The 54,857-nt window shown below is 59.4% G+C and carries 61 protein-coding genes, 3 tRNA genes and 1 rRNA gene (1 of these 65 running past the window's edge); 11 read left to right on the top strand and 54 right to left on the bottom strand.

Features of this window, described 5'->3' with window-relative positions:
• The 44 genes from BUE38_RS06660 to BUE38_RS06445 form a co-directional block, all read right to left on the bottom strand.
• Positions 1-1,365 carry the 5' portion of a conjugative transfer ATPase gene (locus BUE38_RS06660; RefSeq protein ID WP_073434267.1) on the bottom strand. 1,569 nt of this gene lie to the left of the window's left edge, so 1,365 of the gene's 2,934 nt are visible here — the first part of the coding sequence; it begins with the start codon at positions 1,363-1,365; the stop codon falls past the left edge of the window.
• Complete coding sequence (locus BUE38_RS06655) at positions 1,365-1,799, bottom strand: TIGR03751 family conjugal transfer lipoprotein (protein WP_073434610.1); 435 nt, start codon at positions 1,797-1,799, stop codon at positions 1,365-1,367. The genes BUE38_RS06660 and BUE38_RS06655 overlap by 1 nt, the downstream gene beginning before the upstream one ends.
• Positions 1,800-1,809: 10 nt before the next feature.
• On the bottom strand, positions 1,810-3,291 hold the full coding sequence (locus tag BUE38_RS06650; RefSeq protein WP_073434266.1) for a TIGR03752 family integrating conjugative element protein: 1,482 nt from the start codon (positions 3,289-3,291) through the stop codon (positions 1,810-1,812).
• On the bottom strand, positions 3,288-4,154 hold the full coding sequence (locus BUE38_RS06645; RefSeq protein WP_073434265.1) for a TIGR03749 family integrating conjugative element protein: 867 nt from the start codon (positions 4,152-4,154) through the stop codon (positions 3,288-3,290). The genes BUE38_RS06650 and BUE38_RS06645 overlap by 4 nt, the downstream gene beginning before the upstream one ends.
• On the bottom strand, positions 4,151-4,846 hold the full coding sequence (locus tag BUE38_RS06640; protein ID WP_073434264.1) for a PFL_4703 family integrating conjugative element protein: 696 nt from the start codon (positions 4,844-4,846) through the stop codon (positions 4,151-4,153). The genes BUE38_RS06645 and BUE38_RS06640 overlap by 4 nt, the downstream gene beginning before the upstream one ends.
• Entirely contained in the window at positions 4,843-5,259 is a 417-nt protein-coding gene (locus tag BUE38_RS06635; protein ID WP_073434263.1) for a TIGR03750 family conjugal transfer protein, read from the bottom strand. Before BUE38_RS06635 ends, BUE38_RS06640 begins: the two co-directional genes overlap by 4 nt.
• Before the next feature lie 18 nt (positions 5,260-5,277).
• Positions 5,278-5,646, bottom strand: coding sequence for a TIGR03745 family integrating conjugative element membrane protein (locus BUE38_RS06630; protein ID WP_073434262.1), 369 nt, complete (start codon positions 5,644-5,646; stop codon positions 5,278-5,280).
• Between the two features lie 88 nt (positions 5,647-5,734).
• Positions 5,735-5,965, bottom strand: coding sequence for a TIGR03758 family integrating conjugative element protein (locus BUE38_RS06625; RefSeq protein WP_073434261.1), 231 nt, complete (start codon positions 5,963-5,965; stop codon positions 5,735-5,737).
• Positions 5,965-6,324: an integrative conjugative element protein, RAQPRD family gene (locus BUE38_RS06620; RefSeq protein ID WP_159438864.1), complete on the bottom strand. Its 360-nt coding sequence runs from the start codon at positions 6,322-6,324 to the stop codon at positions 5,965-5,967. The genes BUE38_RS06625 and BUE38_RS06620 overlap by 1 nt, the downstream gene beginning before the upstream one ends.
• A 164-nt stretch (positions 6,325-6,488) precedes the next feature.
• A complete protein-coding gene (locus tag BUE38_RS06615; RefSeq protein WP_073434260.1) occupies positions 6,489-7,193 on the bottom strand; it encodes a TIGR03747 family integrating conjugative element membrane protein in 705 nt (234 codons plus the stop codon).
• Positions 7,180-9,357 carry a type IV conjugative transfer system coupling protein TraD gene (gene traD, locus BUE38_RS06610; protein WP_084541785.1) on the bottom strand — a complete coding sequence of 726 codons (2,178 nt, stop codon included), beginning with the start codon at positions 9,355-9,357 and terminating at the stop codon, positions 7,180-7,182. The genes BUE38_RS06615 and traD overlap by 14 nt, the downstream gene beginning before the upstream one ends.
• 100 nt (positions 9,358-9,457) lie before the next feature.
• On the bottom strand, positions 9,458-10,036 hold the full coding sequence (locus BUE38_RS06605; protein WP_073434259.1) for an integrating conjugative element protein: 579 nt from the start codon (positions 10,034-10,036) through the stop codon (positions 9,458-9,460).
• Positions 10,037-10,057: 21 nt separating this feature from the next.
• Positions 10,058-10,837: a lysozyme family protein gene (locus BUE38_RS06600; RefSeq protein ID WP_073434258.1), complete on the bottom strand. Its 780-nt coding sequence runs from the start codon at positions 10,835-10,837 to the stop codon at positions 10,058-10,060.
• The gene (locus BUE38_RS06595; protein ID WP_073434257.1) at positions 10,838-11,575 is read right to left on the bottom strand and encodes a TIGR03759 family integrating conjugative element protein; all 738 of its coding nucleotides are present in this window, start codon (positions 11,573-11,575) and stop codon (positions 10,838-10,840) included.
• On the bottom strand, positions 11,572-12,219 hold the full coding sequence (locus tag BUE38_RS06590) for a prolipoprotein diacylglyceryl transferase (RefSeq protein ID WP_073434256.1): 648 nt from the start codon (positions 12,217-12,219) through the stop codon (positions 11,572-11,574). Before BUE38_RS06590 ends, BUE38_RS06595 begins: the two co-directional genes overlap by 4 nt.
• Before the next feature lie 10 nt (positions 12,220-12,229).
• Complete coding sequence (locus BUE38_RS06585) at positions 12,230-13,030, bottom strand: hypothetical protein (RefSeq protein ID WP_073434255.1); 801 nt, start codon at positions 13,028-13,030, stop codon at positions 12,230-12,232.
• The gene (gene pilL2 / locus BUE38_RS06580; protein ID WP_084541784.1) at positions 13,023-13,655 is read right to left on the bottom strand and encodes a PFGI-1 class ICE element type IV pilus protein PilL2; all 633 of its coding nucleotides are present in this window, start codon (positions 13,653-13,655) and stop codon (positions 13,023-13,025) included. Before pilL2 ends, BUE38_RS06585 begins: the two co-directional genes overlap by 8 nt.
• Positions 13,656-13,806: 151 nt before the next feature.
• A complete protein-coding gene (locus tag BUE38_RS06575; protein ID WP_073434253.1) occupies positions 13,807-14,571 on the bottom strand; it encodes a hypothetical protein in 765 nt (254 codons plus the stop codon).
• Between the two features lie 78 nt (positions 14,572-14,649).
• The gene (locus BUE38_RS06570; RefSeq protein ID WP_143166220.1) at positions 14,650-14,928 is read right to left on the bottom strand and encodes a hypothetical protein; all 279 of its coding nucleotides are present in this window, start codon (positions 14,926-14,928) and stop codon (positions 14,650-14,652) included.
• A 160-nt stretch (positions 14,929-15,088) separates the two neighbouring features.
• Entirely contained in the window at positions 15,089-15,643 is a 555-nt protein-coding gene (locus BUE38_RS06565) for an STY4534 family ICE replication protein (RefSeq protein WP_021817731.1), read from the bottom strand.
• An 850-nt stretch (positions 15,644-16,493) separates the two neighbouring features.
• Positions 16,494-18,539, bottom strand: a complete 2,046-nt coding sequence (locus BUE38_RS06560; RefSeq protein ID WP_073434251.1) for a DNA topoisomerase III — start codon at positions 18,537-18,539, stop codon at positions 16,494-16,496.
• 109 nt (positions 18,540-18,648) lie between these two features.
• Positions 18,649-18,819, bottom strand: coding sequence for a TraR/DksA C4-type zinc finger protein (locus BUE38_RS06555; protein WP_234986829.1), 171 nt, complete (start codon positions 18,817-18,819; stop codon positions 18,649-18,651).
• An 89-nt stretch (positions 18,820-18,908) separates the two neighbouring features.
• Positions 18,909-19,481: a hypothetical protein gene (locus BUE38_RS06550; RefSeq protein WP_073434249.1), complete on the bottom strand. Its 573-nt coding sequence runs from the start codon at positions 19,479-19,481 to the stop codon at positions 18,909-18,911.
• A 53-nt stretch (positions 19,482-19,534) separates the two neighbouring features.
• On the bottom strand, positions 19,535-20,122 hold the full coding sequence (locus tag BUE38_RS06545) for a PH domain-containing protein (protein WP_073434248.1): 588 nt from the start codon (positions 20,120-20,122) through the stop codon (positions 19,535-19,537).
• An 89-nt stretch (positions 20,123-20,211) separates the two neighbouring features.
• Positions 20,212-20,700 carry a single-stranded DNA-binding protein gene (locus BUE38_RS06540; RefSeq protein ID WP_073434247.1) on the bottom strand — a complete coding sequence of 163 codons (489 nt, stop codon included), beginning with the start codon at positions 20,698-20,700 and terminating at the stop codon, positions 20,212-20,214.
• Between the two features lie 115 nt (positions 20,701-20,815).
• Positions 20,816-21,268 carry a DUF3158 family protein gene (locus BUE38_RS06535; protein WP_073434246.1) on the bottom strand — a complete coding sequence of 151 codons (453 nt, stop codon included), beginning with the start codon at positions 21,266-21,268 and terminating at the stop codon, positions 20,816-20,818.
• Positions 21,269-21,511: 243 nt separating this feature from the next.
• On the bottom strand, positions 21,512-22,273 hold the full coding sequence (locus BUE38_RS06530) for a PFL_4669 family integrating conjugative element protein (protein ID WP_073434245.1): 762 nt from the start codon (positions 22,271-22,273) through the stop codon (positions 21,512-21,514).
• A gap of 95 nt (positions 22,274-22,368) precedes the next feature.
• Positions 22,369-23,625 carry an STY4528 family pathogenicity island replication protein gene (locus tag BUE38_RS06525; protein WP_073434244.1) on the bottom strand — a complete coding sequence of 419 codons (1,257 nt, stop codon included), beginning with the start codon at positions 23,623-23,625 and terminating at the stop codon, positions 22,369-22,371.
• Positions 23,625-24,236, bottom strand: coding sequence for a DUF2857 domain-containing protein (locus tag BUE38_RS06520; RefSeq protein ID WP_021817723.1), 612 nt, complete (start codon positions 24,234-24,236; stop codon positions 23,625-23,627). The genes BUE38_RS06525 and BUE38_RS06520 overlap by 1 nt, the downstream gene beginning before the upstream one ends.
• A complete protein-coding gene (locus tag BUE38_RS06515; RefSeq protein WP_073434243.1) occupies positions 24,233-26,272 on the bottom strand; it encodes a ParB family protein in 2,040 nt (679 codons plus the stop codon). The genes BUE38_RS06520 and BUE38_RS06515 overlap by 4 nt, the downstream gene beginning before the upstream one ends.
• Entirely contained in the window at positions 26,269-26,775 is a 507-nt protein-coding gene (locus BUE38_RS06510; RefSeq protein ID WP_073434242.1) for a hypothetical protein, read from the bottom strand. The genes BUE38_RS06515 and BUE38_RS06510 overlap by 4 nt, the downstream gene beginning before the upstream one ends.
• A complete protein-coding gene (locus BUE38_RS06505; RefSeq protein WP_073434241.1) occupies positions 26,768-27,466 on the bottom strand; it encodes a DUF2786 domain-containing protein in 699 nt (232 codons plus the stop codon). Before BUE38_RS06505 ends, BUE38_RS06510 begins: the two co-directional genes overlap by 8 nt.
• Positions 27,463-27,684: a type II toxin-antitoxin system HicA family toxin gene (locus BUE38_RS06500; protein WP_073434240.1), complete on the bottom strand. Its 222-nt coding sequence runs from the start codon at positions 27,682-27,684 to the stop codon at positions 27,463-27,465. Before BUE38_RS06500 ends, BUE38_RS06505 begins: the two co-directional genes overlap by 4 nt.
• Positions 27,677-27,877 (bottom strand): hypothetical protein, encoded by a 201-nt coding sequence (locus BUE38_RS06495; RefSeq protein ID WP_073434239.1) that lies wholly within the window; start codon positions 27,875-27,877, stop codon positions 27,677-27,679. The genes BUE38_RS06500 and BUE38_RS06495 overlap by 8 nt, the downstream gene beginning before the upstream one ends.
• A complete protein-coding gene (locus BUE38_RS06490) occupies positions 27,877-28,647 on the bottom strand; it encodes an HD domain-containing protein (RefSeq protein WP_200802154.1) in 771 nt (256 codons plus the stop codon). Before BUE38_RS06490 ends, BUE38_RS06495 begins: the two co-directional genes overlap by 1 nt.
• Entirely contained in the window at positions 28,644-30,053 is a 1,410-nt protein-coding gene (dnaB, locus tag BUE38_RS06485) for a replicative DNA helicase (RefSeq protein WP_073434238.1), read from the bottom strand. Before dnaB ends, BUE38_RS06490 begins: the two co-directional genes overlap by 4 nt.
• On the bottom strand, positions 30,043-30,933 hold the full coding sequence (locus tag BUE38_RS06480) for a ParA family protein (RefSeq protein WP_073434237.1): 891 nt from the start codon (positions 30,931-30,933) through the stop codon (positions 30,043-30,045). Before BUE38_RS06480 ends, dnaB begins: the two co-directional genes overlap by 11 nt.
• 141 nt (positions 30,934-31,074) lie before the next feature.
• A tRNA-Thr gene (locus tag BUE38_RS06475) sits at positions 31,075-31,150 on the bottom strand.
• A 70-nt stretch (positions 31,151-31,220) separates the two neighbouring features.
• Positions 31,221-31,295 (bottom strand) — tRNA-Gln (locus BUE38_RS06470).
• Between the two features lie 7 nt (positions 31,296-31,302).
• A tRNA-Phe gene (locus tag BUE38_RS06465) sits at positions 31,303-31,378 on the bottom strand.
• Between the two features lie 93 nt (positions 31,379-31,471).
• Positions 31,472-31,744 carry an oxidative damage protection protein gene (locus BUE38_RS06460; RefSeq protein WP_073434236.1) on the bottom strand — a complete coding sequence of 91 codons (273 nt, stop codon included), beginning with the start codon at positions 31,742-31,744 and terminating at the stop codon, positions 31,472-31,474.
• A gap of 26 nt (positions 31,745-31,770) precedes the next feature.
• On the bottom strand, positions 31,771-32,859 hold the full coding sequence (gene mutY, locus BUE38_RS06455; RefSeq protein WP_073434235.1) for an A/G-specific adenine glycosylase: 1,089 nt from the start codon (positions 32,857-32,859) through the stop codon (positions 31,771-31,773).
• A 112-nt stretch (positions 32,860-32,971) separates the two neighbouring features.
• Complete coding sequence (locus BUE38_RS06450) at positions 32,972-35,302, bottom strand: AsmA family protein (protein WP_073434234.1); 2,331 nt, start codon at positions 35,300-35,302, stop codon at positions 32,972-32,974.
• Positions 35,299-35,751: an acetyl-CoA sensor PanZ family protein gene (locus BUE38_RS06445; protein WP_073434233.1), complete on the bottom strand. Its 453-nt coding sequence runs from the start codon at positions 35,749-35,751 to the stop codon at positions 35,299-35,301. The genes BUE38_RS06450 and BUE38_RS06445 overlap by 4 nt, the downstream gene beginning before the upstream one ends.
• 228 nt (positions 35,752-35,979) lie before the next feature.
• On the opposite strand from BUE38_RS06445, the gene hisB reads away from it, so the two are divergent.
• The 5 genes from hisB to BUE38_RS06420 all read left to right on the top strand — a co-directional run bounded on the left by hisB (position 35,980) and on the right by BUE38_RS06420 (position 39,523).
• Positions 35,980-36,573, top strand: coding sequence for an imidazoleglycerol-phosphate dehydratase HisB (hisB, locus tag BUE38_RS06440; RefSeq protein WP_073434232.1), 594 nt, complete (start codon positions 35,980-35,982; stop codon positions 36,571-36,573).
• 137 nt (positions 36,574-36,710) lie between these two features.
• On the top strand, positions 36,711-37,349 hold the full coding sequence (gene hisH, locus BUE38_RS06435) for an imidazole glycerol phosphate synthase subunit HisH (RefSeq protein WP_073434231.1): 639 nt from the start codon (positions 36,711-36,713) through the stop codon (positions 37,347-37,349).
• Positions 37,350-37,459: 110 nt separating this feature from the next.
• Entirely contained in the window at positions 37,460-38,203 is a 744-nt protein-coding gene (hisA, locus tag BUE38_RS06430) for a 1-(5-phosphoribosyl)-5-[(5-phosphoribosylamino)methylideneamino]imidazole-4-carboxamide isomerase (protein ID WP_073434230.1), read from the top strand.
• A gap of 13 nt (positions 38,204-38,216) precedes the next feature.
• Complete coding sequence (gene hisF / locus BUE38_RS06425) at positions 38,217-38,990, top strand: imidazole glycerol phosphate synthase subunit HisF (protein WP_073434229.1); 774 nt, start codon at positions 38,217-38,219, stop codon at positions 38,988-38,990.
• A gap of 26 nt (positions 38,991-39,016) precedes the next feature.
• Positions 39,017-39,523, top strand: a complete 507-nt coding sequence (locus BUE38_RS06420) for a hypothetical protein (protein WP_073434228.1) — start codon at positions 39,017-39,019, stop codon at positions 39,521-39,523.
• A 120-nt stretch (positions 39,524-39,643) separates the two neighbouring features.
• Here BUE38_RS06420 and BUE38_RS06415 read toward each other — a convergent pair whose 3' ends face one another.
• Entirely contained in the window at positions 39,644-40,201 is a 558-nt protein-coding gene (locus tag BUE38_RS06415) for a YjaG family protein (protein WP_073434604.1), read from the bottom strand.
• A 157-nt stretch (positions 40,202-40,358) separates the two neighbouring features.
• The gene (locus BUE38_RS06410; protein ID WP_073434227.1) at positions 40,359-40,652 is read right to left on the bottom strand and encodes an MGMT family protein; all 294 of its coding nucleotides are present in this window, start codon (positions 40,650-40,652) and stop codon (positions 40,359-40,361) included.
• Between the two features lie 89 nt (positions 40,653-40,741).
• Here BUE38_RS06410 and BUE38_RS06405 point away from each other — a divergent pair, with 89 nt between their 5' ends.
• Positions 40,742-41,434, top strand: coding sequence for a type 1 glutamine amidotransferase (locus BUE38_RS06405; RefSeq protein WP_073434226.1), 693 nt, complete (start codon positions 40,742-40,744; stop codon positions 41,432-41,434).
• Between the two features lie 6 nt (positions 41,435-41,440).
• Here BUE38_RS06405 and mnmH read toward each other — a convergent pair whose 3' ends face one another.
• The 5 genes from mnmH to BUE38_RS06380 form a co-directional block, all read right to left on the bottom strand.
• Positions 41,441-42,538 (bottom strand): tRNA 2-selenouridine(34) synthase MnmH, encoded by a 1,098-nt coding sequence (gene mnmH, locus BUE38_RS06400; RefSeq protein ID WP_073434225.1) that lies wholly within the window; start codon positions 42,536-42,538, stop codon positions 41,441-41,443.
• Entirely contained in the window at positions 42,535-43,572 is a 1,038-nt protein-coding gene (gene selD, locus BUE38_RS06395; RefSeq protein WP_073434224.1) for a selenide, water dikinase SelD, read from the bottom strand. The genes mnmH and selD overlap by 4 nt, the downstream gene beginning before the upstream one ends.
• A gap of 56 nt (positions 43,573-43,628) precedes the next feature.
• A complete protein-coding gene (gene radA / locus BUE38_RS06390) occupies positions 43,629-44,999 on the bottom strand; it encodes a DNA repair protein RadA (protein ID WP_073434223.1) in 1,371 nt (456 codons plus the stop codon).
• 357 nt (positions 45,000-45,356) lie between these two features.
• Positions 45,357-45,812 carry a copper resistance protein NlpE N-terminal domain-containing protein gene (locus tag BUE38_RS06385; protein ID WP_073434222.1) on the bottom strand — a complete coding sequence of 152 codons (456 nt, stop codon included), beginning with the start codon at positions 45,810-45,812 and terminating at the stop codon, positions 45,357-45,359.
• A 92-nt stretch (positions 45,813-45,904) separates the two neighbouring features.
• Positions 45,905-46,801 (bottom strand): AEC family transporter, encoded by an 897-nt coding sequence (locus tag BUE38_RS06380; RefSeq protein WP_073434221.1) that lies wholly within the window; start codon positions 46,799-46,801, stop codon positions 45,905-45,907.
• A gap of 150 nt (positions 46,802-46,951) precedes the next feature.
• On the opposite strand from BUE38_RS06380, the gene hisC reads away from it, so the two are divergent.
• The 3 genes from hisC (at position 46,952) to BUE38_RS06365 (ending at position 49,528) form a co-directional block, all read left to right on the top strand.
• A complete protein-coding gene (hisC, locus tag BUE38_RS06375) occupies positions 46,952-48,007 on the top strand; it encodes a histidinol-phosphate transaminase (protein WP_073434220.1) in 1,056 nt (351 codons plus the stop codon).
• A 59-nt stretch (positions 48,008-48,066) separates the two neighbouring features.
• A complete protein-coding gene (gene gloA2 / locus BUE38_RS06370; protein WP_073434219.1) occupies positions 48,067-48,471 on the top strand; it encodes an SMU1112c/YaeR family gloxylase I-like metalloprotein in 405 nt (134 codons plus the stop codon).
• A gap of 70 nt (positions 48,472-48,541) precedes the next feature.
• Positions 48,542-49,528 carry a 2-hydroxyacid dehydrogenase gene (locus BUE38_RS06365; RefSeq protein WP_200802153.1) on the top strand — a complete coding sequence of 329 codons (987 nt, stop codon included), beginning with the start codon at positions 48,542-48,544 and terminating at the stop codon, positions 49,526-49,528.
• Between the two features lie 7 nt (positions 49,529-49,535).
• Here BUE38_RS06365 and BUE38_RS06360 read toward each other — a convergent pair whose 3' ends face one another.
• Entirely contained in the window at positions 49,536-50,246 is a 711-nt protein-coding gene (locus BUE38_RS06360) for an ArsR/SmtB family transcription factor (RefSeq protein WP_073434218.1), read from the bottom strand.
• A gap of 79 nt (positions 50,247-50,325) precedes the next feature.
• On the opposite strand from BUE38_RS06360, the gene BUE38_RS06355 reads away from it, so the two are divergent.
• Together BUE38_RS06355 and BUE38_RS06350 are read left to right on the top strand one after the other, a co-directional pair.
• Positions 50,326-51,489 carry a cytochrome P450 gene (locus tag BUE38_RS06355; protein WP_073434217.1) on the top strand — a complete coding sequence of 388 codons (1,164 nt, stop codon included), beginning with the start codon at positions 50,326-50,328 and terminating at the stop codon, positions 51,487-51,489.
• Positions 51,486-51,839, top strand: coding sequence for an antibiotic biosynthesis monooxygenase family protein (locus BUE38_RS06350; RefSeq protein ID WP_073434216.1), 354 nt, complete (start codon positions 51,486-51,488; stop codon positions 51,837-51,839). The genes BUE38_RS06355 and BUE38_RS06350 overlap by 4 nt, the downstream gene beginning before the upstream one ends.
• A gap of 194 nt (positions 51,840-52,033) precedes the next feature.
• Here BUE38_RS06350 and BUE38_RS06345 read toward each other — a convergent pair whose 3' ends face one another.
• Entirely contained in the window at positions 52,034-54,166 is a 2,133-nt protein-coding gene (locus tag BUE38_RS06345; RefSeq protein ID WP_073434215.1) for a methyl-accepting chemotaxis protein, read from the bottom strand.
• A gap of 601 nt (positions 54,167-54,767) precedes the next feature.
• Positions 54,768-54,857: ribosomal RNA gene (rrf, locus tag BUE38_RS06340) — 5S ribosomal RNA — on the bottom strand; the annotation flags it as partial.

The following is a 54,857-nucleotide window of genomic DNA, read 5'->3' as shown; positions in this document are numbered from 1 at the left end:
AATCTCGTCCTCCGGCTCAACAGGCTTCAGGCTGGACTGATACAGCTTGGTGCTCAGTACCTGAGTTTTGACTCGCAGGTCCTCTTCATCGTCGCCACGCAGGTAGAACACCAGTGAGGATTGATACAGGAAATGGCGGTTCGCCATGTACTCCTTGGCCTTCTTGCAATCGTTGCGCACGCTGACTGCCAATACGCTATCGCCATGCGCCTTGCCACTGAGACGATTGACGTGGTCCTCGAGGGGCTCCTGGGGAGACGCGACGACGGTCAATACCATGACCGTCCCCTCGGGCAACACATCCATGATCGCGTTGGAGACCTTGGACTTGCTGCCCTGACGCTTCACTTCTCCGGTGATATGCCCAATGTCCGGTGCCTTGCGCAGCTCATCCACCACCAGGCATCGATGCGGCAGGCCATCGAAATACCAGAGGCCCTTGTCGGCATCAGATTCGGGAATGTTGAAGAGGACATCGCCCCCCAGGTCATAGTCGTAGGGGAGCTGGTCATCACCGGGATAATCGACCAGATCGTAGAACTGCTGGGGATCCTTCGGCGACATGGCCGGACGAGGATTGAACCAGGCCACCATCCAGCGCCGGAAGGCCCGAGCATCATAGCGACGTACCGAGAGACCGACGCCCTCCAGGGCGGACACCAGACGGTCGTAGACCATGTTGGCATCATCCTCTGGTGTCATCGGTTGACCACGCCCCGTGTTGGAGGACTTGCTGAGGCGACGATACAGCACCAGACGGGTGCGACGTGTCTGCCCCTTCCAGGTGGTCTGGGTCACCAGATCATCGTGAAACACCCCGCCTTCCTGCGAGATCGACTTGAGATGACGCTCGAACTGACTGAGCCATTCCTGGGTATACGTGGTATCGAGTAGCCCACTGGATTGCGGCGTGGACTCGGGATCCGGGCAGTCAATGTAATCCTTGAGCTGTTCCATGATATCCCGGTAATCGACCTCATCCTGGGCGAAGATCTGAGCGACCCAGGGAGACGTATCATGCTGAGGCAAGGCATCCTGTAGTGCCCCCTCGATCAGATCCCGCTTGGCATTCAGCCATTCTTCAGAGCGCCCTTCGGTGGCGAGCGGCACAACCTCCGCCACCACACCGACCGAACGGCAGTCATCCATCAGGAAGCAGCCCGATTCCGGCAGATACTCGATGAAGGGCAGATAGTTGGCAAAGGACGGGGCACGCTTGTAGAGCCGATCGATGTCCTGCTCAGTGATCGACTTCCCCCTCGGGACCGGAATGGGCCGATCGCGTCCCCCATCAGAGGCATCGCTGGGGTCAGCCTGTTGACTGGCTCCGCCGAACCAACGGTTCATCAGGTCATTGAATGACATCAACGCGTCCTCCCCACAGGCCGCGCACCTTCACCGGGCATGGCGTACTGCGGTTTGGTGTGTAGCGGGAAGATCGTGGAATATCCGGGCACCGGCACCGACTCCCCACCGGCCAGGTGGGGATAGATGAACATCACCAGATCCGGATTCGGCAGACGCGAGAACTGACTGTAGATCTCATTGGCGGCGTCACGGGTATACCGCGTCTGTTCAGCGGTTGCCTCACCGTCCCCGATCGGGCGACGCAGCGCTCCTCGCGCCTCCAGCACCGCCTGGTTTCCGGCACGGCCACCCGCGCTCTGCCTGGAGCCCTCCTTCCAGAGCTCCTGCATGCTCATTCCGCTGGTGGGCATCAGCTCGTCCTTGGACGTTGCACAGCCGGAGAGAAGGCCCAGCCCCACCAGGACCAGGGTGAACAGAGTGGCTCGCGACAAGGCCCTGCGATCAGTCGAGCCCGTGTGTGGTTGCCCTTGATGAGTCATAGCGCACCTTCCTCCCTTCGGTCTCGTAATCGATCGGCAGTTGCTTGTTGATGTGAATGGCCACTTCCTGGCCGGGGGGAACATAGACGGCAGCAAACGCTTCGCCATAGAGCTTGTTGACCCACTGGCTCATGTCGTTCACCCCTTGAGCGAGGATCTGCCCCATGGCCTGGTTGCCTGTCATGGCCTGAGAAATGCTGCCGTCGGCACCAATAGACGTGATCGAGGTCGAATCGTCATCGGAAAGCATCGTCGCTGCACCGGCACCGGCCGCAGTGAGCAGGCTCTGGGTACTCAGGTATTCCTTCGCGTTACTGCGACGCAGGCCACTGATGCAGGGAATGCCGTTCCGGTCACTGATCCAGCCAATGGCGTCGCCACCCCCGATGGTCTGGTTCTGATTGCTGTCGTTGCCGTTTCCACGCCCCTGATTGACGTCTTCCGGCGATGGGACGGTGCGCACGGTGCCGTCCTCGAAGACGAAGGTCATCGAGGAGATGTTTCCGCGTACGCAGGAGAGGGTCCAATCCCCCGTTGCCGTCCCACTGACGATCGCGGCCTGAACTTCAGGGAGTTCAATACCGTTCGCGGTGAGGTTGTCCTTGCCCACCATCACCTTGAACGGATAAGGGTCGTTCACCGTGCCATCGACTGGCACCCGACCCAGTAGCGCCGTCATGGACAGTGACCCCATCAGAGTGGAGTTCTCCGGGATGGTATAGACCGGTTCGACGGTGGCTTCATCGGGCTGTCCCGTGGCACTGGACTGGATGGCGCTCCCTGTACGAGAGGCCGCATTGCCCACATCACTGGCCGCTTCCTTGAAGGAGGTCGGGAACGTCGGCCCTTCCTGGCCTCGGCGGCCCGGTCCTTCCTCAACGCGTTGATCCATGGGCTCGACCCAGGACAGGTTGCTGCCATTGCCGCTGCGGACACCGCCGCCTTCAAGCCCCAGGCCGATCGGCACGTCTTCATTGCTACCCTCGCCAGAGAATCCATCCTTCAGATTGCTGATCTCGCGTTGCAGACTCTGAAGCAGGCTCTGGTTCTCGCGCTGTGACGACTGGCGTTCCTGATTGAAGTCCTGCTGTTGCTGGTGAAGAGCACTACGAATCTGACTCTGGACGTCACGCCGGTCCTCGAGCATGTCGGCATTCTGTTCTCGAAGCCTCTGATTGGTCTCGAGCACCCGATTCATCTCTTCCCGCATGGCTCGCGTCTGACCGACCAGCGTGGCGACGGTATCCTCCGGCGTGTCACCCTCGATCCCCAGCGCCTTGAGCTCGTCCTCACTCAACGTCAGCGAGGGATCACGTTCTTCACCACCATTCGACCCGGACTGCTGGTTGGAATCGGCTCCCGGCCAGAGCATGACAATTGCAACGACCAGGGCGATAAATGACGGCACCAGAATCTTGACCAGGCCGTTGCCCTTGAGCTTCATGAGTCACCTCCCGCATTGGCGTTGTCCTCGGCAGCAGACGCCGACAGTGGCACCGCCTGTGCCAACGACACCCCTTCGGTGACGATGAAGACGGTGGTGGTATCCCGCACGGAGCCCCGGCGGCCGAGCGTGGGATGCATGAAGGTGGCGCTGTAAAGATCACCCTGCAGCCAGCGTGGATCCATCTCGAAGGCCCGCGATGGGTCGCGATTGGAGAGCTTCACCGCCGTGACGGTCCACCCGTCGAGCTTCCAGGCGGCAACTGGCGTCGCGGAAACCGGTAATGCCGGCAATAGCGAGGGCATGCTCTCAGGCAGTCGCATGGCGACGCGATTGACCCCCTGCACTGGTTCAATGGTTCGCGTCGGGGCGTACAGGGACTGCGCCGCAAAGCGGGTCAGCACCACAGGAACCGGCGTATTGGCCGAAGTCGACGAACCTTCAGCCTGTTCCCGGGATTCCGGGGATGACGCTTCCTCAGCATCGACTTGCTCGCCTTCCGGGAACACCACCTGAATCTCTTCGTCGCTGGCCCCGTTCTCCATGGCCGTCAGGTCAAACAGGACCACTTCATTGGTCTCGACGTCCTGCAGGCGAACCCGCTGGGTATCGAACGGCTTGTCGGCTTTCAGGTAGATGGCACCACCGGCACTCTGGACGCGGAGCGTTTCCGAGTCGGCAAGCTCGGGTGGAAGGCCGACCCGCACATTGCGATCCAGCACGATCACACGTTCCGTTCCAACGGGAAGATCGACAGGCAAGGGCTTGCGATCCCAATGCAGGATCTCCACCGCCTGCGCCTGGGAGACGAGCATCAACGTGGCGCACGCCATGCTCAGTCGTGAAAACAGGAGTCTGCTCATGGTGAAGCTACCTCGCTTGGCTGGTCAGCGTCGCTGTCGTCGTCGGCATACCCGAGCCGCTGGGGTACCCCGGCGAAGCAACTATCGGCGGAACCGATCTGGAGCCCCCAGGGGTTCGCGTCGGGATCGTTGTCCACGCGGCTGACGTAGAGGGGATAGCGAACGTAGGCGTCGCGAACGGATGTGCCGGCGTAGGTCTCACTGACCCCCATGTCGAGCGTGGCAACCCAGTGATCGCGATCAATCACACGCACCCCACCAGGTCCTTCAGGGCTATCGTTCTGGAACCCTCGACCGGGAATTTCGTAGATCCCCCGCACACGCCCCTTCAACTCGCCACGGGCGCGACGCTGCTCGTACTCGTTTTCGAGGTAGTTGCGACAGCCTGGTGTCAGGAAGGTGTTGAACACCTGGATGTTGCGCTTGTAGTTGACCTCGCCATTGACCGGCCAGCGGTTGATCGTCTGCCAGACATAAACGGCGAAGGTATAGATGTTGGGCTCCGGCACTTTCCACCACTCGCGGGTGCTGCCGGTGCGCAGGTCCGGGGGAACATGGACATTCAGCCGGTCCGGTGCCGTTTTCCAGCCCCAGAAGAGTCCCGCGCACACCAGGATCATCACCACAATCACGCTACGCAATGTGGTGATGTGAGCGTCACGGGCCGCCAGGGCGTGGCGTTTACGACTCATGAGTTATCTCCCTTGCTGCGCGAGAAGAATCCCGTCGATGTCGCCACTGGACGACGAACGGGATCACGGCGAATACGCCAACGGATGGAGGCCTGGATCAATTCATTGCCACCAGGCACGGGAAGTCCCGCTTTCTGGAGTTGCCACTGGATCTTGCGATACACCCAGGAGGAGGGGCGGCCCCGGCGTAGACGGCGCATGAACGTGCCACCGAACCACAGCGAAAGACCTGCCCCGACAAACATGCAGGTCGGGACCATGGCCCCCATGCCCACGACAGCCCAGCCGATCAACCCGACAGGAATGAACGCCACCAACCCCGCCAGGGTGCAGACCACCAGCTCCTTGCCCGTCATGCCGCGAAAGACGACGGGAGTGGCGTTCAGACGGGAGGGAATGAATTCAATGGTCATGGCCCGACGTCTCCCCGACTAGGTGCTCTGCATGATCGGATCGCCGTAATTCGCCAGCCAGATGACGACGACGATCATCACGACACCAATGGCACACACCATGCCGAAGCCGCCCCACTCGCCCTTCTTCTTCGATTCGCTGAACTGCCAGATCAGGGCGGCGATGTAAGCCACAATCGCGAAGGCGGTGAGGGCAATGAAAATGATGCTGAAGCCTTCCGACCCCACGTTGCGGAAGGTATCGAGCAGGTTGCCATCCGCGCCTTCTGTAATCCCTTCCTGCTGTGGCAGGGCGGCCAGCGCCATGGCCGGGAAGGTAGCCAGGGCGGCCAGACCACTTTTCATGAGCCCCCTGGAACGGGAGTAAAGTGACTGAATGAGGTTCATTGCGTGTATCTCCTTGCGTCTCTTGCTGATGGGAGTTCCCCTCTACGGGGAGTAGTGACACCCCGGGATGGGGCTTCCAGCTGAGCTGCTACAGGAACAGCCAGAACAGGATCACGACCGCCATCACCCCTCGGATGAAGTTCCAGGTCATGAGGTATTCGTTGATCGAGCCAGTTGCCCAACCTCGCCAGTTGCTGACGCAGAGCCACACCAGCCAGGCCACCGCGATGGAACACCCGATGGCGGCAATCAACAGGTAGACCTCATTGGAGGAGGCCCCGGCACCGGCCTCGAAGGCGGCTTGCGTTGAGGACGCCATTACTGCCCCCTGTCTTCGAGGTAGTCGCCGTCGAGCGGCATGGGGTGACGCGGCAGCAGTCGCTCGGGGGCGAGGTAGGCGTCGATACCGGAGGTGATGGAGGTGAGATCCGATCGCAGCATTCGCGTGTCGAAATAGATGCGCGTGATCTCGGGGTTGGTCTTCTCCTGTCGCGCATCGATGCGATCGACGACCACCTTGATCTGCTCGATCTGGGTCTGGATCAACGCCAGGTCGCGACGTTGAATTTCATCGATGTCATCGGCCCTTGCCGGTGCCGACATGACCACGCTCATCAGGAGTCCGCAGAAGACACCTGTGGCGCAGAAGGAAAGGGAGCGTTGAGGTAGCACCATCATGTTGGAGTCCTGTCGAGGGTGGTGACGACATGGCTCCATGGTCGAGGGATGTGCTCGCGGGATCAGCCGGAAACGTTAAGCGAATCAGCCGGGTATTCTTGACGTGCAGCGGATAAAAAATTGCCCCGCCGAGGCGAGGCCAATGGAGAACACCCGGACGGGATTCAGAGGTACTTTTTGAAGCTCGAAGTGGCGATGGTAATCATCATGCCGAACAACAGCGCACACGGCAGCAGAAACAGGTTGGGATGGATCGAAAACGGCAGAGATAGGTAGATCAGCCAACCGGTGAGAAATATCGGTGTCACCATCCGCTTGGCGTGATGGTAAACAAATGCCGATTCTCGGCCTGCACCGAACCGGCGCAGATCGCGGCTGACCAGGCCATCGGTGAAACCGACCAGGCCAGCGAGTATGAACAGAGGCGCGGTCAACATCAGGATCACACAACGTGTCAGTGTCATGAGCGTGACGTACATGCCCGCTTGCAGATAGATCTTGATCACGCCGATCCAGCCCTCGGAGCCACTACCTGACGCTGCCCAGGCAGCAATCCCGGATTTCACGAATAGCCACTGGTAGCAGGTACTGACAATCCAGGTCGCGAACTCCACCGGCGACGACACCAGCAATGATCGGGTGAACTGGCTATCCAGATAGCCCATCTCGGACACCATGGTCTGACGCGCATGTTCCGAACCAGGCTCACTGAACCAGTCGAAATAGATCCCCACCCATTCGATCAGGACCGAACAGATGATCGAGATGACGAGGATCCCCAGAAGGGTGAACGGGAGCTTGAACAGTGTCCCTATCGCACCTGAGCGTTTGCTTTCCGCTCGTCTTGCCGGAGCTTCAGAGCTGGCCATCGTCACCCTCCCCGCCATCATCGCCAGGTGCCCGTAGCACATCACGGTCCCGAGCTCGAGTCGCCTGCTGCGGGGGTTCGAAATCCAGGTGGATCGGCGGCGGCATCACCCCTTCCCACCACTGGTCGCCCGTGCTGTATTTGGCGCGCATCCGCTCGGCAATATCGGCCACATCCCGGGGCACGTCTTCCGTCTTGTCCGGCATTGGCAACGGCATGCGGATTTTCCAGGGTTGACCGCCCTCGAGGAGCGCGAACGCCTGGCCTTTCGGCAGACCGATAATGTCATTCGGGACCAGCATGTCGACCGATTCGGTGCCAATCCTGTCGCCCGCCGAGCTCGAGAAGTCCTGATCACTGTTCACGTCGGCGTTGTCGCTGGCCATGGAGACCATCAACCTGGTCGAAACGTTGACCTTGGGCAGCTGGTCGGTGAGCAGTCTCGCGGTGCGTTCCTCCCGCACGCGCAGCATGATCAAGGTATTGAAGTTGCCCACCACCTGGCCGGCCTTGGCGGCATTCCCGATGCGTGCCTCGATGTCAGAGAGTGTCTGGGTATAAGCGGTCACCTGGATCCCTGCACCGCCCCCCTTGTTGATGAGAGGGATAAACTCGTCGCCCATGAGCTCATTGAATTCATCGCAATGCAGGTTGATCGGGACTTTCTTGTTGCTACTGCCAGGAAGGCCATCCTCAGCGCCAAACTTGTAGATGTGGCCCGCGACGGACACGATATCGGCAAACATCGAATTGCCCACTGCCTGAGCGACTTCGAAATCACTCAATGCATCGAGTCCCACGTAGACGATGCCCTTCTTGCGAATGATCTGCTGCCAGTCGATGATCGGGCGCTCGTCCTCGATGTCGTTGTAGTCCGGTGACAGCAGCTCCGCGATCTTGCCGCTGGTCAGCTTTTCGAGCAGCGGTAGCAAACTGGCAACGATCTTGTCGAAGTAGGTCTTGTCGTAACGAACCGCCGACAGAAGACCATCGAGGACGGGATCGGTCAGTGTCTCGATGACCTCCGGCTGCTGCAGGTACTGCACGATCGCCACTACCCTCTTGTGCCGTCCCACCATGTTGCGCGGCATGTTGCGGTCATTGAGCTTGCCCTCGATGTCGGTGATCTGCTGATTGGAACCCGGCATCTGCTGTTCCAGCGTCTCCTGGACGTATTGCATCAAGAGCGCATCGATGTTCACCACATCGGCAAGAATCTGGCCATAGCTCGGACGCTCACCCAGCGCATGCCGTGCCCGGGCAACAATGTTGACGAACCGCCAGGCAAACTGACGAAACGCAGCGCTGTTCCCCTCGCCAGACAACTGTCCCGTCACACGGGTCGATACCTCGGAGAGCCGTGAGAAACGGCCCACGGCGTTGTAGCGACAGGAGACATCCGGCCAGCCCAGGTGAAAGATATAGAACTCATCGCCACGTCCCGCCTTCTGCGCCTCGGCATACATCCTCAGCAGAAGATCCGCATCCCCTTTGGGATCGAAGCAGATGGTGATGTCACCACGATGGATATCCTGAGTGATCAGGATCTCGGCCAAGCGTGTCTTCCCGACTCGCGTGGTCCCCTCGACGAGCGTGTGGCCTACCCGCTCGCCCAGCGGCATCCAGACGTCATGTTCCTTCCATTCCACCGCATGAAGTGCAGGACGCCCGCCTACCGGAGGCAGTGGACGAACAGGATTCAAGGGAGAATCCCAGCGCAACAGTGAGGCGATATGCTGACCCACCGCGCCACCTTCCAGGGACTGCTCCAGGCGCCGCGCTCGCTGGAACCAGACGCTTGGCTGCACATAGACCTTTGCCGCTGGCTGCGCAGATTCATGTAAACGCTGGGTATGTTGCGCATCCCACTTGAACCCCTTGCCAAGCCACAAGCTGCGCTTGCTGACGGGGACCTTCCTCGCCGGAAGGGCGAACCGCGGCAATCGGCGCATGTTGCGCCGATAGCGCAGCACGACCCATGCCTGATTGAGACGCCAGGCACCGTAAGCCACAAAGGCGAACGCCGTACTGATGCCTACGCTGGGTGTGAGCGCAAGTGACCAGGGTGCATAGATGCAAAGCACGGCACAGCCGGCACAGACCCAAACGGTATTCAGCTCTACAGCAGGACGCAAGAGAGACTCAAGGGGATGGCTATTGCTCACGTTCGCCTTCCTCCATGTTTCCTGCAACTTCCGACCAACGGTAGCGCGTCTTCTTCAGATCAAAGCAGGGCCACGCTTTATTGACTTCCATAACCCTCTCCTACTGCTCGATGCCATGCTGGCTGATCAGGGCGGGATAGTGTTGAAGCCCTACTCGTTCTGCCAGACCGTCTCCAGAGACAGGGCGCACCTCCAACCCTCGAGCGGCCTGACGCAGTTCCTGCATGGCCTGTTCATCCTGAACCTGTACCACCAGGCCCACGGCATTCATGCCGCGAAGAATGTCGCCTCGCTGATCAAGCCACTGACGCGACAGCGTGTCGTCACCGATCACGAAGATCGGGGTAAACCCTCCCGGGAGTTCGAGATCACGCGCGACGACCTGCCCCGGGGTCAGCCGCTCGCTCTCGACCGGTAACATGTCCTGTTCGCTGTACTGCCCAGTCGGGCGTGTCTGAGGCCCTATCTGCGGGGAGTACCCTTCCTGCTCGTCGACGCCGGCCCCCTTGATGGCCACGTAATAGGGACGTGCCGACTCGCCGCCGTGATCGGCCACCACTTCCAGATCCGGTAATGTCGGCGGACGTTGAACAGGGGCCTGCGCTTGCGCGATCGGAGACAGAGCCAGTATCAGACACCCTGCCATCACGCTGAGGGAGTAACGGTTCACACGATTCATGAGCATGTTCCTTGTCGAGAATCAGCGACTGGCCACGGCGACCTCCGCCATCCACCGGCGTGGTTCCGGGGTTACCCAGGTGACATCAGCATCCGGCGATCGAGGTGTGGGCGTGACCCAGGTCAGGTTGGCGTCATTGTCAGGAGTGGTTGCTGTTGCTGAAGGGGCCGCAGGACGGCGGGAAGACGCGACGCGTGCCACCATGAGCTCTGCAGAATCAGTCCCCATAGAGGGAGAGGATCCCAGTTGAGCCAGCTCCTCACGGACGTGCCGGCGATAACGCTCTGCCGGTGCTCCACCGGCTGGACGGTGGTACCGACCAGCAGCCACCACCCAATCACCGGCAGCATCGTAGTGCTGCCGAATCACCTTTGCGGCTTCATCGAGATTCGCGTAGGGATCCAACCCTGCACAGGGATCGGAGAACCGTTTCCCCGGACCAAACACCTGGGTCTGCCAGCGCACGTTCATCTGGGCGATGCCAACATCCACGACGCGAGTCTGCTGCAGGAACGAACGCAGTGCCGTACAGGCTTCATTACGTGTGTCGTACCGGTAGCCCTTGCCGCCCACGTTCAAGGTCCATGGCCAGGGCCGCACGGTATGCTCCAGCGACATCTTCGATTCCGTCATGGCCACGGCATAGAGCACTTCCGGCGGGATGCCATTGTCCTCTGCTGCCACAACGTAAGCAGAAGGAATATCCGGCGAGGAGGGAATGTCCGGCGTGTTTGCGCTTGCCTGCCCTACTGTCAGCAAACTTGCCAGTGTTGCCATCGCCATGACCACGCGTCGCATCATTCACCCCCTCGGCGCGACGCGCGGCAATTCTGCGCTGTCGATATTGATCGAGCCACCATGGTTGAGCGTGATACTCCCGCTACGCACCTGATCGGGGGGAATCCCCACTTCCGCTGCCCAACTGCGAATGCGATCGTCACTCCCCTCTGAATCGACAATCCAGATGTCCATGGAGGCCCCGGTGCTGAGCAGTCGTTTCACCGTGGCATCGCACTGCCCACATTCCTGGGTGGCCACGACCACATTCAGTCGAGGGGACGACGAGGCCGCCGAGTGTCCAAACACCGATTGAGTGGCATCGATGCCGCCCTTGGTGGTGAACGAGTTGACCGGCATGTCGCCAGGGTAGAGACGCTGCCAGGCATCATCGTAGGCGCGCTGGAACGCGAGCTCTGCCTCGACACGTTGGCGCTCGGTCTCGACCAGCAACTCCGCATACTTCTGCCGTTCAGCGTCCGAACGCGCCTCCAGACCCAGTGCCGTCAAGGGATCCAGATTGGGTGACCAGGTCCCTCGAGGCCCTTCCATGATCGATTTATAGCGCTGGATCTCCTGCTGGTTCAGCCCCCAGGCGTCGGCAGCACGCTGTTGTCTCCGCTCAATGACCGTCTCGGAGACTGTCGAGTCACCGCGCAGGGTTTCATCCACGTCCTGCGACAACCAGGTTTGCCCCCATGTCGGCAGTGCGAGGCAGGGCAAAATCGTCACCGCCATCACGCTTAACGCTTTGCGATTCATGAACGAGCCTCCTCTTTATCGTCGGTAGCCTTCTCAGCCACCGCTTCAGGCGCGTCTGCCTCGGGCTCCGACTTGGAGCTCCCGGAGGCGTTTTCCTGATCGGTATCAGCTTCGCCATTGTCGGAGGCCGCTTCAGGCGTCTTCCCGGATTCGTCCTCGACATCCTCGGAGGATGTGCTTTCCTCATCCTCCCGCGATTCCCCCTCTGTGCTCTCGGGAGCCAGACGCTGGGACATATCCGCAATGCGCTCCTCGGTCATGGCCACCATGGCCTTGACGGATGCTTCGAGCGCATCGAGCTGTTCAGCCAATTGCTGTTGTTCCTTCCCCTTCTCTTCCAGGCGGACGGACGTGTCAGAAAGTCGCGTGGACACTTCCTCGAGCTTGCGATCTGTGGAACCTAGCCCCGAGACGCGTTGATGAAGATTGGTGACGTCGACCTGGAACTCTGCCAGGGAAGCGGATGCTTCAGAGGCGTCTTCCACCTTGTCGATACGTTCTTTCGTGGGAAATATGTCGATCCCTGGCGGGACGGTGGCATGTGCCGAACTCAAGGGGATCAACATCATGGCCGCCATCGAGGCAAAGGCGTTGAGTCGGATGCCGCCATGCCAGGAATGGGCCATGTGAGTTGCCAGTTTCATCATTCAGCTCCTACGGCAGATTGACCGTGACGTTCTGCCCGCGATAACGAAATACCGCCGTTGAGGCGTTGATGGTGACCAGCTGCCACTCCCCCACGGACTCGCGCTCTCCCAGCAGCCTCACCTGGTCCAGGTCATGTACCGGACCGGTGGCGACACTCAGGAAAGGACGGCCACCCCGGTACTCGACGCCGGAAATGTGGAGAGGAAGACGGGGCACTGCTGGACGGCTTGCTGTTCTGGGCTTTGCTGGCGTGGGGGACGGCTCAGGTTCTGAGACTTGCCGAGACGCGGCAGTCGGTTCGGCGAGGCGATTCGACACGACCTCTTCCAACGCCGTCAGTTGCATGTCGATCCGGGGACTTGCCTGCTCGAGGAAGCCTTCCAGTGCACCCATCCGATGGGTCAGGCTCTCCACATCAAACGCACCTGACGACTGGTCGAGTTGCGCATTGATCTCACCCAGTCGCTGCTCCATTGAGGCCACACGATCGTTCAGGTCATTCAACGAGCCCAGACGCTGCTCCAGGTTCTGCACAGACTCCTGAAGACCTTCGATGACAACACCTTGTGCCAGAGGGGACGGTTCAGGAGTGTCAGCAGGGCCTCCCTGCCAGCTGACGGTGCCGACAACCAGAACCAGGAAGAGAGCGAAAGCAAGACCACCCACAATGAGCCAGTACCGCAACGGGCGCTTTGAACTGGGGAGACGATCATCAGGATCCGCATTGAGTGGATCCCAGGAAGCCTCACTGGACGAAGGCCCATTGGGCTCCGGATCATTGGGCAGCTTGTCAGTCAGATCACTCATGGCTCCGCTCCGGTACAACCGTTGTGGTTTTCACCGTGCGGAGGTCGCGCTGTTCATAGCAGACCTGACGACGCACGGGATCCTCCTCGAGTTCCCAGGCATCGCCGGCCAGCACCTGCAATGCTTCACGCAGCGTCATCGGACCCAGGTGGTAATGGGCAGCAGGCAGCTGACGGCTGTAGAGCCACTCCTCGTGATCCCGGGTGGCTGGGCAGAGGGTGTATCCCGTGTTCTTGAGCGTGTAACGGATGCCATCCCCCACCGTGGTGGAAAGGCTCGGTGGAATGCGTACGTTGACGATCTGCTCGAGCAAATGTCGCTGGCCCATCGGAGCCAGCATGGTGACCAGCTGATAACGCCCTGTGCGCAGGACCTCGACAGGAATCAATTCCTGATCGTAGACATCGGGATCCACAATGCCGCGTTGAGGGGGATTGGGACCGGTGACGATCTGGTGCTCCGTTGTGATGACCCTGGGCTCGTCCAGCGGGGAGATCTGCAGTGCGCTGGCTGAATCGACTGTCGGCGTGGTGCTCGTTTTGGCAGGCGGCTGTTGAGCGCAGCCGGCCAGCAGCACCATCGCTACACCACAGGACAGGAGAGGTGATGAACCGTGCAGCTTCATGTTGGTTGGCCTCGTAATGATCTGATCAGAATCAGGCTCACGGTGCCGCCATGGCGGGGTTCGGTCGACGGGGAATGTTAAACAGGCAGGATCGGGTTTCTTGACACAGCAACCCGGAAACAAAAAACGCCCCGAAGGGCGTTTGAGTGGATCATTGAAAGTGTGTGATGAAGGACTCAACAGTCTCGTCGTTGATGTCGGCACCTAATCGGTCTGCGCAATACTTGAGAGCACTACGACATTCTCCTCGATCGGCAATCCACTCGGCCTCAAAGCTCTGCGGATCTCGTCGGAATATCGACCAGACACCAAGCTCAGGCCGCCGACCGACCTCCAGACTACGCTCTGGCATCAAGTCATTGGCCACCACAACGTCCTGGGCATTGGGGCCGAACCCGATAACTCTCAGTATGGGCTTTCCGTGACCACACGCCGTCATGCCTATCATTTCCAGAACCTGCCCATGCCAACGACTACCGGCAGCGAACTGCCTGGCAATGGCGGACATGGCTTCGGCATTGGATCTGAAAGGACCATCAGGTTTGGCCACCACTGAATAGGCCCCATCCACAACTTCGAGATACCAGCCCTCATGGCCTGGGTGAAATATGGACCAACCTGCATCGGCAAGGGCTGTTGCCATATTGGCCGCCGTATCCGAATTCCACTCGGGTCGAGAGAGTTCTGCACGGAAGCGCTTGATCAGAATATCTCGGTCATCCTGCTCACTGGGCTGCCCGTCCAGGTTCAGTCGTTCACACAGGTCATCGATGTCGACGGTCTTCAGGCTCTCGCCGCCGATCTCCTGTATCGCATCCGGTATTTCCAGATCGATCGTGCGTTGCAGCAGCCGCAAGGCAGCCAGAATGACGTCCAGATCTTCGGCAGCAATCTGATGGTTCAGATAATCACTCATGGGATCGCTCCAATATGTTGACGGAGCCACCCCTCCAGGGCGTGGCCCCGGTTGGGTGATTTGGTTCAGTTGGATGAGCTACAGCGGCTCAAGATGATGGCAGGGTTGCCATGAAGGGCGATCAGCAAAGGCTTCCAGGGCCGCTTCGGGCGTCTCGCCACTGAACGGGCGTGACTGTCGATCAAACGCGATCCATTCAGCGTGCCCATCATCGACTTCGACAGAGTAGGCGCGCCTGATATGGCCAATCGGAAGAGCCGGCCAAGCGGGATTGCCCTCATAAATGGCATATGAGACGCGGTAAGCCTCTTCCGCGTGCTCATGGTATTTCGTCACCAGGCAGTAGAGACGCATCAAATTGACTCCATGGTTGAGATGAAGCCATCCCACCGGGGAATGGCCCCGGAAAGGAGAGGAAATGCTAAATCGCGGCATGGGTATTTGAGAGGGGTGCGAACATCAACCTCCATCCAACCGGGAATGCCCCGGTTAGATGGATGGTTGGAAGTGCAGAGATTCAGTGCATCGCCGGTGAATCAAAGGATCCAGCGGCTTCACCTGAATGGACGGCAGCGTAGCTGCTGGGAACCGGTGATGCCTCGGGGGCACTACTGGACTCCTGAGCGGCTTCGGACTGCTGGTCCTGTGATTCAGCAGCCTCTGCCTGATCATTGTCGCGACGAGGGGCCTGATAGACCATTTCGCCATCGATCTTGATCCAGCTTATGAAGAGCAGACGGGCTTTCAAACTGACGCCTGTCTGCCCGGCACGATCACCTTTTGAGTAGGTGAAAGTGTCGGTCCACAGATCGCCAAGCTTGAAGCTGATCAACACCTTCTTCTTCATGTTGACCGCCTGTTCACACTTCTTGACCAGCTTCTCTGCTTCACGACCGCTTACGCGGCAGTCAAAGCGGGTGTAGCTGACGTCATCGGAAGGACCGTTGAGCGCCGCTATGTCGCAGGCCCAGAAAGCGTTACCGCGTTTCGGCGTTACCTCACGAACACGATTGAGGTAGCCGACGCCAGTGATGTGAAGATCGAAGAATTGCTTATCGGTGGAAGTCGTCATGGTGATTCTCCTGGAGTTGAGACATACGAATCCGGGAGATACACCATCCCCATCGGGGAAGTGTTTCCCCGGATGGGTGGTTCGGCAAAGTGCCGAGGTTTAGAAGTCTGCATCCAACCCGTCAGGGTGCCGTCTCTCGGGATGCGTTACGGCTTTGGGAGGTGCCCCGAAGGGCAAAGGGCGCTGTTGTTACCGTCAACAGCCAACGTCTGACACCTTTAGGATTGCGCTACTCACGAAATACGTCAACCCTGAAATTCGATCGTCAATCTCAAGCCGGGGCCGCGAGGACTTGCCTCGCCGCCTCGCCTTGGGATTGAGGACCAAAACCGCAAGTCGAATCAGCTACCGGATACCGGCACGGGTAGCGTGTGAAGAGTGCCATTATGCCGGCCATCAACCGTCATGCCCCTCGTAGTCATGCGATCGAATCTGCCTCTGCATCCCGTCCCGTTTCATGGCGTTGGACAGGTAGGTTTGTGCGCGGATCCCCGCACAAAGGGAGCCGGGGGGTCAGGCGACCGGCACCGCCAGGGTGAAGCTCAGTCCAACCGGCCAGCAAGAAACCCAGTAGAGGGCATCTTGCTGGCTGGTCAAACCTGACTAAAGGAGGTGGTCGACGACCGGTCGACCTGAAACATAAGGAACCTGGAACCCGATACATGCCAATGTAATGCAAAGAGTCTTTGCGGGTGGGTGCGCGTTTTCGCCAGGTGTTCGCGCTTTGGGATCGGACTCATGGAGAGTCCAAAGGGACCAACTGGTAACCGTCAGTTGGCAACGGGGTATGGCCCCAATTATCAAGCAGTGTTGACCTTATGGCAAGGAAGACGCCAGTGACGGCACCATCTCATGTTGCACTTCCGCTGGCCCCCTGTCTGGATCTCGATTTTCGGGCACCCGATTTCCTCTTCTTCTTGCCTATCGGCTTCGTGCCCTTGCACTCGGGATACCGGCTACAGCCCCAGAATGGCCCATCATCCCCGTTCCTCTTGCGCATCTTCGCCTGACACAGCGGACAGCTTTCGCTCGGTATTTCCGGGAGATTCAAGCGGGGTTGCTGGAGCGCCAGGCCGATAAGCTTGTCGAGCAGGACGTTCTGACGTTGCATGAAGTCATTCAGCGACAAGGATCCTTCTTCGACCTGATCCAGCGCCTGCTCCCACAACGCCGTCATTCCAGGATTACTGATTTGCGTCGGGAGCGCCGCAATCAATGCCTGCCCCAGCGGAGTGGACACGATCGTGCGCCCCTTCTTGCACAGGAATCCTCGAGCCAGCAGCGTCTCGATGATCCCGGATCGTGTCGCTTCGGTGCCAATGCCCGCACTCTCACGCAACCGCGCCTTCAGGCGCTCATCCGTCACGAATCGCGCCGCATTGGTCATGGCCGAGATGAGCGTACCTTCCGAGAAGGGCTTCGGGGGTTGTGTCTGACGATCCTTGACCTGGATCGCCTGCACAGAACAGCTCTCCCCCTGACGAAGAGGCGGGAGCGCCTGCGCTCCAGCGGTTTCGCCGTCATCCGCGTCACTGTCGTCCTGCCTCTTGCTCTTCCCTCGAGGAAAAAGCGCTTTCCACCCCTCGACCTGCACCTGTCGACCCGAGGCCACAAAACACTCCCCATCCAGATCCAGCTGCACGTCGGTCTGGTCGTACTCATGCGCAGGCAGAAACTGAGCAAGGTAGTGACGCCGAATGAGCTCATAGACTTGGCGTTCGGCTTCGCTCATCCGCGAGATGTCACAGGTGGAGGTGGTGGGAATGATGCCATGGTGGGCCGTAATCTTGCTGTCGTTCCACACACGGCTCTGGAGATTCATATCCAGACGCTCGATGACCGGTGAGAGCGAGTCATCCGAATGCAGGAGCGCCTTCACGACTACCCCGACTTCGGACAGCATCGATGTCGGCAGGTATCGGCAGTCAGTACGTGGATAGGTTGTCGCTTTATGGGTCTCATAGAGCGACTGCGCGATATCGAGAACCTTCTGCGCCCCGAACCCGAATCGTCGAGAGCACTCCTGCTGCAGCGTACCGAGGCTCATCACCAGTGGTGCAGCTTCACGTTTCCGTTTGGTCTCGACCGATACCACGCTTGCCTGTTCGCTCTGCCCTCGCAAGGCTACTGCTTGCGCGGCCTCACGATTGATACAGCGTCCTTCCTCATCGAGCCAGGAATCGTTGCTCGGTACCCACTTGGCCTGGAAGGCACCACCTTGAGTCTGCAAGTTGGCCAGCACCTCCCAGAAGGGTTTGGGGACGAAATTGGCGATCTCCTGGTCACGCCGGACGACAATCCCCAATACCGGTGTCTGTACCCGACCCACCGACAGCACGCCATCGAAGCCCTGCTGACGGGCCAGCACCGTGAACGCTCGCGTCAGGTTCATGCCCACCAGCCAATCCGCACGCGAGCGCCCCAGTCCTGCCTGATACAGCGAGACGGTCGATGCTCCGGGACGAATGCTTGCCAGCCCCTTACGAATCGACGTTTCGTCCAGCGCAGACAACCACAGTCGAGATACCTGCCCCCGGTAGCGACAGGCATCAAGGATCTCACGCCCAATCACTTCTCCCTCGCGGTCTGCATCCGTGGCCACCACCACTTCGCTGCACTGTTTCAGCAGGCCCTGGATGACCTTGAACTGTTTGGCCGCATCCTTGCGTACGACAGTTTTCCACTGGACCGGTCGGATCGGAAGCGAGTCCAAAGACCAGCGCTTGAGCGCGGGGTCATAGGCATCAGGAGGAGCTTGCTCGAGCAGGTGGCCGACAGCCCAGGTGACAGTGACGTCATCACCATGAAGGCATCCGTTGCCACGGCGGGTGGCACCCAACACCTTGCCGATGTCACGCGCCTGGTTGGGTTTTTCGCAGAGAAATAATCGAGACATGAATCTGGGCCTCACAGGAAGTATGAGGCCCAGCGTGCAGGGATAGAGCAGTGGAATCAGTCTGAAACGTTAATTACGTCGATGTAAGTACTCGCCATGGTCCTCAAGGTTATCGACGATACTGCATAGAGGCTTTTTCCTGGATTTCCTGACAGGTCAAGCAAAGCGTGGCCCATGGAGCGGCTTTTCGACGTGCTGCAGGAATTTCGTCTCCACAATCTTCACAGTGAGTATTGTCTGAGACTGTATTCACACTTTGCAGTAGACCACCGACACGCATGCTAACCCAGTGGTCAGCAATTTCTGATGCAACATCAGCTTCATCTGCCATAGTGCCAACTCCCTATCCGTTCCGCTTACGATGACTCCTTACTGCAATGCAGCGTTCAATCGCTGCGTCAGAGCAGACTCCATCGCAGCCCCATCATAGGGAATCCGCTTGTCCGCCGGTGCCCAGCTATAGTGGATCCGCGAGCCGGAGCCACTCTTCTCGATTTGAACACGCTGCAGGATGGAGTAGCGGGTGCCGCCAATCGTCTGGCGACCATAGTCCCCGAGGTTGTAGTAGGCACCCGGGGTGCGGTCATGCTTCCAGGCGACATCGCCCATCTGCATTTTTGCAGTGGTACTCTCGGGGCTCTCGAAGTCATTCGGCGAACGGAATCCCATGGACGACTTGATGCGAGCATAGGCGGTATCCACGTCGACGGGGGAATCGATATCGACCGACCCACGCTGACTGCCCAGATTGCTGACATCGACGGTCTCGCCTTGTGCGTTCGTCGCCACCCGTTGCGGCGTTTCGTTGGGGTCGTAGTTCACTGGCTCCCCGGTGAGAGGGTTATTGATGCACGTCACACACACACCCTGAGAGTAGTAATGGTCCTGTGCCGCACACCCTGTCAGGGCTAGTAGTCCTGCAGCGAACAATACACGTTTCATTTCCACATCCTTATTGATTCAGGCATTCAGTCAACCGAGCGAGGCAAGTTGCTTCAGAGCCCCTGAGTTCCTTCATACTCCCGATATCCAAGTCGCTGGCGTTCTGCAGCATTTAGCCTATGCAGCCAATCACTGAGCCCATATACATTGCGTTGGGCTTCAATTCTGAATTCGGGGTGAGAACGGTCAACCGTATCCAGGATAACGGTGCCTATGCCTAACAGCCGATCCATCAGCGTGCGATTCGATATGATATCTCGAATCCGTACCAACTCTAGCTGATCTCGACGACGATGTAGAATGCCCCGGGTATATTCCAGACGCTGAGTCGTAAGTGAATAAGTGACCGTTTTCAGAACCAGCAATTTGTATAAAAGCGGAATCAAGCACACAGCCCAGATGAGGCCCAGGAGCAATGCCAGGCGTGCTCCAGGCAAGACCACCAGATCCGGCCGCTGGACCATTGCAAAAACCAACAATGCCGTGAATGCCATGGCCAGAAGAATCCAGCCTATCGCTGTAGGGATCGCTGCCCTGGTCGAAGGCTTGAACACGGCAACATGATCTTCCTTCTGGTTGCTCGGTGAATCTTTACCTGGTACAGGTCTGCCCTCGTTGGGGTCCATCAGACTTGGGTCCATGACACTCTCTCCCGTGCAACTCAATAGAAAGTTTTCTTGTGGCTCGGTGCAGAGCTCACCTCTACACCGAGTGTCGTCCTCAATGCTTTCTAGAAATTGGAATCACCTGTCCCGGTCGGGTTATCCCACTCACCGTCTGGCCCAGCGGCCTTGGAATAGGCTCCATTCCGATTCTGGTTTCCCGGAGATGGTTGTTGCTGTGCGTTATTGGCGGGTTCAAGTACGACCTGTGAAACTCGGAACGGCAGGATGCCGATACGCACCGCTTGCACCTTGAACTGGGAACGGTCTTCCCCCGTTTCCCGGTCCTTCCACTCGTCGAGCACCATCCGGCCGGACACCATGACGCGCATGCCTTTCTGGTAGAGACGAGCCCAGCTCTCGACGCTACGGTCCCAGAGTTCCACATTGGCCCAGAAACCACCGCGATCGACATTGCCGTTTTCCGTGGGCACGGGATTGTCGAAGCGGACGTTCAAACGCATCACACCACGCGGTGGCTGATTACCATTGGTAGGGAACATCTTGATCTCTGGATCTGTGCCGATGTTCCCCTCTCCCATGAAATGCGTGCTCATATGATGAAGCTCCTGGATCGAATGAATGTCCGGCCACTCTCGCTATTCAAGGGAAGGGATGTCAGTGGGAAACGTTAATGCAATGCCAGACTCATTCCCGGCTCACTGACAGCATTCAGACCATTGCCTCAATCTCATCAAGGTCCTTGATCAACTTGTTCAGCCGATCCACCTGGCGAGTCGCTGCCGCGATCTTGGCATTGAAGATGGCCCGCTCGGTTTCGATCTCGACCAGTTGACGTTTCATACCCTGCGGAACATCGCCGTACTTCAAAACCGCTTCAAGCAAGCGCCGCCCCATTTGGCTCTGCGCTTTATCACGCCACTGCACAGCACGAACTCGTCCTCCGCTGTGACTGTGAGGTTTGAGCCACAGTCCTGCCTGGACCACCGTTCGGTTATATCGGGTGGCAAAGTCCGCTGCTTCCTGATACAGCCGACGACACTCGACATCCAACTCATCCCTGAAACGGAGAATCTCCCCCTTACCCTTAAAGGGTTTTAAAAGGCCCTTTGCGTACTGATTCAGTGCAAAGTCTTGACGCTGATCCAGTGCAGTCGCAGTCATGGTCGAGTCCTGTAGTCATTACTGAAAAAATCTTGCTGCCCCAGCCACCCTGGTGGAAGTGATGCCGGGGGCATCACCCGGCTCCCACCTTCACGGAGTGTTTCCGGGGGAAACACCCCAGCCACCCTGGTGGAAGTGATGCCGGGGGCATCACCCGGCTCCCACCTTCACGGAGTGTTTCCGGGGGAAACACCCCAGCCACCCTGGTGGAAGTGATGCCGGGGGCATCACCCGAAGGTGGCATCAATCCTTGGGTTCGTCGTTCTGGAGCACTAACTGATCGTCATCCAGATCCGCGCCCTCCAGTCCAGGGGTATCGGGTGTGGCCGCCGAGCCTTCACGCCGAATCGACGGGGCAAATTCGCTGCGGCGCGTCCCTTCCAGAATGTCCTGAGGCAACTCACCAAACTTCTCCATGGCCGCTCTGGCCTTGGCGTTGTTCGCCGCGAAGTCATCACGCCCGGCACCGCTGAAGCCAGGAAACTTGACGGGGGCATAGCACAGTGAGCGTATGGCGTGCCCGCCTTGATCCCGAATCATCGACGCACGCTGCTTGTTGCCCAGCAGTCCGATGTGATGGGCCAGCAGCACATCTCGCACAATCCCGTCGTATTCCATCAGCAGCATGACGGCCTGCCAGCCCATCTGGCCTCCGGTGAACACCGGCGTCACGAAGGGTTGCTGACTGACGTTACGACTGACATCCAGCCCCTCGGGGATAGCGTCGAGAACGGTGCTCACCCGTTGTTTGAGCTGCTGCAGTGACTGCCGTGTTTCGTGAACCTTACTCTCGAGCGTCAACAGCCAGCTGTCAGCATAGGGATCATCCTTCGCCGCGGCCTGTTGTATCCGCCCGGTCAGAAACAGAAACTGCTTCAGCCCCACGACTTGAGGTTTGCCACTCTCGACTCCCCGCCCATGCCATGCCAGAACGGCAGGGTAGGTGTGCAGAGTCATTTCAATCCTGCTTCTTAGCTGCCCTACACGGGGCTCTGCACTGGCCATACTTACTCCTGAGTCAATGCACTGGATGGGATCCCATCATCAATGCTTCTCGCATAGCACCCCACCGAAAACGTTAAAGGCGATGTCATATGTTTCTAGTTGGACCGTATCCCCAGACGTTTCAGCATGTTCTCTCGCGCCCTCTGGGTTTCCGCAGAGATCGGTTGAGGATCCTTGTTAAGCCGTGAGTTAGCGGATCGAGGGACAGGTGGGGTATAGGGTTTCTCAGGAGAAGCCTGTGTCGGTGTCTGTACAGTTTGCCCATTACGCTTGTCAGCAATGCCTCGCCCAAAGTGCGTAACCTGGAATTGGTTCGATGCGGCGCGTTTGGCCAGGGTATGCAGGAATCCCTTGGGGGACTTCACCTTGCCGGCCTCGAGCCGTCCGGCTGCCTCATCGATCACTGCCTGCTGAATATCGTTCGGCAGACCGGTCAACATGACCGCCACCGACTCCCGTTCCTCACTGGTCAACTCGAGTGGCCATGACCAGATCAGTGACGACGGGGAATCCTCGCGCGCGGTGGTTTTACATACAGAGTTTGTATAACTACGTACTGTAGTAAGGGCGTTCTTACTGGAAACTTTGCTGTAAGGTGCTGATTCTTGGCTGAGTTTCCGCTGGAAACTGGGTGATCCGTTGCCTGGAAACTGCCCTGGTTTCCTCTGGAAACTGGGTGATTTTGCCTGAGTTTCCATGGGGAACTGGGAGTCTGATGCCTGAGTTTCCCCTGGAAACTCGGTCTCCCGTTGTTGCCTGGCACGCTGCTCGATGACGTCCAGCCTCGTCGGGACTTCGAGCACACCACTTTCGGCCAGCTCGTCTCTGACCAGTCGAGCGACAGTGGCCACGGCCTTGTTGCTGTGCTTCATATAGCGAATCACATACTCGATGTAGTCCTGGTCCAGGGACAGTGACTCGGCAGGAGCCAACGGTTCGTCATGCAACACATAGACGTTTCCGATCATGCGCCCGTTGGTGGTATTACGCGCCTTCATCCCAAGGGTCATCCAGCGCGTCAGTCGCAGGATCGCAATCACTCGAGCAACGGTCTTGCGTGAGGCTTTCTGACCGGCCCCTGATCGCAGCAGCGGCTCAAGTTCGTCATAGGTCGGAAACGCGGTCGTACGGTCAGAATTCGACAACAAGCGGATCGTCTGCCAGCCCAATATATCGACAGCGCCCAGCCGCTGATCCAGCAGTAAAGCTCGAGGTACTGTTTCATGAGGGTTTCCCATGAAGAGCAGCCCGTCGAGTGAGTCATCCTCAACGGCCGACGCCGAGGCATTATTGCCTCGGCGTTGGGTCAGGGATGATGCCGCGCGCCCGACAAGCGCGTCATAATTCTTCATCACGCCACCCCTGCACGCATCACGCCCTCATCCTCACCCGGCAGACTTTCCTGCCGTGGTTGCTCAGGCGTCGTCCATTGCTTGATCAGTGTCCAGATCACGGCGAGCGGTAACTCGACTTCCTCTGCCAGTACCAACATGCCTTTGATGTCTTCGGCGGCTGACGGACTGGACGGATCGTCACTGATGGTCTGCCAGCGGTGCCATGCGTCTACTTCAATAGCCTCTTCCGGCATGGGCAGACGCCCCTGACGACTGGGCACCCCGAGCAGGGTGCGCCGCGCTGAGCAGTCGTTCGGTGTCAGGCCAAAGAAGGTGGCCAACATCTGAACGCTGGCCCCGTGTCGAATACAGTGATCGACGAGACTGTCGCGATCCTGATCACGATCAATGCGCCGAAGCGCAGCCTTGAAGGTGTTGTGATCCAGTTCGAATCGTGCGACCCCAGGAAACTCGTTAATCAGGCTCTCGATCTCGCTGGCCCGAAGTCGACTCAGGCGCTGCAGCTCTTCATTGTTGAAACCCAGTGCACGCGCCCGCCGCATATCGCCCTCACGGATCAGCACCAGTGCCTGGTTGAAAAGTGCATGGTTGAGTTGTGGCGTCGTCATTGCGGATCCCCCTCTGCAAGACCTTCACGCAGTACACGAATCAGACGGGTCAGCCAGAACACACGGATGAACAGACCATCCGGCAGGCAGACATCGCTGTCGGCGCCATGGCTGCCAACCAGCTCCCCGAATAATGAAATTTCAGCTGGCAACATCGGATCGATGTCGCCCTGCAGACCAGCGAGTAGCTGCCAGATCAGTTGAGCGCGGCGTCCCGGGTTGTCTCCCAACGGATCGAGTTCATACCCCAGTCCTTCACGTGCGTTGAGTCGAATGGTCTCGGTGGTGCCAGAGACTTCGATGCCAGCCCAATCAGCCAGTGCCTGGACGACTTCACCGATCTGCATGCGAAGATCGCGAGCATTACGGCGCCAGGCCGGGACGTGCCATAGATCGGTAATCGGGGCGACAGGGCCACCCGACATCAAGGGCACGCTTTTGAGCGCCGCCGCTTCAAAGTCGACCGCTTCCTCACCATGTTCTTTTGCTTGCCAGTGGCGCAGCTGACGATGCCCGTCACTCTCTTCATAAGGGGAGAGGGTCAGGTCATCGACCAGAGTTTCCTGTTCCTCGAGCGACCGGGTCGGATGTGGGTTGTGCTCCTGCATGAACCCATCGGAATCCAGTAGACCACCAAGGTCATCGCCACTGGACTCGCTGGAGCCAAGCCCTTGTGGGGCTACCAGAGGTTTCTGAGATCCTGCCTCGAGTTCGGCATTCCGTTGCTCGAGCTGGGCGAGTTGAGCCCGCATCTCTTTCATCTGCGCGGACTCATCAACCCCTCCCGAGGTCGGAACACCCCGCTCGCTGGCTTTGGGCGTGGGGGTAGGTGACAGATTGGTCTGGCCTTCTTCAAAGGTCAGAGCATCATGGTCGCCATCGCCCTCCCTCTCGCTTTGACCGACTTCATCGGCATCATGCGAAGCATTTCCAGACGCCAAGGTTTGAGTCGGAGTCGCAGAGGTCTTGCTCCCCTTGCTGGAATCCTCGATCGGCGGATAGAGGTGGCGTTCCTGGGGATAACGCAGACGCTGCAGCTCACTGTCGACCGTGGTCCAGATATCAGCTTTCTCTTCCTCACTGGCAGCCTTAGCGTACTTACGTACCGTGAACCAGTTCTTCCATGCCATATCGATCGGGTTGAAGTGCAAGCCGGTATGGTCGTGCAACATCCCCTTGAGCCGGTCCTCGACAATGTTCCAGCGGAACTCCGTCTGTCCCTCATGATCGAGTTGGGTCATTTCGTCGTGCCAAGCCTGAGCAAAGTCACCATCGACGACGCTGGTAGCCCACTGCTCACCCTCACCGAGATCATCGGCAGAGGCTTCCCAGTAAGCGCGGCACCGCTCCCAACACTCCTCGCAGAACTGACGATACGAGATAAGTTTCTCTACCTGTCCCTTACCCATCCCACTATCCAGTGTCAGTGGAATCGTGGGCAGGAAATGCTCGATGGTGTAGAGCATGCGACTGATATGGCTTTGCGTCACGCTATAGCCAAGAGTGCGTAGGTGATCCACCAGTCTCCGTTGAGAAATTTCATCCCCAACATCCTCTTCGATCATCCGCTTGGCTTCGTAGATACCCCGTGCTCGCTCGATCCAGCTGAGCTGTCCCCGGTTATCGTTCTCTGCGAGGTGCCCGGCGAGGACGTTGATCTCACCCTGCCAGGGAATGAAATGGCAGTCCTGGTAATAGAAACGCTCTTCACCGGTTTCCTCATGTAATTCATTGAGGATGGTCAGCCGCGTGTTTCCGCCATCAGAGATCATGTAGCGGTCATCCCCCGGACGCTGGGTGACCGTCAACTTTTGCTTGAGACCCACTGCCCGGATGGATTCTTTGATCTCATCGTACTTGGGATTCTGTTGGGTACGCGGATTGCGGTCATAGGGACGCAGTTGATCCAGCGTCAGGGTCATCGCCTGCTCGGTCGTCGGTGCCGGCAGCCGGTCGGCGGGTTTGGTGCTCAGTTTCGGGCCAGGCTGGGTCAGCTTGGCCGCAATTTGATCAGGTGTGATGGCTGTCTTGCTCATGATGTCCACTCCGGCTGCCGCGAGTCGGAAAACTCAGTCTCGAAAAGACGTTCCAGTTGCTGGTACAGGTGATCCAGGCCCTGAATAAGACCGAACAGGACAAGGTCGCTGCGTGCTTCAGGGGGATACCGCTGGCTCAATTCATTCACTCCGCTTCGCAGATCGATCAAGTTGTCGCTGACAATCACCAACAGCTCGATATCACTCAACTGGTGATACTGGAGCTGCGCCCAACGCAGGCTGTGGTGCGGCTGCATGTCCAACTGACTGGATTGGTCACAAGCCATGTGGAACACCAGCCAGGTGTCGGCCAGCAGCGAGCGGAGAGACTCGTTGCGATTGGTTCGTGCCTGGGGATGCTCATCAAACCAGCTGTCCAGCGTTTCAACCCAACTGACGAAGGGATCGATCAGGCCCAGTGCTAGACATTCACGTCCCATCAGATAACGCTCCATGCCGTGGCAATGTGCTGCTCGCACGGGAAAGTTCAGGATCTCAGCCATGGGTCAGCTCCTCCCGGGTCGTTGCAGTGACACCAGCTGACAAACGCGCTTCACTGCCCGCCTGATACCCCGCCTGGACGGCATGCAGATCGTGCTGCTTGAGCTTCCTAGGTTCCCGCACGGCCATCGTCCCTAACTGGTCACCATGACGGCGCTCCAGATATTTGCGATGGAGCTCTCGTACATCGTCGGACATCGCCATGGGAGTGACCGACTGTGCGGCACCATGTACCCACGCTTCGGCGAAAGCATCTCCACGACGAATTTTTGTCAGCCGCTTGAGACGCTTGTTCAGAGTGCCCTGGAAGGTACGACGGTCACGCAGCAGTTGTCTCAGAAGGACTTCATAGGCATAAACTGCTACTGCCACGGCATCTCGAGGGCCGATAAATTCATAACGGCCATAGATTCGGTCTGCTTCATCACGGCAGGGAACATAGACGGCGCTAGTACCGAAGGACTGACTGATCAGTGACTCGAGCAATCGAACATATCGTGGTGGCCTCATCCCTGATGAGATCTCTGCCATGGCCACATCCAAGTCCGACAACGCGATGTCTTCCTGGTTGACACCGTATTCGCCCATGAGAGCCTGCGCCTGACGCAAGGCAATGCCTGCCTCATGGGCGTTGGCACTCTGACTCAGCGCCAGACAGCGCTGAATCTTGCGCATGATGCGATCTGGAATCATGACTCCCTCCTTACGCCAGAGCTTCTCTGCACACGGCGAAGCAGGGCGATGGCATTTCGCTGCGAACGGGCATCGCTTGGTGAATAGCTGGTGAAGACGGGAGGCATTCCGGGCTTGGTCAACTTGATATGCCCGCCGCGAGTGCGCTCGATATGCCAGTTGTGAGCCTCTGCAAAACGAACAACCTTCTGCACGCCCTTGCCATACTGTTTAGCCATGACGCACCTCCTTGAGCAGGAGGTGGCTAGTGGCAACCTGGTCCATGAACAGGTCGAGCTGTCCTTCCAGCATCTGAATCAACTGCTGCTTCTGGGACTGGAGTGCCTGGATATCCTTCTCCAGCTGACGATATTCGGCACGACGCTCAGCCAGCATGTCATCCAACTGTTGAAGCTGTGTCCTAGGTGTCATCAGGCTTCCTCCCGTTGCGCAATGAGCTCCTCGAGGCGCAGCCCCCATACCATTTCCGCCAGCTTGGGAGACCAGGGCTCGATAGGATCTACTAGGGGCTCGACTCCCTCGAGGCAGGGCCACTCCTGTGGTGACTCGGGAAGGAGATCACGGCGCTCGGTGGCGAGCAGCTGCAGGTCGGCTTGCTTGACGCTGTTTGGCATCATCGGATCCACGCCAAAGCGCTTGGCAATGGCTACCCAGACTCGTTGCTCGATGAGACGATACGTCGGCAACAGAGCCTTGAGCGGTGAGATCATGTCCCCGATGTAGGCTTCCGTCGCGTCGTGCAGCAGGGCAGCAAGAGCGTCCTCAGCCGGAACGAGCTGGCTGGCCAGTACGCAGTGCTGGGCGACACTGTAGAATTGGCAGGTGTGGCCATTGAATCGAGGGATTCTCGACAGTGCCTGGGCGATGTCCTTGTCATCAACCAGCCGCCAGGATGGGTACGTGAGCGATTGAGAGATGCCGGATCCGGTCAGGATCGTAGGCGAGGTATCCAGAATACCGCCCAGTTCCTTCTCCGACTGCCGCCGCTCTATCGCGTCGATGGCCTGATCACGCAGAGCACGTGCGTCGTATCGGCCTTCATTATTCGGCTCAGCAACAATCCCCAACATTTCGGTGATGCGATGTAGCGCCGTTTCGGCGCTCGACAACCGCTTAGCCTCACTCTCTGAAAGTTGAACGACACTCCGTGCCTGATCACATACAGATTCGATCGGTTTCATGACCAGCCTCCTTGCGTCTGCTTCCATTCCAGCGATTCAAAGCGTGTCTGGGCACCCAGAAATGCCAGATGGACGACACCCGTCGGACCATTACGTTGTTTGCCGATGATGAATTCGGCCAACCCTTCCACATCAGGGTTGTCCGGGTTGTAGACTTCATCGCGGTACACAAACCCGATCACATCCGCATCCTGCTCAATCGCTCCCGAGTCACGTAGGTCCGCCAAGCCGGGACGCTTGTTGGGACGATTCTCCAGAGTACGGTTCAATTGAGAGAGCGCGATGACCGGACAATTCAAATCCTTCGCGGTAGCTTTGAGCATGCGAGAGATCGCCGATATCTCGTTATTGCGGTTCTCACAACCCGGCTCCGAGAGGAGCTGCAGGTAGTCAATCAGGATCAGTGCCGGCTTTCCGTGGCGACGCATCAGGCGGCGAGCACGCGACTTGAGTGACGTGGCGGAAATGCCGCTGGAATCATCGATGAACAAACGATCCTCGAACTCGAGGATGCGATTGGTGGCCGCTGTCAGTTTCTCCCACCCCCCATCGTCTAATTTCCCGGATCGCAACTGACTCATGTCCAGCCGACCAATGCTGGACATGAGGCGCAGCATCAACTGCTCCTCGGGCATTTCCAGCGAAAAGACGAAGATAGGGGAGTTGGCAAGTTCGGTGTTGCCGGCAGTGGCGATCAGCGCATTCTCGACGAAGTTCATTCCCAGAGTGGTCTTGCCCATCGAGGGACGTCCGGCGATGACGATCAGGTCAGAACTCTGCCAACCACACGTCAGGTCATCGAGATCCTTATATCCAGTCGGCGTACCGGTGATGCCATCCTTGGCATTGAACGCGCGATCGATGGTGTCGATTGCCGATGACAGCGCGGAGCGAATTCCCGCAGATTGAGATTGGCGATCTTCGGCCAGCTCGAACAGCTGACGCTCGGTCGCTTCGATTATCGTCTTGCTGAGGTGGTTACCCTCAAGCGCCTGCTGACTGAGGTCACGCCCCATGCAGGAGAGCTGTCGGCGGAGCTGATGCTCGCGCACGATGTCGGCATACGCCGCGATGTTGGTCGCCGACGGCGTGTTGCGCGCAATTTCCGCCAGGAAGGCCAGCCCACCCATGGACTCAAGGTTCCCGTCGCGCTCCAGAAGCTCCGAGATCGTCACCACATCCATCGGCTTCTCGCCCTGGGCGAGTTCGCGCATGGCCTTGAAGATCAGGCGATGGGGATAGTAGTAGAACGCCTCGGCATCAACGATTTCGCAGATGTCGTCCCACTTGCTGTTATCCAGCATGAGTGCACCGAGCGTCGACTGTTCCGCTTCGATACTGTGCGGTGGAACGAGTCCCATGGCTTCAGCGTCATCAGGCGCGAGGGTTTGGGCTTCAGTGAACATGACCCACCCCCAGCTTGCCTGACCCCGGCCTGCCATTGGGTTTGACCGCACCAACCGCGTGTATAGCATCGGCCCATTCGGGGTAGAGGTCGGCAGCAATGGCCTTGATCTGATCGGCACAGGCCGGAGCCTTACGGCCAGAGGGCTTGCGAGGCTCGACGCGATGCACCGGCAGGCTTTGAAGCGCTGCCGAGCGATACGCAGAGAGATTGACCAACGGCGTGTCGAGCACACGAATGCCATGATCCTCGACTTCGGCGTACATACTGCGGATGCTGTCCGAAATATCGCGGGCATCCTTCAGCTGGTCAGTCATCTTGTTGAGGAGGATCGAGACGGGAGGGACGTCGAAGCGGGTGTACTGCGTGAGCTCGCGCATCTCGTTGAGCATGCCCTGTGTGCCGCGCACGAATTCACGGGCGGTCAGCAACTCGGGGACGATAGGCGATACGAGATGATCAGCAGCGAGAACAGCCATCTCGAGCAGGATGGAGCGAGCACCTTGCGTATCAATGAGGATGGCGTCGTAGCGATCGGAGAAGCGGTCGAGTAACCCGATCAGGCGGAACCGACCATTGGGGGCGTTGAGCAACAGCTGCTGCAACTGATTCCGATAGTCGTTGGAGACCACGATATCGAGATTGGGAATCGCGGTCTTGGATATGATCTGATCGAGATCCACCAGATCTGTCGCGAGCAGCTCGTACACCCCGCCGGGCGCAGGCTGGGACAGCTCAAAATAGGAGGAAAGGGTAGGCTGGGAGTCCAGGTCAATGAGGAGCACCCTGAACCCGGCATCAGCCAGCAGGCCGCCCAGGTTGGCCGTTGAGGTCGTCTTGCCGACACCGCCCTTGGAACAAACTGTTGCAGAAACACGCATTTAGCTGCACCTCATCCAAATTGAAAGGAATGAGTGCAAGACTGAACGCTAGGCCGAAGGAGAGATTTTACAAGCACAATCGCCGCCCTAGAAGGCGGCGATGATGTACAGCAAGCTTTTGATTTTCAACCATCCAGTAGATGGTGCCGACACCAGGAGTCGAACCCGGGACCTACTGATTACAAGTCAGTTGCTCTACCAACTGAGCTATGTCGGCTCTGACTAACTTCTAGATCACTTGCTGCATAGTGGCTGCTTGCGCAGCGCACTGAAAATAAGTGTTGGCGTGGCTGGGGTAGGAGGACTCGAACCTCCGAATGCCGATACCAAAAACCGGTGCCTTACCACTTGGCTATACCCCAGCAGAGTTGGTGGCCAGAGACGGAATCGAACCGCCGACACGGGGATTTTCAATCCCCTGCTCTACCAACTGAGCTATCTGGCCCCTTGCCAACGCGACGTATTAAACCGTAGAAACTATTTTCCGTCAACCCTTTTTCTTTCAAAAAGATGGCGCTGCAGTGACGACCTATCCCGGCTACTGATCGCGGGGTACATACCCTTCTGCCTGATCGGTGCTCTCATTGTCGAGGAACCGCTCCATCTGCTCCATCAGATACTCCCGAGATGCGGGATCGAGCATATTGAGGTGCTTCTCGTTGATCAGTCGGGTCTGCAGTGCCTGCCACTCCTCCCATGCCTGGCGAGACACCGTTGCCTGGATCTCCTGGCCCTTCTTGCCGGGCAGCGGCGGGAACGGCAAGGCATCCATGTCCTTCTGATACTTGCGGCAGAATACGGTCTGGCTCATTACAGCCTCCTCAGCGATTGATTGGGTCAGGGTCCGGCAGGCGGACTCAGAGTAAAGGGTGACAATGTCTGCAGCAGTTTCTTCACCGGCGCGGCCAGGCCGACGGAATCCGGTGTTTGCGGGTCATACCAGCGCCAGCCCTCGGATACGCTGTCCATGTGCTCGACGCTGGCCGGGACCGGTGTGATCTCGAGACGAAAGTGGCTGAAGACATGGGTGAAGCTGGTCTGGGGCGTACCGCGCTCGGCAGCCGGTGCATGCTCGTCCAGCCAGCGCCCCAGGTCCTGGTCATTGTCGAACTGAGGCAGGCTCCACAGTCCTCCCCAGAGTCCCGTGGATGGTCGCAGTTCAAGCAGGACACGTCCACCGGCATCGCGCAGCAACAACATGCGAGTCGTGCGCAGCGGTGTGGTCTTCTTTGGTTTGGACTCCGGAAAGCGGCGCTGCTCTCCGCTGGCATGGGCCAGGCAAACGTCATGAAACGGGCAGCGAGGGCAATCCGGCTGTCCACGGCGGCACAGCGTGGCACCCAGATCCATCATCGCCTGAGTAAAGTCGACCACCCGGTCATGTGGCGTGTAGTGCTCGGCCAGTTGCCAGAGTTCGCGTTCCACTGCCGGGCGTCCCGGCCAGCCTTCAACCGCCTGCAGGCGGGTCAGCACGCGCTTGACGTTGCCATCCAGGATCACGGCTCGCTGACCAGTGCTCTGGGCGATGATGGCGCCAGCCGTGGAGCGCCCGATGCCAGGAAGCTGCGCCATCGCCTCGAGGCTGTCGACGGGGAAGCGGCCATCATGCTCCGCCATGACCACCTGAGCAGCCTTATGCAGATTCCTCCCTCGGGCGTAGTAACCGAGCCCGGTCCACAAGTGCAGAACCTCATCCTGAGAGGCCTCTGCCAGGCTCGCCACATCGGGAAAACGCGCCATGAATCGCTCGAAGTAGGGAATCACGGTCGTCACCTGGGTCTGCTGCAGCATGATTTCCGAGACCCACACTCGGTAAGGGGTGCGATCCTGCTGCCAGGGAAGGTCATGACGACCATGCTGGTCATACCAGGTCAGCAGTCTACTGGCGAAGGTTTCTCGCTCCAGGACCGGCACAGCTGCTGTCATTGCGTCAGGGTCAAATTTCTTCATTATCAATTACTTATTGGCCAGATACCGAATGATGTGCATAAAAAAGCGCCGACACGGCGGTCGGCGCAGGGACTGGCTTACTTGATGCTCAGTTGAATAGACCACGGACAGCGTCACGAAGTTCCCTGCCGGCATCCTCTCCGATGTGATCGCCGAGATTCTCGAGTTCCTCGTCTACGCGTTCATCCAATTCCTCGCGCAGCTCATCGCGCGCTTCATCCTGCGCCAGCTCTCCCAGACTGCGGCTGAAGGCTCGCAAATCAAAGGAGCACCACTCACTGCTGTCGGACCCCAGAGTCCCCTCACAACGCGCCGGAAAGGCCACGCGCTGCAGACGCGGGTTGACCTTGCAGGCAGCGTCAGCGGTATCCAGGAAACGTGCCGCACCGGTGGCTTCGAAGGCCCGAGTCATCAACTCCAGATGCCCCTCACCGGTCATCTCGATCCCCGGCACGGTAATCAACAGATCTTCGTTGTGGGCCACACCATCACGGATCTCGAAGGTGCCGCTGACCTCTTCGAATCGGGTGTCCTCGGCCCAGTCACGGCTCATCTCCTCCTCCTCGAAACGAGCCACGACCGAACACAGTTGCTCGGAGATATTGTTGCCGGGAAGGCTACCGTCCTCGACCTCAGCATCGATGGTGCCATTGAGGTTGTTCAGTAGCGCCTCGCGATTATTGCCCTGCGAGGTCAACTGACCTTCGGCCTGGAGCGCACCAGCCATCGGGGCAGGGTCCTCTCCCAGCGAGACCAGCAGCGAGTCGAGGCGCACGTCCTGTACCTTAGGTGCCAGTTGCCATTCCAGTGGCGAGGTGCTGGCATCCAGCTGCCCGGTAGCCTGCAGCCGTCCTTCATGGAAGCCAGCATCGAAGCCGGTCAACTGATGCTTGCCGTTCTCGCCCTGCATGCCAAGGCTGACATCCTGGAAGTTCTGCCCCCCGATCGTCAGTTGGCTCAAGCTGAGCGCCACCGTCTCCTCAAGCTGGGCCAGCCAGCTGGCCGGAAGCAGGGCCGGTGCCTCTTCCTGAGCAACGGCAGCAGCGATACCCGGCAGTGACGCCGTGTTGTTCTCGACATCTTCTGGTGGCAGGTACTGGTCGAGGTTGAGCATATCACCCTCGAGATCGAGATCGACGCGGCTGCCATCGAAGCGCGCCCCGGCATTGCCGGTAAAGGTGCTGTCATCGAGCACCAGCGTCAGCCCCTCGAAACTGGCCTGCTCGAGATCCCCCTTGACCGGAGTGGTCAGAGAGACTTCGGACAACGAGTTCTCTTCGGCCATGGTCGGCAATGCACCCAGGCGGTCAAGCCAGGGCCGCAGCGACATGGGATCAAGGCGCATCTGGCCACTGTATTGCGGCGCTGTCGCCAGCTCGCGGAAGTTGAGGTTACCCTTGAGTGACAGGCTGTGCGGGCCAGTCAAGGCGATATCGCGCAGTTGTGCAGTACCGGCAGCCAGGTCCGACTCCAGCTCGAAATCCAGTGACAAAGGCAGTCGTTCATCGCCAAGGCGAGGGTCGATCAGGCTGACACCAAGAGTGCTGGGCGCCATGTGCAGACGCTGCTGGCCAAGATCCAGCACCATTTGATCACTGTTCAGCGTCGCTTGCTGACGTTCACTGGAGCCCGCCACCAGGGTATTGGTCTCGAGTGCCAGCTTGTTCAGCACATGGCGCTCATCCGCCAGACCCAGCTGTATTTCGCTGTTGAATTTGACATCGCTCTGCAGCGCGGTGATGCGATCACCTTCCAGTTGATCAAAACGCTTCAGGGAGAAGGTTGCGGACAGTGGGAAAGCGGTGGTCGGGTTGACGTTGCTGCCGGATACGGCAAGCGACTCGGCCAGCCACTCCTGTTCAGCCTGATGATCCAGCAGGCGCAGTGTGCCGTTGTCCACTGTGACATTGGCGATATTCAGCGCCACCGACAGTCCTCCGCCGTCATCCGGGTTGGGGCCGGCACTGGCGGGTGCCAACGCCTTCTCGGCGTCGGTTCCCTTGCCTTCGAGGCGCTCGATCAAGGCTTCCCAGTTGCCCTCACCTTGCTCATTGCGTACCAGGTTCAGCGACAGGCCATCCAGCGTCAGGCCATCGATGGCGATCTGCCCCTTGAGCAACGGCGCAAAAGCGAGACTGACCGAGGCGTGACCGAAGGATGCGAAGGGTACCGAGCCATCGGGTTGCTGCGGCAACCAGGCCTCGGCTTCGGCCACGCTGACCCCGATGCGCGGATAGAAGGACCAGGACAGGTCGCCGTCCAGCGCCAACTCGAGACCAGTATGTTCCTTGACCACTTCAACCAGCCTTGGCTTGAGATCCTCCGGGTTGAAGAAGGTGGTGACATAAACCACCGCCCCCACCATCACGAGGGCCAGCACACCAATTACAGCCAGCAAGGTTCTTACAAGACGTTTCATTGACCGCTGTCTCCTGTTGTCGACAGGTCGAGTTGGAAGTAGTCGCCATCACGGGTCAGACAATAGCCCAGTCGCTGCAGCAACACCTGATCCGCGAGTTCCAGCTGCGATGCCCGCACCCGCAGCTCCAGCCCGAGCTGACCGGCCTCGGCACTGACCAGCGCCAACAGGCGTGAGCCAACACCGCGCCGACGGGTAGTCTTGCGCACACACAGATCGAACAGGCGCCAGCCTTGTTCATCCGGTGATACTGCCACAGCACCGAGCAAACGGTCGTTGAATCGTGCCGCCCAGAAGAAGCCTTGACTGAGATGAGTCAGGATATAAGTGCCCGGCGGCGCCTTTATGCGCTCGTCGGGAGCATCGCCGTAGATGCGGGTCAGGTCGATACGCACCTGCTCATCGGCATCCCAGCGATCCTGATCAACACGATAGAGGGTTACCGGCATTGGCGCTCTCCCTGACGATTGCGGAATGATGTGACAGGCTACCGCCTGCCTCGAGAATCGTCGCGGTCCAGAACCGCATGAATGGCCGCATTGTAGCGAATGGGGGCGTCGATTCTCTATAATGGATGCCTTGCGTGTTTTACTCAGCCAATGACAACACAGACCTCAGGTCCCACGAACACAGACCCCCGGTCCCACTTCGACATGCGCCAAGGCGCAGGAGACGACATGTCCGAGCGTATTGCCACGGTCAGCCGTGACACCAGCGAGACCCAGATCACCGTCACCCTGAATCTCGACGGAGAAGGCCGCCTCAATGGCGAAACTGGCGTCCCCTTCCTCGATCATATGCTCGACCAGGTCGCTCGCCACGGCATGATCGACCTCGACCTCAAGGTCAACGGCGACCTTCACATCGACGACCACCACACTGTCGAGGACCTCGGTATCACACTTGGCCAGGCCTTCGACAAGGCCATCGGCGACAAGAGTGGTATCGTGCGTTACGGTCATGCCTACGTTCCGTTGGATGAGGCTCTGTCCCGCGTGGTCCTGGATTTTTCCGGGCGTCCGGGATTGTCGATGAATGTCGAGTTCACTCGTGCCACCATTGGTCGGTTTGACACTCAATTGTTCTGGGAATTCTTTCAGGGGTTCGTCAATCATGCTCGTGTGACCCTGCACATCGACAACCTCAAGGGATTCAATGCCCACCATCAGGCCGAGACCATCTTCAAGGCCTTTGGTCGCGCTCTGCGCATGGCCGCCGCCGAGGATCCGCGTATGGCCGGAAGGATGCCTTCCACCAAGGGTAGTCTGTAACGCCGGAGTCAGGCGCTTGCCACGCCATGAAGCCATTTTCCACGCCATGAGGCTATTTGCTACATCGTGAAACATGGTGCAGACATTTCCCTGCAGCGCATAGCCAACAGCGCTGCCCGAGATAGAAGGAGCATTCCATGACCATCGCCGTCATCGACTACGGGATGGGCAACCTGCATTCCGTGGCCAAGGCCCTCGAGCACGTGACCCATGAAAACGTGATGATCACCCGTGACGCTCGCTCGATTCTCGGAGCCACACGCCTGGTGCTGCCGGGACAGGGCGCCATGCGCGATTGCATGGGAGAGCTGGAGCGCACCGAACTGATCGGCCTGGTACGTGAGCTGCTTGATGAGCAGTCCAAGCCACTGCTCGGTATCTGTGTCGGCCAGCAGATGCTTCTGGATCGCAGCGACGAGAACGGTGGTATCGACTGCCTCGGTTTTCTGCCCGGCCAGGTCAAGCGCTTCCCCGCCGACATGCGCGACGGGGACGCTCGCCTGAAAGTACCGCACATGGGTTGGAACCTGGTCCATCAGCCCCAGTCTCACCCTCTGTGGGATGGGATCGATCAGGATGAGCACTTCTACTTCGTGCACAGCTATTACGTGGCCGCCGCGCAACAGGCTCATGTCTTTGGTACTACCGACTACGGCACAGTCAGCGCACATGTTGCCACGGGGCGTGAGGCAACCTTTGCCGTGCAGTTCCACCCCGAAAAGAGTTCCCGTGCCGGCCTGCGCCTGCTCGAGAACTTCGTACGCTGGACACCTTGAGCGGCCATGGGGTTGCCTGACAAGTCAGCGCCGCCATACAAGTTACACAACGATTATCATAATCAGGGCAATGTTCATCTTGAGCACGCCACTGAGCCCGAGGACACAACATGCTGGTAATTCCCGCCATCGATCTCAAGGACGGCAAGTGCGTCCGCCTCAAGCAAGGCCGCATGGATGACGCCACCACCTACGGTGATGACCCTGTCGCCATGGCCGCACGCTGGGTCGAGGCTGGCGCGCGACGCCTGCACCTGGTCGACCTGAACGGCGCCTTCGAGGGCCGTCCGATCAACGGTGAGGCAGTCACGGCCATCGCTCGTCAGTACCCTGACCTGCCGATCCAGATCGGTGGTGGCATCCGCAGTGCCGAAACCATCGAGCACTACCTCAAGGCCGGTGTTTCCCATGTAATCATCGGCACTCAGGCCGTCAAGGAGCCGCAATTCGTCACCGAGATGTGCCGCGCCTTTCCCGGACACGTGATTGTTGGTCTCGATGCGCACTCAGGTCGGGTGGCCACCGATGGCTGGGCCGAGGTGTCCGACCTGCTCGCAGTGGATCTGGCCAAGCGCTTTGCCGATGACGGGGTGTCCAGCATCGTCTACACCGATATCGCCCGTGACGGCATGATGAATGGCGTCAACGTCGAGGCCACCGCCGAGCTGGCCCGCGAAGGGGGCCTGCCGGTGATTGCCTCCGGTGGCGTCACCAACCTCGATGATCTGCGCGCCCTGGTGGCCGCCGGAGAACCGGGTATTCTCGGCGCCATTACCGGCCGCGCCATCTATGAAGGCAGTCTCGACGTGGCCGAAGCCCAGCGTCTGTGCGACGAGCTGACTCAACAGCAGTAACCCGGGGGATACCATGGCTCTATCCAAGCGCATCATCCCGTGCCTCGATGTCGACGCAGGTCGCGTCGTCAAGGGCGTGAATTTCGTCGGCATCCGTGATGCCGGTGATCCCGTCGAAATCGCCCAGCGCTATAACCTGCAGGGCGCTGACGAGATCACCTTCCTCGATATCACCGCCAGTCACGAGGATCGTGATACCACGGTGGAAATGGTCGAACGTATTGCCGGAGAGGTGTTCATTCCACTGACCGTCGGTGGCGGTATCCGCTGCTGTGATGACATTCGCACCATGCTCAATGCAGGCGCCGACAAGGTGTCGATCAATACCGCTGCGGTGACCAATCCTGACTTCGTGCGCGAAGCCGCCGAGCGCTTCGGCAGCCAGTGCATTGTGGTGGCCATCGACGCCAAGCAGGTCAGTCAGGAGGGTGAGACACCACGCTGGGAGATATTTACTCACGGCGGTCGTCGCGCCACCGGGCTGGACGCAGTGGAATGGGCATGCCGAATGGTCGACTACGGTGCCGGAGAGCTCTTGTTGACCAGCATGGACCGTGATGGCACCAAGTCGGGATTCGACCTCGGCGTCACTCGCGCCATCAGTGATGCCGTCAGCGTACCGGTGATCGCCTCGGGGGGCGTCGGCAACCTCGACCACCTGGTGGAAGGCATCACGGAGGGCCACGCCGATGCGGTACTGGCAGCCAGCATCTTCCACTTCGCTGAGTACACCATTCCGGAAGCCAAACGTTACATGGCTGAACGCGGTATCGAGATGCGCCTCTGACGGGCCGTCTCGCCAACAGGACATTTATGCCATTTCCCTGGAAAGCGACCATCTTCGCCATCGCTGCGCTGACAGGATTTCCTGTCAGCGCCGAGGAAGCCTCCTCATGGCCGCCGGCCGCAAAGCTTGATCATGTGCTGGTCCAGACCAGTCTCTACACCCGCCACTATGATCGCGACCCCGAACATACCAATCAGCAGAACCTGATCAGTGTCGAGTTCCACAATCCTCAACGCTGGCTGGCAGGGGCGGCATGGTTCAGGAACTCCTTCAATCAGCCCACTTGGTACTGGTACGCCGGTCGTGAGTTTCCGCTCTGGAAACCTACCGAGAACACCGTCGTCCGAGCCAAGCTGACCGGTGGTCTGCTGCGCGGGTACAAGGATGAGTATCGCGACAAGATTCCCTTCAACCACTCGGGAATCGCCCCGGCCGTTCTGCCCAGTATCGGCATGCAGTGGGGGCGCGTGGAATCGGACCTGATCCTGTTCGGTACCGCTGGATTGATGGTGACGGGAGGCGTGCGTTTCTAGCCATGACCTGTGCCTGCTCAAAACCGGGCCCTACCAGCCCGAACCTGCCAACAGCAGCTTCAGTGGTGGCGGCGGAGAGTAGGCACTCTCAAGACCCGATTCCCCACCACCACTGCCAGCTCAATCCAGCGTCAACCCGAGGTTACTGACGCCGCCGTTGCGGCCCAGCCTACGCAGTGCCTTGATATCGTCGCGCTCGAAATCCCCCTCGGCGCCTTCCAGCACGGCATCCTGGAAGTCATTTTCGTCTTCCATCAGCGGGTGCTGCTTGACCATTTTCGCCAGCACGGCGCCGTCTTCCTCTCCTTCAGTCAGCTCGATGAAGGCGCGGACCGCTGCCCGAGAGACTCGGCTGACTTCCAGTACGGCTTCCGGCGCATCGCCACGCAGAGTGTCGAGTATCGCCGAGATTGCCACCACCGCGTCCGTCGCCCGGCGCGCTCCGAAACTGTCGTCTTCTGCCGGAGGTTCCAGCTCGGCAAGCTTTTCCACCTGACGCTCGAAGTCGATCTTCGCGCCCTTCACCAGCAACTGCTCCCACACCAGATCGAGAATGGCCCGTATCCCGGCAGGATCGCCGTGCCCGGTGGTGTCGCTGTACAGCCCATAGTTGGGCAGCATGCGCTCGGTCAACGCCGCCATGAAGGCCTGCTGCCTTGGCACAGACAACGCCTGCATGCGTTCATGGAAACCGCGTTCGGGAAGGCCCTCGTCGTGCCTTTCATCAACACCGTGAGGCTCGGCCCCGGGCTTGGCTCTGGTCATGAAAAATCCTGTATTCAACGTATTCAACAAGGGAGAGAGAAAGGCAGGGAGCAGCAACATTCCCCAACCATCAGGGCCAGAAACGCTCCGCCGCGATACGGCCGCGCTGATCGAAGGCGATCCCTTCATCAATCAGCCGCCGGCGCTGCTCATCGGCCCCACCGTGATCGGCAAGCTTGCGCGATGCACTGACGACACGGAACCAGGGCAGCTCATGCCCCTCAGGCAGATCGCGCAGGGCCCGCGCCACCTGCCTGGCACTGGCGCCGTCGGTCATGGCGGCAATGCGACCATAACTGGTGACACGCCCTGCAGGAATCGCCGCAATGATGGTCAGGATCTGTTCTCGGACAAGCGTCTTCATGTACTCTTTTCGTATGCATTGTTCGCTAATGCAGCAATTTTTCTGGAGGCCGGTGACCTTCACCGCCTCACTCGATACGCGAGGCCCTCATGCATCTTCATCTGCTTCAGCATCAACCTCACCAGGGCCCTGCACGCATAGCTGACTGGCTGACCAGCATGGGTCACAGCTTCACCATATTCCACCTCTACGACGGCGAACTGGTCCCACGTTCCAGCGACTGCGATGCGCTGATCGTGCTCGATGACCATGAGGATAGCGATGATCGCAGCTGGTTGCGCGCTGAACGCAAGTTGATCGATCACTTGCTGGATGGTCGCAAGCCTGTGCTGGGCATCGGCGCTGGAGCACTGCGCATTGCCGAACTACTCGGCGCACCAGTCGGTCCGGGCACCACCGCTGAGGTAGGTTGGCAGCATATCCAGTTGGCCAGCAACAGTCCCTTTGATCTGCCCGATGACTTCACTGCCCTGCTCTGGCATCGCAACGTGTTCGGTCTGCCCGAGGACGCCTTGCCGCTGGGTGGCAGCGAAGCCAGTCCATTACTGGGCTTTGCCTGGGATGCCGGGCGCGTGGTCGGTCTGGCCTGCCAGCTGCACCACCATCACCAGAGTCTTGCCGATCAGGTTCAGGCCGTGCCAACGCCCCAGGGCAATGCCAGGGACGACTCGCGGGTGCAGTCACGCGAGGCCATCCTCGAACAGGCCCAGCATGTGGACGAACTCGCTCCGCTGCTCGATCGTGTGCTCAGCCAGTGGCTGCGTAGCCGGGATGCTGCCTGACAGACGTCAGGCAGCGCCCTGCTGCTCGCTCCATTGACGTGCGGCCTCTAGACAACTGTCCCAGTCACCGACATGCAGGAAGCGTCGCTCGGCGTGCTTCTCGAGCTGGTAGCGATACATGGGGTCGTAGTACTCGGTCAGCAACGGTCCCAGCCAGGCTTCGTGCGCCTGGCGATTGCCACGCTCGTGCTCTCGGAAGGCCAGTTGCTGAAGGCGCTGCAGGCGTGCCAACCGCTCACTACCGAGACGCTTGCGCAGGCGCGCCAGGGCACTGGTCAGTTGCTTGCGCATCAGGGACCAACCGAGCCAGTCACCGAACTGCTGTCGATAGATGGCCCAGAGGTCATCGATATAATCCTTGTGGATCTGCTGCAGGCGCCAGTCCAATGGCATTTCCACTCGGACCCGCGGTGCACGCTCCATCGCCCGCCAGAACTCCAGCGGCACATTGGCGCTGCCGATCTGACGGGATTCATCCTCGACCACCAGCGGCCCCGGCAACGACAGCAGGCGCAGTCCCATGTCGTGCTCGAAATCGATCTGCGACGGCGCCATCAGTGGGTGGCGACCGAATGCCGAGCCCTTGTGGCGGGCACAACCCTCGAGATCGAGGCCACCATCCAGGGCCTGCACCAGTGACGTCTTGGCGCAGCCGGTCAAGCCGCCCACGATCAGCAGCGGCTGGCTGGCCGCCTCATCGATACGCGCCAGCAGGCCCTGACGCATGGCCTTCCAACCGCCCTCGATGCGGGGGCGCTCAATACCGCTCTCCAGCAGCCATCGCTGAGCAATCTGTGAGCGCAAACCGCCGCGAAAGCAGTAGATGATCGCATCAGGAGTGGCATCCAGCTGTTGACGCCAGGCCTCGATCCGCGCCGCCTTGATCTCTCCGGAGACCAGCGACTCACCCAACTGGATCGCCGCCTGCTGGCCGTGCTCCTTGTAGGCAATGCCGACCTGACGACGCTCCTCGTTCTCCATCAGCGGCAGATTGATCGCCCCCGGCAGACTGCCCTGATCAAATTCCACCGGGGCACGGACATCAATCAGCGTACGCCCTTCACTCAATAACGAAAGATCCGGGGCAACCAGCGGCAGACTCATCCATGCACCTCGATGAGCGCCTCGCCGTCAGCCTTGATCACTTCACCGAAGGGGGCCAGCTCGATGCCATGCTCGCGCCCGACGCGCTCGACATCATCCTGCCAGGAAGGATGCACCGAAACCAGCAGACCACCGGACGTCTGTGGATCACACAGCCACTGCCAATGCACATCATCCATGTTCGGCAGTGTCGCTCCCAGTGCCTGACGATTGCGGCGCGAGCCGCCCGGTACTGCGCCCTGACGACGGTAGGCCTCGGCCTCGGCCAGCCGCGGCAGACGGCGGAAATCGATTCGCGCCGCCACCCCGCTGGCGGCACAGACCTCGCTGAGATGGCCGGCAAGGCCGAAGCCAGTGACATCGGTCATGGCATGTACACCTTCAACCCTGGCCAGTGCCGTGCCAATACGGTTGGAGACCAACATGGTCTCGCGCGCAAGCCCCTGATGGCCGGCCTCCAGCAGCCCCTGCTTCTCGGCAGTGGTCAGCATGCCAACACCCAGTGGCTTGGTCAGATACAACAGGTCACCCGGTTGAGCACCCTTGTTGAGCTTGAGGTGCTTGAGCTCGACCAGACCATTGACCGACAGCCCGAAGATCGGCTCAGGAGCATCAATGGAATGCCCTCCGGCCAGTGCCAGCCCCAGCTCACGGCAGACGGCCTGAGCTCCTGCCACCACATCACCGGCGATTTCGGGTCCCAGCTTGTCCAGTGGCCAGCCGAGAATGGCCAGTGCCATGACCGGATCGCCACCCATGGCATAGACATCGCTGATGGCGTTGGTCGCGGCGATACGCCCGAAATCGAAGGGATCATCGACAATCGGCATGAAGAAATCAGTGGTCGAGATCATGCCTCGACCATCGCCAAGATCGAATACCGCAGCATCCTCACGGCCCTGATTGCCCACGATCAAGCTGGAATGGCTGGCTCCGGGGCCGGCCTTGGCGAGAATGCTGTCGAGAACATCGGGAGCAATCTTGCAGCCACAGCCGGCGCCATGGCTGTACTGGGTCAGTCGGATGGCGCTCATCGAAATCTCCTTGAGGTAATTGCCGCTATTCTACACCAGCGCGATCTACCGGAGTCCTAGAGGACTTCCAGTGCATCCGCCAGCTTGTCCACCGGCACCACTTCCATGCCGTCGGGTGTGTTTCTGGGCACGTTGCCGCGTGGCACGATGGCTCGGGTAAAGCCATGTTTTGCCGCCTCGATGATGCGCTCCTGGCCGCTCGGCACCGGACGGATCTCACCGGATAGGCCGACCTCGCCGAATACCACCAGCTCGCGTGCCAGCGGACGACTCTGCAAGCTGGAAACAACCGCCAGCAATACCGCCAGATCGGCACTGGTCTCGAGCACCTTGACGCCGCCAACGACGTTCAGGAAGACATCCTGATCCCCGGTAAACAGCCCACCGTGACGGTGCAGAACGGCAAGCAGCATCGATAGCCGGTTGGCATCCAGTCCCACCGCCACCCTACGGGGGTTGCCCAGCGCCGACTCATCGAGCAGCGCCTGGACTTCCACCAGAATCGGCCGTGTGCCTTCCCAGACCACCATCACCAGACTGCCCGGCGCCTGTTCCTGTTGGCGCGACAGAAAGATGGCACTGGGGTTCTTCACTTCCTTCATGCCATGCTCGAGCATGGCGAAAACGCCCAGTTCATTGACGGCCCCGAAGCGGTTCTTCTGGCCACGCAGGGTACGAAAGCGCGAGTCGGCTCCCCCCTCGAGCAACAGCGAAGCGTCGATCATGTGCTCAAGTACCTTGGGGCCAGCGAGACTACCATCCTTGGTGACATGGCCGACCAACAACAACACCGTATTGCTCTGCTTGGCAAAGCGAGTCAACGCGGCCGCGGATTCACGCACCTGAGCCACACCACCGGGAGCCGAGGAGATGTCCTCCAGATGCATGGTCTGGATGGAGTCGATGACCAGGATCTCGGGGCGTTCACGCTCGGCGATGGCCAGAATCGTCTCGACACTGGTCTCGGCCAGCATCTTGAGCCCCTGGGTCGGTAGCTGCAGTCGATGGGCCCGCATCGCCACCTGAGACAGTGATTCCTCGCCGGTGACATACAACACCCGGCGTTGCTGAGCCAGCTTGCAGGCGGTCTGCAGCAACAGGGTCGACTTGCCGGCACCAGGATTCCCGCCGAGTAGAACCGCGGAACCGGGTACCAGGCCGCCGCCGAGCACACGGTCAAACTCGGCAAAGGTCGACGATAGACGTGGTACTTCAGCCAGGTCGACGCTGGCGAGGTCGATCACTTCACGCGACAGGCTACCGCTGTAGCCGCCACGCGCTGCCGCCGTGGCTGCGCCATGCGAGGCCCCCGACAACCGCACCTCGCTCAGGGTGTTCCACTCCTGGCAACTGGTGCACTGCCCCTGCCACTTGCGATATTCCGCACCGCACTCGGTACACACAAAGGCATTCCTGGCCTTGGCCATGGACACATTTCTCCCGGGCTGTTGAAGATGGTGATTCCACGGTGGGTCAAGGGCCAGCGGGAGGGTATTTCACCACTGGGGGATCATCCCGGTTTTCCCGCCTCACCGAATCGCCCCAAGCCTACACGCTCGACGGGCAGGCTCCAATGCAGCCCCCGGATAATGCCCACGAAGTTCCCAGCCAGGCCTTGTCTGTTCCCGGCCTGCGGTAGTCGCGGTATACACCCACCTCCCTGGGTCGGTGTTGATGGCGGAGCGCAAACAGCTGGAGCGCCTCAAGGATCGACACTCTCATCAATGAGGTCATACGAGAAAGGGCGGCCCGAAGGCCGCCCTGTTCGACTGCGCCAGAGAAAATTACTGCTGGCGAGTCAACTGCAACATGCTGTTGTTCTGGAAGCGACGACGCTGTGGGTCGATCAGTTCCAGAGTCTGCGGGTCGAGACGCAGGAAGTAGTAGGTCTGGCCTTCACCGTTCGGTGTCAGCTCATAAACCGTGGCACTGGGGTTATCCGCCGTGCCATTGAGCACTTCCCAATTACCGGAATAAGTTTCGGTGGGCGGGTTCTGCGGGTGATTGCGATAGGCCGCGGACAGATCGAAAGAACGATCGGTAGCAGCGCTCTGCTCTTCACCTTCCATGACAACAGTCAGATCGATTCCGTCACAGTTACGGCACGGCAGCGTTCCCTTGTAGGTCACGGCACTGGATTCCATGGCCTCACCAGTGCTGGCCGTATCGCTCGGGCCCGACGCACAACCGGCCAAAAGGGCAAGCATGGCCGATCCAGCCAGCAAAGTCCTGAGTTGCATAAGAGTCCTCCTAACCATTAAGCATGGAGCCGTGCATTACGGCAGCCTGGCGAACAGCATAACCTTCCTGTCGGCTCGCGCCCAGCCCCGTATCAACCAACTGACGGCATTACATGTGCAAAAACCAGCCCCAACACCACCGGCATGACCAATAGACTCCCCAGATTACCGATCAACACCAGCGACGCCACCGACTGCGGCTGTTGTCGATATTGCTCAGCCACCAGATAGTTGAGCACCGCCGGCGGCAGGGCCGCAAATACCCAGAGAGACGCCGCCTGGAGCCCCTGCAGATCAAACACTACAATCAGCGGCCAGGCCAGCACCAGTCCCGACAAGGGGCAGAGTACAGCGCCAAGCAACCCGGTTTTCCAGTCGCCGAAATCAATATCGAGCATCCTCACCCCAAGTGCAAACAACAGCAATGGGATACAGACGCCACCCAGCATATGCAGCGCCTCCAGCAACCAGGCCGGCAGCGGGATATTGCAGATGTTGACGATCAGACCTGCAAAGCTGGCCAGCATCATCGGCATGCGAAACAGTCGCCACAGCGGAGTATGCGGACTCAGCATCTTCACCCCCAGCGAGAAATGCAGCAGCATTTCGGCGATGAACAGCACAATGGCCGCCGGCAGCGCCTGCTCACCGAAAGCAAGGATCAACAGCGGGATGCCCATGTTGCCGGAGTTGTTGAACATCATCGGCGGCACAAAGGTCTTCGGCTCGAGCCTCAGCCACTTGACCACTGGCCACACCAGCAACCCCGACCCCAGCACAATGATCGCCCCCGACAACGCCAGCAAACCGTAGTCCGCCAACGGCGCCTCTCCATCGGCGAGCACCGCGAACACCAGCATGGGCACGAACAGTTCCATGTTGAGGGTGTTGAGACTACGGATATCCGGTCGGCGAAAATAGCCGTAAAGGGTACCAGCACCGGAGATCAGGAAAACCGGCAGCAGGGTGGCGAGAATCTTGGCGATCATCAAGCACTCACTATGCTATTCAGGGTTCAGGGGGTATTCAGGCCCGAGGATTCGGAGAGCCTAACATGCCGATGACTTGCGCCGCGCTGCTGCTCGCGTCACCATGCCGATAGACAGTCTTTCCCTCTATTCCCTTGCAAGCGAGTGCCCATGAGCAAGTTGTGGAGTCCCGCCGTACGGGAGCTGACGCCCTATGTACCAGGCGAGCAGCCTCGTGAGCGGCTGATCAAGCTGAACACCAACGAGAACCCCTATCCTCCCGCGCCTGGTGTCGAGAAGGTACTGCGTGAGTTCAGTGCCGACCATCTCCGTCTCTACCCCGACCCGACTTCCATGGCACTTCGCCAGACGCTTGCACAGACCCTGGGCACCAGCGCCGAGAACGTGTTTGTCGGCAATGGTTCCGATGAAGTTCTGGCGCTGGCCTTTCAGGCGTTCTTTCGTCAGCAGAAGCCGCTGGCAATTCCGGATATTTCCTACAGCTTCTATCCGGTCTACTGCCGCATGTACGGCATCGAAAGTCGGATCCATCCGCTCGATGAACACTGGCAGGTCGATCTCGACGCTCTGAGTGCGGACAGTGGAGGCGTAGTCTTTGCCAACCCCAATGCACCGACAGGCCTCGGGCATGGTCGCGAGGCCATTGCCGCCCTGCTCGACAAGGTGACTGACCGCGTAGTGCTGGTTGATGAAGCCTATGTCGACTTCGGTGGTGAAAGTGCCGTGCCACTGGTTGAGCACTATCCCAACCTGCTGGTCACCGGCACCTTCTCCAAGTCGCGTAGCCTGGCAGGGCTGCGTCTCGGCTATGCCGTTGGCTCTCCGGAGCTCATCGAAGGCATGGTCCGGGTCAAGGACTCATTCAACTCCTACCCCGTGGACGCTCTCGCCAGTGCCATCGGCATTGCCGCGCTGGAGGACAGCGACTACTTCGATGCCACCCGGGAAGCGGTGATGGCCACCCGCGAACGCGCTCGCCTACGGCTGACCGAGCTGGGCTTCAAGGTATTGCCATCCCAGACCAACTTCCTGCTCGCTACTCATCCCGAGCAGGATGTTGCCCAGCTGTTTGTCGACCTGCGGGAACGAGGAATTCTGGTGCGTCACTTCAATACCGAGGCATTACGTGACTACCTGCGCATCACCATCGGCACCGATGACGAGATGGATAGCCTGATCGAAGTACTGACAGAGCTGCTGCCCTGAGCGCGACTTCACCGCCGAGGGCTCTCGATGCCCTTGGCGGCAGAAACACTGGAGTAGATATGACCGCCCCCCTGCCCCTGTCCGGCGTCCATCATGTTGCCCTGATCACTGCCGACTATCCACGCGCTCGGCACTTCTATATCGATATTCTCGGCGCCCGTGTTCTCGGCGAGGTATACCGCGAGGAGCGCGACAGCTACAAACTCGACCTGGAACTGCCCGGAGGAATACAGCTGGAGCTGTTTTCCTTTCCTGCGCCGCCACCCCGCCCCAGCTACCCCGAGGCCTGTGGGTTACGCCACCTGGCCCTGGCGACCACACAACTGGATAGCTGCGTTGAGCAGTTGATATCACGCGGTGTCGAGCCGGAACCGATTCGCATCGACGAGTTCACTGGGGCCCGTTTCACCTTCTTCAGCGACCCGGATGGCACCCCCATCGAGCTCTACGAGACAGCCCCCTGACCCAGCTCATGGGCGGAGGGTCGGCCATGATCTACAGTGGATTTCTCAACCCAGTCACAGGGCAGCAGTCATGATCAAGGTGGGGTTCTTCAGTTCGCAGGAATACGAGCGCGCCTTCTTTCCCGGACAGGCTCGCGATGACGTCAGCATCACTCACTTCGAGCAGGCGCTGAACGCTCGAACCGTCACCCTGTGTCAGGGGCTGGATGCCGTCTGTGTTTTCGTCAACGATGAGCTCGACCGCACCGTGCTGGAGCGACTGTCGGTGGTCGGTGTACGTCTTGTGGCATTGCGTTGCGCAGGATTCAACAACGTCGATCTGAATGCCGCACGCCGCCTGGGCATTCAGGTCTGTCGCGTGCCATCCTACAGCCCTGAAGCAGTGGCCGAGCACTGTCTGGCCTTGATCCTTACTCTGAATCGCCGAACCCACAAGGCCTACAACCGCGTGCGTGAGGACAACTTCGATCTCAATGGTCTGCTGGGCTTCAACCTGCATGGCAAGACTGCCGGCATCGTGGGCTGTGGCCAGATAGGCCACGCCCTGGCCAGGATTCTCGCGGGTTTCGGCTGTCGGGTGCTGGTCAGCGATGCCCAGCCTCAGCAAGGAGACTTCGAGCAGGTCGAGTTATCTCGGCTGCTGGCGGAAAGCGATATCATCTCGCTGCACTGCCCGTTGAGCGATGACACCTTCCACCTGATCGGTGAAGCACAGTTCAAGCAGATGAAGGATGGCGCCATGCTGATCAACACCAGCCGCGGCGCCCTGATCGATACCCGTGCCTGCATCGACGCCCTCAAGAGCCGCAAACTCGGCTACCTGGGCCTGGATGTCTATGAGCAGGAATCCGACCTGTTCTTCCGCGACCTGCGCGACACCATTCAACTGGATGACGTCTTCGCCCGTCTGATCAGCTTCCCCAATGTGCTGGTCACTGGACATCAGGGTTTCTTCACCCGTGAGGCCCTGCAGGAAATCGCCAATACCACCCTCGATAGCCTGGAGGCCTTTGCCACAGGCAAGCCATTGGCTACCAGGGTAGCTCTGGATCAGTGATGCTGCGCTAGAGCGACTGCCACTGCTGTGTATCGCATCCCAGCCGGTGGGCGAAAGCCTGCCGTCCTTCTCGCGTGATGCTCAGTGCTCTCCCGTCGAGGTCACGCCTTACCCACTGACGCTCGATTGCCACGCCGAGGATCGCGGCTCCCAGGCCGCCACCCAGGTGCATGCGACGCATGCTCCAGTCCAGACAGGGGTACGCAAACCGCCGCCTGGCACTACGCAGAGCCTGAACATCGATACCCATCCCGCCCAGCCCCCTCTCGCCCGCCTCACTGAGGCAGTATTCCTTCCCCTTTAGCTCCCACCAGCCCAGACGTACACCGGCATCATGAATGTCCACGGCGACACGCCCGGCCATGTGGTCATAACAGGTGCGCGCCAACTGCAGACGCGATGGGGTATTGGGAGTAAACGGCGGACGCAGATCCTGACCGATGACCATCAGGCCTTCGAGGGCTTCAGCCACCCGGCGGTCAGCCAGTGAGTAGTAGCGATGCCGTCCCTGAGCATGCAGCTGCACCAGCGACAGTGACTTGAGCCTGGCCAGGTGAGCACTCGCCGTCGAAGGGCTGACTTCGGCTATCACCGCCAGTTCAGTACTGGTCCGGGCATGACCGTCCATCAACGCGCACAGCATTCTGGTTCGAGCCGGCTCGGCGATGGCCGCCGCCACTTTCGATACGCCGATATCCGCGGATTCCATTGCATCCATATTTCGCCTCACATCGAAGTGTGCAAGTCACAGACTGAGTATACCAGGAGCTACACCCTCCATCGTCAAGGATCCTCAGATGAACCCTCTGGACGCTCCAGCCCTTGCCAACCCCTACCCCTGGTACGCCAGGCTCCGACAACAGGGCGACCTGCTATACCACCAAGCCAGTCGTCACTGGGTCGCATCCACAGCACGCGCTGTGACCACCCTGCTCAACCATCCTGGATGCCGAGTTCGCCCGCTGGATTCCCCGGTCCCTCTCGCTCTTGGAGAGGGGCCAGCGGCAACGCTGTTCTCGCGCTTGATGCGCATGAACGAAGGCAACGCTCACCGCTGTCCAAGACAGATGCTGGCCGCGCCGATTCAGCGCTGTACGGCTGCAGATGTCAGTGAGGAGACTCATCGTGTCGCTACCCAGCTGATGACAGAAAGTCAGCCACTGGATGTGAATCACATCATGTTCCAGATACCGGTGACCGTCGTTGCTCGTCTGCTGGGGATCAGGCCGGACGAAGCCCGGCTTCTGCCACGGCTCACCGCAGACTTCAGCGCTGGTTTCAGCGCCGAGGTCGGGGAAGTGGAAACCCTGCATCGTGCTCATCTCGCCGCCGAGGAGCTGTTGCAGAGATTCGAGCACCACCTGAGCTCGCCTTATGGCCCGGCAGCCTACATTCAGCCCGCCACCAACGCAGAATTCGGCCCCGATAACCGAACCAGAACAGCAGCCAACCTGGCAGGATTACTGGTACAGACTTTCGAGGCTACCACCGGGCTGGTAGGTAATACATTGATAACTCTGGCCTCTCGACCGGCACTGATGCAGCGCGTGGTCCAGCGTCATGTGACATTGAGCGAAGTGATAGCGGAAGTCGTGCGCCATGACCCACCGATACAGCTCACTCGACGCTACATGGCCGAGGACAGTGATGTCCTGGGACAACAGCTGCCGGCCAACGCCAGCATCATCCTGCTGCTGGCCTCCGCCAATCGTGACAGTCAAGCCAATGAAGAAGGGGAGCGCTTCATACTCGAGCGCCCGAGTCGCCGTTGCTTCAGTTTCGGCGCAGGCTCCCACCACTGTCCTGGCGAAACACTCGCCACAACCATTGCGGGCACCACAGTGCAGCTACTGCTGCAGTCCGGTCAGGTGACTCCGGCGCAGCTACGCTGGCACTACAAGCCCTCACCCAACGCACGTATCCCGGTATTCGAACACCGCAACCAGACGGAGGCCACATGATTGCTGTCATCTTCGAGGCTCAACCTCATCAGCAACGTCGCCAGCAGTATTTCGACATTGCCGCTGAACTGAAACCACTGCTCAACGAAATTGACGGATTCATCTCGATAGAACGCTTCGAGAGCCTGACACACCCCGGCAAAGTGCTGTCACTATCGTTCTGGCGCGACGAACAGGCGATCGAACACTGGCGCCGGCTCGAGCAGCACCGCTCGGCGCAGCATCAAGGACGCCAGAATGTCTTCTCGAACTACCGGCTGAGGGTTGCTCAAGTGATCCGTGACTACGGGCTCGAACAGCGTGACGAGGCACCCGAGGATAGCCGACAGATACACAGGGAGACGAGTTGATGCACAGACAACAACCCCTTCACGACGAGCAGATCTCCTACAGTCATCTCGGATATCGCTGATGGTGCCAATCGAACCCTGGGGTTATCGTAGACCTGATGAGTCTCTGTTTACTTCCCCGGCCTGCGGCCGGGGATTTTTTTGTCTGCGCCAGGCTCGGATCAACGTCAGCAGTCCGACATCACCAGGCGCTGTCATGCCATGGACATCTCATGCCGCTCGGGCTCGTAATGAAAGCCCTGATACTGGCGCTCGCTGTCGCTGGTTTCGAGAGTGAAACCACCGACCAGGTGGGCGAGTCTATCCGCCGCCTGCTGAAGCTGTCTGGCAGCGGTAGTGGACTCTTCCACCAGAGAAGCATTCTGCTGGGTCACACGATCCAGCTCGGACACAGCGACGTTCATCTGGCCCATTCCGCCACGCTGCTCATCCGTTGCCACGGATATTTCACCAAGCAGATCAGACACTCTGGTGATACTTGTCACGATATCTCCCATGGTCTGTCCTGCCTGACTGACCTGCACCGCGCTCTCGTCGGTGCGGCTCTGTGCACTTTCGATCAATTCTCTGATCTGGTTGGCGGCTTCGATCGATCGACTGGCCAGTTGGCGCACTTCCGCGGCAACCACGGCGAAGCCACGCCCGTGCTCTCCTGCACGCGCCGCCTCGATGGATGCATTGAGTGACAGCAGATTGGTCTGGAAGGCGATGCCATCAATGACCGTGACGATCTCACTGACCTTCCTCGAGGCTTCGGTCAGTTCCTGAATGCTCTCCGTCACACGCCCCACCGACTGGCTCCCCTCATGGGCAATGGTCGTGGCTGACCGGGACAGGCTGCTGGCACTCTGTGTGGACTCCGCCGTGTGCTGAATGGTCTGGGTGATTTCTTCCATGGACACCGACGTCTGTTGCAGGCTCGCCGCAGCATTCTCGGTGCGCTGCGACAGGTCCTGGCCACCCATCGCTATCTCGGCTGCCGCTGTGCGCACTGACTCACTGTTGTCACGCACCTCTCGCAGAACCTCATTGATCTTGCTGACGAAGGAATTGAAGCCCCTTGCCAACTGGGCAGACTCATTGCGACCCACCACCGGCAGGCGCTGAGTCAGGTCACCGTCACCGGAAGCAATCTCCCGCATACGTTCGGCCAGATGGCGCAACGGCCTGGCGATGCTGCCACCCACCCACCAGCTCACCCACAGCCCCAACGCTGCAATGATGGAACCGACCATCAGCATGCCCCACAGGTCCTGTTGTCGTTGCGCATCCAACTCGCCCGCAAGCCTGTGCAACCCAGCCAGAACAGCGCTTTCTGGTAGTGAGATGGTCAGTACCCAGGGGTGTTGCTGCATGTCATCGCCAACGACAAAGGGATAGTAGAGCTGGAACGACTGCGTCGCTTCATCCAGGTGATAGCGGCTCTCACCTGACTGAGCAGCCAGAACCTGCTCACGCACCTCGTCGTCCAGAATGTTCGCGCTCAGTTTGCCCAGACTATCGGGATGCTCAGTGGATGCCACCACGACCCCATGGGATGCGATCAGTGTCATATCACCGATACCGTCGTACAGGCCAGCATTGCTCTTGCTCAGCACTCCCTGAAGAAAGTCGACCGTCAGATCCACTCCTGCGACTCCTCTGAACTCACCATCGACCAGGATCGGGGCATTGAAGGAGGTCACCAGCAGTTTCTCACCGTTATAGTCATAGATACTGGGATCAATGATGCACGCGGACAGGGTCTCACGTGAGCAGAGGTAATATTCTCCCTGACGCAGACCATTGCTGTTGATCTCGGCAGACTCGATGGTGTCACCCAGAGGCAGGATGTCGATGTTCCCGTCTGTTGTCCGGTACCACCAGGGAGTGAAGCGCCCGCTGGGGGCATACCCCTTTTCCGTTTGCCTGGCATAAAGCCGGTCCTGACCGAAGGCGTTGGGCTCCCAGCCAATATAGGCATCCAGCAGACTCGGATGACGAACAACGGTATCCCGTACCAGGTTGGATATCTCACCGCGGCTCAGCCCGAGGCGAACCCGTCCGTCTTCATCCTTCTGCCCAATCAAGGCATTGATGCTGGCCAGGTTACGAGCAATTGCCAGCGGCTCTTCCAGCAATTGGCGAATCTGCCGAACATTGGCCTCTGCCAGTGTCCTCAGCCTCTGCTCGGCCTCCTGCTGCAGAAGCTCCCCTGTATGATCGGCCACCAGTTGCTGTGAACGAGTCTCCGCCCAGGTGCTGTAGGCGACCAGAGCTCCCACCACCGAGAGGATACAAAAGCCAACCAACAACGCGACATAGGTACGCAATGACTTAAAGCGCATCTCCACCTCCATCATCCGCGACCGCTGCAGGGGAACGCTTGATATGGGGGATAGCCGACGAGAGAAACCGTACTTCTTGCCCTCCAATGGAGATAGAACAGCAAGATACTGCGAGAAACATGGTCATGGGCCTTGTTCCAGATCCGGGAAAATGGAGCGCAGGGCAAAAATGCACCCGCCTTCCATCTATCTATCGGCAGCAAGGTCCATGTCTTGATGTATTTGTGGTTCATTGATTGCAGGGCGGGCTTCGAGCTTCGAGCTTCGAGCTTCGAGCTTCGAGCTTCGAGCAGCATGGTGGCACGGCACTGCTCGCGGCCCGAGCGTAGCGTGCTCGTCGCTCGTGGCCTGCTCCAGAAGGCGAAAAACCCCGACCATCGCTCGATGACCGGGGTTCTTCTGAATAAATGCCTGACGCCTCGGCGCCCATGAATGGGCGCGAGCCGGTGCACGGACAAGTCCGTGCCCGTGACCACCTGGCAAGATATATCTTGCCCGGGCGCTGGTCACCCTACTCTCACATGGAAAGGCCAGGCCATCACCAGACACCGGACATGAAAAAACCCCGAGCCTTATGGCTCGGGGTTTTCTCGATGTAAATGCCTGACGATGACCTACTCTCACATGGGGAGACCCCACACTACCATCGGCGCTGAGCGGTTTCACTACTGAGTTCGGCAAGGGATCAGGT

Origin of the sequence: Halomonas cupida, from assembly GCF_900142755.1 — a bacterium.
Classification (GTDB): domain Bacteria; phylum Pseudomonadota; class Gammaproteobacteria; order Pseudomonadales; family Halomonadaceae; genus Halomonas; species Halomonas cupida.
The sequence above is the reverse complement of the archived record's forward strand: the minus strand, read 5'-3'. Positions and strand labels throughout refer to the sequence as shown.

Excerpts from the sequence above, each read along its gene's own strand:
- BUE38_RS06520 (WP_021817723.1), bottom strand. The coding sequence starts at position 24,236 with ATGACGACGCCACAACTCAACCATGCACTTTTCAACCAGGCACTGGTG.
- hisA (WP_073434230.1), top strand. The coding sequence starts at position 37,460 with ATGCTGGTAATTCCCGCCATCGATCTCAAGGACGGCAAGTGCGTCCGC.
- BUE38_RS06505 (WP_073434241.1), bottom strand. The coding sequence starts at position 27,466 with ATGATTCCAGATCGCATCATGCGCAAGATTCAGCGCTGTCTGGCGCTG.
- BUE38_RS06355 (WP_073434217.1), top strand. The coding sequence starts at position 50,326 with ATGAACCCTCTGGACGCTCCAGCCCTTGCCAACCCCTACCCCTGGTAC.
- BUE38_RS06535 (WP_073434246.1), bottom strand. The coding sequence starts at position 21,268 with ATGACTGCGACTGCACTGGATCAGCGTCAAGACTTTGCACTGAATCAG.
- BUE38_RS06495 (WP_073434239.1), bottom strand. The coding sequence starts at position 27,877 with ATGACACCTAGGACACAGCTTCAACAGTTGGATGACATGCTGGCTGAG.
- BUE38_RS06530 (WP_073434245.1), bottom strand. The coding sequence starts at position 22,273 with ATGGCCAGTGCAGAGCCCCGTGTAGGGCAGCTAAGAAGCAGGATTGAA.
- BUE38_RS06595 (WP_073434257.1), bottom strand. The coding sequence starts at position 11,575 with ATGAATCGCAAAGCGTTAAGCGTGATGGCGGTGACGATTTTGCCCTGC.
- BUE38_RS06550 (WP_073434249.1), bottom strand. The coding sequence starts at position 19,481 with ATGAAACGTGTATTGTTCGCTGCAGGACTACTAGCCCTGACAGGGTGT.
- BUE38_RS06385 (WP_073434222.1), bottom strand. The coding sequence starts at position 45,812 with ATGCAACTCAGGACTTTGCTGGCTGGATCGGCCATGCTTGCCCTTTTG.
- BUE38_RS06450 (WP_073434234.1), bottom strand. The coding sequence starts at position 35,302 with ATGAAACGTCTTGTAAGAACCTTGCTGGCTGTAATTGGTGTGCTGGCC.
- BUE38_RS06630 (WP_073434262.1), bottom strand. The coding sequence starts at position 5,646 with ATGAACCTCATTCAGTCACTTTACTCCCGTTCCAGGGGGCTCATGAAA.
- BUE38_RS06460 (WP_073434236.1), bottom strand. The coding sequence starts at position 31,744 with ATGAGCCAGACCGTATTCTGCCGCAAGTATCAGAAGGACATGGATGCC.
- BUE38_RS06500 (WP_073434240.1), bottom strand. The coding sequence starts at position 27,684 with ATGGCTAAACAGTATGGCAAGGGCGTGCAGAAGGTTGTTCGTTTTGCA.
- BUE38_RS06650 (WP_073434266.1), bottom strand. The coding sequence starts at position 3,291 with ATGAAGCTCAAGGGCAACGGCCTGGTCAAGATTCTGGTGCCGTCATTT.
- BUE38_RS06635 (WP_073434263.1), bottom strand. The coding sequence starts at position 5,259 with ATGACCATTGAATTCATTCCCTCCCGTCTGAACGCCACTCCCGTCGTC.
- BUE38_RS06540 (WP_073434247.1), bottom strand. The coding sequence starts at position 20,700 with ATGAGCACGCATTTCATGGGAGAGGGGAACATCGGCACAGATCCAGAG.
- BUE38_RS06585 (WP_073434255.1), bottom strand. The coding sequence starts at position 13,030 with ATGAGTGATCTGACTGACAAGCTGCCCAATGATCCGGAGCCCAATGGG.
- BUE38_RS06405 (WP_073434226.1), top strand. The coding sequence starts at position 40,742 with ATGCATCTTCATCTGCTTCAGCATCAACCTCACCAGGGCCCTGCACGC.
- BUE38_RS06490 (WP_200802154.1), bottom strand. The coding sequence starts at position 28,647 with ATGAAACCGATCGAATCTGTATGTGATCAGGCACGGAGTGTCGTTCAA.
- BUE38_RS06365 (WP_200802153.1), top strand. The coding sequence starts at position 48,542 with ATGATCAAGGTGGGGTTCTTCAGTTCGCAGGAATACGAGCGCGCCTTC.
- selD (WP_073434224.1), bottom strand. The coding sequence starts at position 43,572 with ATGAGCGCCATCCGACTGACCCAGTACAGCCATGGCGCCGGCTGTGGC.
- BUE38_RS06625 (WP_073434261.1), bottom strand. The coding sequence starts at position 5,965 with ATGGCGTCCTCAACGCAAGCCGCCTTCGAGGCCGGTGCCGGGGCCTCC.
- BUE38_RS06605 (WP_073434259.1), bottom strand. The coding sequence starts at position 10,036 with ATGAATCGTGTGAACCGTTACTCCCTCAGCGTGATGGCAGGGTGTCTG.
- BUE38_RS06645 (WP_073434265.1), bottom strand. The coding sequence starts at position 4,154 with ATGAGCAGACTCCTGTTTTCACGACTGAGCATGGCGTGCGCCACGTTG.
- BUE38_RS06545 (WP_073434248.1), bottom strand. The coding sequence starts at position 20,122 with ATGGACCCAAGTCTGATGGACCCCAACGAGGGCAGACCTGTACCAGGT.
- gloA2 (WP_073434219.1), top strand. The coding sequence starts at position 48,067 with ATGACCGCCCCCCTGCCCCTGTCCGGCGTCCATCATGTTGCCCTGATC.
- BUE38_RS06590 (WP_073434256.1), bottom strand. The coding sequence starts at position 12,219 with ATGAAACTGGCAACTCACATGGCCCATTCCTGGCATGGCGGCATCCGA.
- hisC (WP_073434220.1), top strand. The coding sequence starts at position 46,952 with ATGAGCAAGTTGTGGAGTCCCGCCGTACGGGAGCTGACGCCCTATGTA.
- BUE38_RS06615 (WP_073434260.1), bottom strand. The coding sequence starts at position 7,193 with ATGGCCAGCTCTGAAGCTCCGGCAAGACGAGCGGAAAGCAAACGCTCA.
- BUE38_RS06360 (WP_073434218.1), bottom strand. The coding sequence starts at position 50,246 with ATGGATGCAATGGAATCCGCGGATATCGGCGTATCGAAAGTGGCGGCG.
- BUE38_RS06565 (WP_021817731.1), bottom strand. The coding sequence starts at position 15,643 with ATGACGACTTCCACCGATAAGCAATTCTTCGATCTTCACATCACTGGC.
- BUE38_RS06380 (WP_073434221.1), bottom strand. The coding sequence starts at position 46,801 with ATGATCGCCAAGATTCTCGCCACCCTGCTGCCGGTTTTCCTGATCTCC.
- BUE38_RS06560 (WP_073434251.1), bottom strand. The coding sequence starts at position 18,539 with ATGTCTCGATTATTTCTCTGCGAAAAACCCAACCAGGCGCGTGACATC.
- mnmH (WP_073434225.1), bottom strand. The coding sequence starts at position 42,538 with ATGAGTCTGCCGCTGGTTGCCCCGGATCTTTCGTTATTGAGTGAAGGG.
- BUE38_RS06575 (WP_073434253.1), bottom strand. The coding sequence starts at position 14,571 with ATGAGTGATTATCTGAACCATCAGATTGCTGCCGAAGATCTGGACGTC.
- BUE38_RS06600 (WP_073434258.1), bottom strand. The coding sequence starts at position 10,837 with ATGATGCGACGCGTGGTCATGGCGATGGCAACACTGGCAAGTTTGCTG.
- BUE38_RS06345 (WP_073434215.1), bottom strand. The coding sequence starts at position 54,166 with ATGCGCTTTAAGTCATTGCGTACCTATGTCGCGTTGTTGGTTGGCTTT.
- hisF (WP_073434229.1), top strand. The coding sequence starts at position 38,217 with ATGGCTCTATCCAAGCGCATCATCCCGTGCCTCGATGTCGACGCAGGT.
- BUE38_RS06420 (WP_073434228.1), top strand. The coding sequence starts at position 39,017 with ATGCCATTTCCCTGGAAAGCGACCATCTTCGCCATCGCTGCGCTGACA.
- BUE38_RS06415 (WP_073434604.1), bottom strand. The coding sequence starts at position 40,201 with ATGCAGGCGTTGTCTGTGCCAAGGCAGCAGGCCTTCATGGCGGCGTTG.
- BUE38_RS06525 (WP_073434244.1), bottom strand. The coding sequence starts at position 23,625 with ATGAAGAATTATGACGCGCTTGTCGGGCGCGCGGCATCATCCCTGACC.
- BUE38_RS06555 (WP_234986829.1), bottom strand. The coding sequence starts at position 18,819 with ATGCGTGTCGGTGGTCTACTGCAAAGTGTGAATACAGTCTCAGACAAT.
- BUE38_RS06515 (WP_073434243.1), bottom strand. The coding sequence starts at position 26,272 with ATGAGCAAGACAGCCATCACACCTGATCAAATTGCGGCCAAGCTGACC.
- BUE38_RS06410 (WP_073434227.1), bottom strand. The coding sequence starts at position 40,652 with ATGAAGACGCTTGTCCGAGAACAGATCCTGACCATCATTGCGGCGATT.
- mutY (WP_073434235.1), bottom strand. The coding sequence starts at position 32,859 with ATGACAGCAGCTGTGCCGGTCCTGGAGCGAGAAACCTTCGCCAGTAGA.
- hisB (WP_073434232.1), top strand. The coding sequence starts at position 35,980 with ATGTCCGAGCGTATTGCCACGGTCAGCCGTGACACCAGCGAGACCCAG.
- BUE38_RS06510 (WP_073434242.1), bottom strand. The coding sequence starts at position 26,775 with ATGGCTGAGATCCTGAACTTTCCCGTGCGAGCAGCACATTGCCACGGC.
- dnaB (WP_073434238.1), bottom strand. The coding sequence starts at position 30,053 with ATGTTCACTGAAGCCCAAACCCTCGCGCCTGATGACGCTGAAGCCATG.
- BUE38_RS06350 (WP_073434216.1), top strand. The coding sequence starts at position 51,486 with ATGATTGCTGTCATCTTCGAGGCTCAACCTCATCAGCAACGTCGCCAG.
- radA (WP_073434223.1), bottom strand. The coding sequence starts at position 44,999 with ATGGCCAAGGCCAGGAATGCCTTTGTGTGTACCGAGTGCGGTGCGGAA.
- BUE38_RS06620 (WP_159438864.1), bottom strand. The coding sequence starts at position 6,324 with ATGATGGTGCTACCTCAACGCTCCCTTTCCTTCTGCGCCACAGGTGTC.
- hisH (WP_073434231.1), top strand. The coding sequence starts at position 36,711 with ATGACCATCGCCGTCATCGACTACGGGATGGGCAACCTGCATTCCGTG.
- BUE38_RS06640 (WP_073434264.1), bottom strand. The coding sequence starts at position 4,846 with ATGAGTCGTAAACGCCACGCCCTGGCGGCCCGTGACGCTCACATCACC.
- pilL2 (WP_084541784.1), bottom strand. The coding sequence starts at position 13,655 with ATGAAGCTGCACGGTTCATCACCTCTCCTGTCCTGTGGTGTAGCGATG.
- BUE38_RS06445 (WP_073434233.1), bottom strand. The coding sequence starts at position 35,751 with ATGCCGGTAACCCTCTATCGTGTTGATCAGGATCGCTGGGATGCCGAT.
- BUE38_RS06480 (WP_073434237.1), bottom strand. The coding sequence starts at position 30,933 with ATGCGTGTTTCTGCAACAGTTTGTTCCAAGGGCGGTGTCGGCAAGACG.